The 56582-nt window shown below is 59.2% G+C and carries 49 protein-coding genes, 3 tRNA genes, 4 rRNA genes and 2 pseudogenes (2 of these 58 running past the window's edge); 37 read left to right on the plus strand and 21 right to left on the minus strand.

Annotation, left to right across the window (positions count from 1 at the left end):
* Nucleotides 1-248: the 5' portion of an aminopeptidase gene (locus SGN16_RS00525; RefSeq protein ID WP_335945049.1), read on the minus strand. It extends 844 nt beyond the left edge of the window; only the first 248 of its 1092 coding nucleotides appear in the window; the start codon lies at nucleotides 246-248; its stop codon lies beyond the left edge, outside the window.
* A 59-nt stretch (nucleotides 249-307) separates the two neighbouring features.
* Here SGN16_RS00525 and SGN16_RS00530 point away from each other — a divergent pair.
* Both SGN16_RS00530 and SGN16_RS00535 read left to right on the plus strand, forming a co-directional pair.
* Nucleotides 308-718 (plus strand): annotated as a pseudogene (locus SGN16_RS00530) (hypothetical protein); the annotation flags it as partial.
* Nucleotides 719-761: 43 nt separating this feature from the next.
* The gene (locus SGN16_RS00535; RefSeq protein WP_210642234.1) at nucleotides 762-1187 is read left to right on the plus strand and encodes a hypothetical protein; all 426 of its coding nucleotides are present in this window, start codon (nucleotides 762-764) and stop codon (nucleotides 1185-1187) included.
* 6 nt (nucleotides 1188-1193) lie between these two features.
* On the opposite strand, the gene SGN16_RS00540 is transcribed toward SGN16_RS00535, so the two are convergent.
* The gene (locus tag SGN16_RS00540) at nucleotides 1194-1427 is read right to left on the minus strand and encodes a DUF1161 domain-containing protein (RefSeq protein WP_210642235.1); all 234 of its coding nucleotides are present in this window, start codon (nucleotides 1425-1427) and stop codon (nucleotides 1194-1196) included.
* A 152-nt stretch (nucleotides 1428-1579) separates the two neighbouring features.
* Complete coding sequence (locus SGN16_RS00545; protein WP_335945050.1) at nucleotides 1580-2011, minus strand: OsmC family protein; 432 nt, start codon at nucleotides 2009-2011, stop codon at nucleotides 1580-1582.
* Nucleotides 2012-2248: 237 nt separating this feature from the next.
* Here SGN16_RS00545 and SGN16_RS00550 point away from each other — a divergent pair, with 237 nt between their 5' ends.
* Complete coding sequence (locus SGN16_RS00550; protein ID WP_335945051.1) at nucleotides 2249-3250, plus strand: LLM class flavin-dependent oxidoreductase; 1002 nt, start codon at nucleotides 2249-2251, stop codon at nucleotides 3248-3250.
* A gap of 53 nt (nucleotides 3251-3303) precedes the next feature.
* Here SGN16_RS00550 and SGN16_RS00555 read toward each other — a convergent pair whose 3' ends face one another.
* Complete coding sequence (locus tag SGN16_RS00555; RefSeq protein WP_335945052.1) at nucleotides 3304-3528, minus strand: DUF1161 domain-containing protein; 225 nt, start codon at nucleotides 3526-3528, stop codon at nucleotides 3304-3306.
* Between the two features lie 115 nt (nucleotides 3529-3643).
* The gene (locus tag SGN16_RS00560; protein ID WP_003196424.1) at nucleotides 3644-3859 is read right to left on the minus strand and encodes a dodecin; all 216 of its coding nucleotides are present in this window, start codon (nucleotides 3857-3859) and stop codon (nucleotides 3644-3646) included.
* A gap of 155 nt (nucleotides 3860-4014) precedes the next feature.
* Between SGN16_RS00560 and SGN16_RS00565 the strand changes: the two genes are divergently transcribed.
* The gene (locus tag SGN16_RS00565) at nucleotides 4015-4341 is read left to right on the plus strand and encodes a DUF883 family protein (RefSeq protein ID WP_003196426.1); all 327 of its coding nucleotides are present in this window, start codon (nucleotides 4015-4017) and stop codon (nucleotides 4339-4341) included.
* On the opposite strand, the gene SGN16_RS00570 is transcribed toward SGN16_RS00565, so the two are convergent.
* Nucleotides 4314-5231 carry a LysR family transcriptional regulator gene (locus SGN16_RS00570; RefSeq protein ID WP_210642239.1) on the minus strand — a complete coding sequence of 306 codons (918 nt, stop codon included), beginning with the start codon at nucleotides 5229-5231 and terminating at the stop codon, nucleotides 4314-4316. The two genes, SGN16_RS00565 and SGN16_RS00570, sit on opposite strands and share 28 nt — an antisense overlap.
* A 112-nt stretch (nucleotides 5232-5343) precedes the next feature.
* Here SGN16_RS00570 and trpB point away from each other — a divergent pair, with 112 nt between their 5' ends.
* Both trpB and trpA read left to right on the plus strand, forming a co-directional pair.
* The gene (trpB, locus tag SGN16_RS00575; RefSeq protein WP_335945053.1) at nucleotides 5344-6576 is read left to right on the plus strand and encodes a tryptophan synthase subunit beta; all 1233 of its coding nucleotides are present in this window, start codon (nucleotides 5344-5346) and stop codon (nucleotides 6574-6576) included.
* A complete protein-coding gene (trpA, locus tag SGN16_RS00580; RefSeq protein ID WP_210642241.1) occupies nucleotides 6576-7388 on the plus strand; it encodes a tryptophan synthase subunit alpha in 813 nt (270 codons plus the stop codon). The genes trpB and trpA overlap by 1 nt, the downstream gene beginning before the upstream one ends.
* 111 nt (nucleotides 7389-7499) lie before the next feature.
* Here the strand turns inward: trpA and SGN16_RS00585 are convergent, their stop codons facing one another.
* The 10 genes from SGN16_RS00585 to SGN16_RS00630 all read right to left on the minus strand — a co-directional run bounded on the left by SGN16_RS00585 (nucleotide 7500) and on the right by SGN16_RS00630 (nucleotide 17319).
* The gene (locus tag SGN16_RS00585; protein WP_210642242.1) at nucleotides 7500-9461 is read right to left on the minus strand and encodes a DUF4105 domain-containing protein; all 1962 of its coding nucleotides are present in this window, start codon (nucleotides 9459-9461) and stop codon (nucleotides 7500-7502) included.
* Nucleotides 9458-9778: a DUF2388 domain-containing protein gene (locus SGN16_RS00590; RefSeq protein ID WP_025216193.1), complete on the minus strand. Its 321-nt coding sequence runs from the start codon at nucleotides 9776-9778 to the stop codon at nucleotides 9458-9460. Before SGN16_RS00590 ends, SGN16_RS00585 begins: the two co-directional genes overlap by 4 nt.
* Nucleotides 9779-9804: 26 nt before the next feature.
* Nucleotides 9805-10113 carry a DUF2388 domain-containing protein gene (locus SGN16_RS00595; RefSeq protein WP_335945054.1) on the minus strand — a complete coding sequence of 103 codons (309 nt, stop codon included), beginning with the start codon at nucleotides 10111-10113 and terminating at the stop codon, nucleotides 9805-9807.
* Between the two features lie 107 nt (nucleotides 10114-10220).
* The gene (locus SGN16_RS00600) at nucleotides 10221-10538 is read right to left on the minus strand and encodes a DUF2388 domain-containing protein (RefSeq protein WP_210642244.1); all 318 of its coding nucleotides are present in this window, start codon (nucleotides 10536-10538) and stop codon (nucleotides 10221-10223) included.
* Between the two features lie 327 nt (nucleotides 10539-10865).
* Nucleotides 10866-11081, minus strand: coding sequence for a DUF1127 domain-containing protein (locus tag SGN16_RS00605; RefSeq protein ID WP_003187014.1), 216 nt, complete (start codon nucleotides 11079-11081; stop codon nucleotides 10866-10868).
* A 318-nt stretch (nucleotides 11082-11399) separates the two neighbouring features.
* Entirely contained in the window at nucleotides 11400-12893 is a 1494-nt protein-coding gene (locus tag SGN16_RS00610; RefSeq protein ID WP_210642245.1) for an acetyl-CoA hydrolase/transferase family protein, read from the minus strand.
* Between the two features lie 198 nt (nucleotides 12894-13091).
* Complete coding sequence (locus SGN16_RS00615; RefSeq protein WP_335945055.1) at nucleotides 13092-14528, minus strand: NAD(P)(+) transhydrogenase (Re/Si-specific) subunit beta; 1437 nt, start codon at nucleotides 14526-14528, stop codon at nucleotides 13092-13094.
* On the minus strand, nucleotides 14528-14851 hold the full coding sequence (locus SGN16_RS00620) for an NAD(P) transhydrogenase subunit alpha (protein WP_003187010.1): 324 nt from the start codon (nucleotides 14849-14851) through the stop codon (nucleotides 14528-14530). Before SGN16_RS00620 ends, SGN16_RS00615 begins: the two co-directional genes overlap by 1 nt.
* Nucleotides 14852-14866: 15 nt before the next feature.
* Nucleotides 14867-15988 carry a Re/Si-specific NAD(P)(+) transhydrogenase subunit alpha gene (locus tag SGN16_RS00625; RefSeq protein ID WP_210642246.1) on the minus strand — a complete coding sequence of 374 codons (1122 nt, stop codon included), beginning with the start codon at nucleotides 15986-15988 and terminating at the stop codon, nucleotides 14867-14869.
* Between the two features lie 434 nt (nucleotides 15989-16422).
* Complete coding sequence (locus SGN16_RS00630; protein ID WP_335945056.1) at nucleotides 16423-17319, minus strand: LysR family transcriptional regulator; 897 nt, start codon at nucleotides 17317-17319, stop codon at nucleotides 16423-16425.
* 157 nt (nucleotides 17320-17476) lie between these two features.
* Here SGN16_RS00630 and SGN16_RS00635 point away from each other — a divergent pair, with 157 nt between their 5' ends.
* The 17 genes from SGN16_RS00635 to SGN16_RS00715 all read left to right on the plus strand — a co-directional run bounded on the left by SGN16_RS00635 (nucleotide 17477) and on the right by SGN16_RS00715 (nucleotide 37530).
* The gene (locus SGN16_RS00635) at nucleotides 17477-18658 is read left to right on the plus strand and encodes an acyl-CoA dehydrogenase (protein ID WP_014335919.1); all 1182 of its coding nucleotides are present in this window, start codon (nucleotides 17477-17479) and stop codon (nucleotides 18656-18658) included.
* Between the two features lie 12 nt (nucleotides 18659-18670).
* Nucleotides 18671-19891, plus strand: a complete 1221-nt coding sequence (locus SGN16_RS00640; protein WP_335945057.1) for a CaiB/BaiF CoA-transferase family protein — start codon at nucleotides 18671-18673, stop codon at nucleotides 19889-19891.
* A 642-nt stretch (nucleotides 19892-20533) separates the two neighbouring features.
* Nucleotides 20534-22070: ribosomal RNA gene (locus SGN16_RS00645) — 16S ribosomal RNA — on the plus strand.
* Nucleotides 22071-22192: 122 nt separating this feature from the next.
* Nucleotides 22193-22269, plus strand: a tRNA-Ile gene (locus tag SGN16_RS00650).
* Nucleotides 22270-22279: 10 nt separating this feature from the next.
* Nucleotides 22280-22355: transfer RNA gene (locus SGN16_RS00655), tRNA-Ala, on the plus strand.
* A 244-nt stretch (nucleotides 22356-22599) separates the two neighbouring features.
* A 23S ribosomal RNA gene (locus SGN16_RS00660) occupies nucleotides 22600-25487 on the plus strand.
* Nucleotides 25488-25636: 149 nt separating this feature from the next.
* Nucleotides 25637-25752 (plus strand): 5S ribosomal RNA (gene rrf / locus SGN16_RS00665).
* 108 nt (nucleotides 25753-25860) lie between these two features.
* A 5S ribosomal RNA gene (rrf, locus tag SGN16_RS00670) occupies nucleotides 25861-25976 on the plus strand.
* Together the 16S, 23S and 5S rRNA genes with 2 tRNA genes alongside form the textbook arrangement of a ribosomal RNA operon.
* Before the next feature lie 183 nt (nucleotides 25977-26159).
* Nucleotides 26160-26795, plus strand: coding sequence for an NADH:ubiquinone oxidoreductase subunit N (locus SGN16_RS00675; protein ID WP_210642249.1), 636 nt, complete (start codon nucleotides 26160-26162; stop codon nucleotides 26793-26795).
* A 153-nt stretch (nucleotides 26796-26948) separates the two neighbouring features.
* Entirely contained in the window at nucleotides 26949-28454 is a 1506-nt protein-coding gene (locus SGN16_RS00680) for a YdgA family protein (RefSeq protein WP_339101942.1), read from the plus strand.
* A gap of 244 nt (nucleotides 28455-28698) precedes the next feature.
* Complete coding sequence (gene pgaA / locus SGN16_RS00685; RefSeq protein WP_210642251.1) at nucleotides 28699-31179, plus strand: poly-beta-1,6 N-acetyl-D-glucosamine export porin PgaA; 2481 nt, start codon at nucleotides 28699-28701, stop codon at nucleotides 31177-31179.
* A gap of 12 nt (nucleotides 31180-31191) precedes the next feature.
* Nucleotides 31192-33189: a poly-beta-1,6-N-acetyl-D-glucosamine N-deacetylase PgaB gene (gene pgaB, locus SGN16_RS00690; protein ID WP_339101945.1), complete on the plus strand. Its 1998-nt coding sequence runs from the start codon at nucleotides 31192-31194 to the stop codon at nucleotides 33187-33189.
* 1 nt (nucleotide 33190) lies between these two features.
* Nucleotides 33191-34546, plus strand: coding sequence for a poly-beta-1,6-N-acetyl-D-glucosamine synthase (gene pgaC / locus SGN16_RS00695; protein WP_210642253.1), 1356 nt, complete (start codon nucleotides 33191-33193; stop codon nucleotides 34544-34546).
* Nucleotides 34543-35091 carry a poly-beta-1,6-N-acetyl-D-glucosamine biosynthesis protein PgaD gene (gene pgaD / locus SGN16_RS00700; RefSeq protein WP_339101948.1) on the plus strand — a complete coding sequence of 183 codons (549 nt, stop codon included), beginning with the start codon at nucleotides 34543-34545 and terminating at the stop codon, nucleotides 35089-35091. The genes pgaC and pgaD overlap by 4 nt, the downstream gene beginning before the upstream one ends.
* Nucleotides 35092-35275: 184 nt before the next feature.
* Nucleotides 35276-35836, plus strand: a complete 561-nt coding sequence (locus SGN16_RS00705) for a YbhB/YbcL family Raf kinase inhibitor-like protein (RefSeq protein ID WP_210642255.1) — start codon at nucleotides 35276-35278, stop codon at nucleotides 35834-35836.
* Nucleotides 35837-36003: 167 nt separating this feature from the next.
* Nucleotides 36004-36177 (plus strand): hypothetical protein, encoded by a 174-nt coding sequence (locus SGN16_RS00710; protein WP_210642256.1) that lies wholly within the window; start codon nucleotides 36004-36006, stop codon nucleotides 36175-36177.
* Nucleotides 36178-36216: 39 nt separating this feature from the next.
* Nucleotides 36217-37530 (plus strand): MFS transporter, encoded by a 1314-nt coding sequence (locus tag SGN16_RS00715; protein WP_210642257.1) that lies wholly within the window; start codon nucleotides 36217-36219, stop codon nucleotides 37528-37530.
* A 9-nt stretch (nucleotides 37531-37539) separates the two neighbouring features.
* On the opposite strand, the gene SGN16_RS00720 is transcribed toward SGN16_RS00715, so the two are convergent.
* Nucleotides 37540-38418, minus strand: coding sequence for a LysR family transcriptional regulator (locus SGN16_RS00720; protein ID WP_339101950.1), 879 nt, complete (start codon nucleotides 38416-38418; stop codon nucleotides 37540-37542).
* A gap of 107 nt (nucleotides 38419-38525) precedes the next feature.
* On the opposite strand from SGN16_RS00720, the gene SGN16_RS00725 reads away from it, so the two are divergent.
* The 5 genes from SGN16_RS00725 (at nucleotide 38526) to SGN16_RS00745 (ending at nucleotide 43405) form a co-directional block, all read left to right on the plus strand.
* The gene (locus SGN16_RS00725; RefSeq protein ID WP_339101951.1) at nucleotides 38526-39527 is read left to right on the plus strand and encodes a zinc-dependent alcohol dehydrogenase family protein; all 1002 of its coding nucleotides are present in this window, start codon (nucleotides 38526-38528) and stop codon (nucleotides 39525-39527) included.
* Between the two features lie 102 nt (nucleotides 39528-39629).
* A complete protein-coding gene (locus SGN16_RS00730) occupies nucleotides 39630-40211 on the plus strand; it encodes a hypothetical protein (protein WP_210642258.1) in 582 nt (193 codons plus the stop codon).
* Nucleotides 40212-40367: 156 nt separating this feature from the next.
* Nucleotides 40368-42041 (plus strand): VWA domain-containing protein, encoded by a 1674-nt coding sequence (locus SGN16_RS00735; protein ID WP_339101952.1) that lies wholly within the window; start codon nucleotides 40368-40370, stop codon nucleotides 42039-42041.
* Between the two features lie 174 nt (nucleotides 42042-42215).
* Entirely contained in the window at nucleotides 42216-42788 is a 573-nt protein-coding gene (locus SGN16_RS00740; RefSeq protein WP_210645063.1) for an RNA polymerase sigma factor, read from the plus strand.
* Nucleotides 42785-43405, plus strand: a complete 621-nt coding sequence (locus tag SGN16_RS00745; protein ID WP_339101953.1) for a hypothetical protein — start codon at nucleotides 42785-42787, stop codon at nucleotides 43403-43405. The genes SGN16_RS00740 and SGN16_RS00745 overlap by 4 nt, the downstream gene beginning before the upstream one ends.
* 63 nt (nucleotides 43406-43468) lie before the next feature.
* Here the strand turns inward: SGN16_RS00745 and SGN16_RS00750 are convergent.
* Nucleotides 43469-43545 (minus strand) — tRNA-Arg (locus SGN16_RS00750).
* A 349-nt stretch (nucleotides 43546-43894) separates the two neighbouring features.
* On the opposite strand from SGN16_RS00750, the gene gabD reads away from it, so the two are divergent.
* From gabD to SGN16_RS00765, 3 genes are all read left to right on the plus strand, one after another.
* Nucleotides 43895-45337 (plus strand): NADP-dependent succinate-semialdehyde dehydrogenase, encoded by a 1443-nt coding sequence (gene gabD, locus SGN16_RS00755; protein ID WP_210642261.1) that lies wholly within the window; start codon nucleotides 43895-43897, stop codon nucleotides 45335-45337.
* A gap of 171 nt (nucleotides 45338-45508) precedes the next feature.
* Complete coding sequence (gene gabT / locus SGN16_RS00760) at nucleotides 45509-46786, plus strand: 4-aminobutyrate--2-oxoglutarate transaminase (protein ID WP_210642262.1); 1278 nt, start codon at nucleotides 45509-45511, stop codon at nucleotides 46784-46786.
* 147 nt (nucleotides 46787-46933) lie between these two features.
* Entirely contained in the window at nucleotides 46934-48145 is a 1212-nt protein-coding gene (locus SGN16_RS00765; protein WP_339101955.1) for an HDOD domain-containing protein, read from the plus strand.
* A gap of 88 nt (nucleotides 48146-48233) precedes the next feature.
* Here the strand turns inward: SGN16_RS00765 and SGN16_RS00770 are convergent, their stop codons facing one another.
* Both SGN16_RS00770 and desA read right to left on the minus strand, forming a co-directional pair.
* Complete coding sequence (locus tag SGN16_RS00770) at nucleotides 48234-49223, minus strand: sensor domain-containing diguanylate cyclase (protein WP_210642264.1); 990 nt, start codon at nucleotides 49221-49223, stop codon at nucleotides 48234-48236.
* Between the two features lie 177 nt (nucleotides 49224-49400).
* Complete coding sequence (gene desA, locus SGN16_RS00775) at nucleotides 49401-50585, minus strand: delta-9 fatty acid desaturase DesA (RefSeq protein ID WP_210642265.1); 1185 nt, start codon at nucleotides 50583-50585, stop codon at nucleotides 49401-49403.
* A 146-nt stretch (nucleotides 50586-50731) separates the two neighbouring features.
* Between desA and dibA the strand changes: the two genes are divergently transcribed.
* Entirely contained in the window at nucleotides 50732-52639 is a 1908-nt protein-coding gene (dibA, locus tag SGN16_RS00780) for a phosphodiesterase DibA (RefSeq protein ID WP_339101957.1), read from the plus strand.
* A 239-nt stretch (nucleotides 52640-52878) separates the two neighbouring features.
* Here dibA and SGN16_RS00785 read toward each other — a convergent pair.
* Nucleotides 52879-53232: pseudogene (locus tag SGN16_RS00785) on the minus strand (DUF6124 family protein); the annotation flags it as partial.
* Nucleotides 53233-53371: 139 nt separating this feature from the next.
* On the opposite strand from SGN16_RS00785, the gene oscA reads away from it, so the two are divergent.
* From oscA to SGN16_RS00810, 5 genes are all read left to right on the plus strand, one after another.
* Nucleotides 53372-53554 (plus strand): sulfur starvation response protein OscA, encoded by a 183-nt coding sequence (gene oscA / locus SGN16_RS00790; protein WP_003186967.1) that lies wholly within the window; start codon nucleotides 53372-53374, stop codon nucleotides 53552-53554.
* 136 nt (nucleotides 53555-53690) lie between these two features.
* Nucleotides 53691-54704, plus strand: coding sequence for a sulfate ABC transporter substrate-binding protein (locus SGN16_RS00795; protein WP_339101958.1), 1014 nt, complete (start codon nucleotides 53691-53693; stop codon nucleotides 54702-54704).
* A 148-nt stretch (nucleotides 54705-54852) separates the two neighbouring features.
* Nucleotides 54853-55671 carry a sulfate ABC transporter permease subunit CysT gene (gene cysT, locus SGN16_RS00800; protein ID WP_013692011.1) on the plus strand — a complete coding sequence of 273 codons (819 nt, stop codon included), beginning with the start codon at nucleotides 54853-54855 and terminating at the stop codon, nucleotides 55669-55671.
* A 12-nt stretch (nucleotides 55672-55683) separates the two neighbouring features.
* Complete coding sequence (cysW, locus tag SGN16_RS00805; RefSeq protein ID WP_210642267.1) at nucleotides 55684-56553, plus strand: sulfate ABC transporter permease subunit CysW; 870 nt, start codon at nucleotides 55684-55686, stop codon at nucleotides 56551-56553.
* 3 nt (nucleotides 56554-56556) lie between these two features.
* Nucleotides 56557-56582, plus strand: partial view of a sulfate ABC transporter ATP-binding protein gene (locus SGN16_RS00810; protein WP_339101959.1) — the start only. It continues 964 nt past the right edge of the window; only the first 26 of its 990 coding nucleotides appear in the window; the start codon lies at nucleotides 56557-56559; its stop codon lies off the right edge, out of view.

The following is a 56582-nucleotide window of genomic DNA, read 5'->3' on the forward strand; positions in this document are numbered from 1 at the left end:
TGCGCACTGGCGAATGTTCGGGCTTTGCGGGCCTGGGCCAGATGAGCGCGCAATTTGGGATCGCGGGCGGGGTCGGCAATCACTTGGTCAATCGGCTCGCGGGCCTGCAACAGTCGCAGTTGCCCGCTAGCGAGCTGACTGTAGTAACCGACGCTTGCACAACCGTTGAGTGACAAAAGCAGGAGGCCTGGAAACAAAATCCGGAAAACACGGTCGAGTAACCGATGGCTTGAACGTGGCCTGATCAATTGGAATCACCCTGGGAAAGTCTGCCCACAAGACTATCTCGCCTGCCTGGAGCTTCGCTATGCGCGTGTTGATGCTGACGAGTGGCCTGTTGCTGCTGACCGGTTGTGCCGGTTTGCCTGACCCTGATCCATCCCAAGCGTGGATCGACCTGGGAAACCATCAGGACACCGCCCTGCAAGCGCTGGAAGTCGATGACAAAACATCCGTGGACCGACGTTATTTTGAAGTGCAGCCCGGCAGCCATGAGCTCACGGTGCGCTATCAGTTTGCCGTCGACCCCGGCAACATTGGCCCGGATGCCGAGCCGCTTTGGCGCGATTGCCGGTTGAACGTGAAGTTCAAGGACTTTAACGCCGGCCAGCGCTACCAGTTGCAGGCCGGCAGCATCGGGTTCCGGCCATGGGCCAAGCTATACGATCAACAGCGCAAAGTGGTCGGGCAAGGTACACCGGCGGGCTGCCAGCAAAGCCGATCGGCGTTATGCTCATGGCCTGAATTTCAGGAAGCACACCATGCGCCTACACATGCTGTTACTGGCTCTCGTCTCTATGGGCGGTTGCGCATCGAGCCCGCTACCCTCGGTCGATCCGAACATGGCCTGGGTCGATTTCGCGACACCTGCGCCGGGCGGCAAGGTGTTAATGGCTGAAAAACTGGATGGCCAACGATTGCGGGACGGACGCTTCTTCCAGGTTTCGCCGGGCAGTCATGAATTGGAAGTGCGTTTTGACTTCGAGGTTTTTGGCGGTGGGGGGCTGGGAATGCTAAGCGAGCCTCAAGAACGACTGTGCTATCTGACCGTGCGATACGATCATTTCGAGGCCGGCCAGCGCTATCGCCTGGAGGCGCGCAACCTGGCGTTCACCCCCAGTGCCCGGCTCTATAATGCCAAGCGAGAAATTGTTGCCGAAGATCGTCAAGACCACTGCATTCCGTAGCGTTTCTTAACCATCGTTCTTCTGGTAAATGATTTTCTTCGTACCGTTCTCGCAACTGCCCACCACCATGTTCTGGTCGTGGACCTCGTCGTTGGTGACGATTTCCAGCGTGTAGGACGACACGTTATTTGCCTGAATCTTCGCTTCGATTTCCGCTTTCAGTTCCTCACAGGATTTGGGCGCCGCAAGGGCTGATGTAGCGAATGCACAACCGATGACTACCAGGGCAAATCGTTTCATGTACGAATTCCTCATTGCAGCGCGCACTGCCTATGCGCTGAAACTGCAGGTGTGCATTCGACCACAATTGCGTCAGTGGAAACAGATCGCCCATCCTCGGAAAAATCGCAGCCTTCAGCAATGCCTGCAAAGGCTGCGATCCCTTCAACGCCTCAGCTCACCAGTGTCGCATCCAATGTGATCCTTGCATTCAGCACCTTGGAAACCGGGCAACCTTCCTTGGCCTTTGTGCTCAGCTCGTCGAATTGTGCCTGGGTGGCGCCAGGGATTTTCGCCTTCAGTACCAGCTTCACCGCCGTAATCGCAAAGCCGCCATCGACCTGATCCAGAGTGACTTCGGCGTTGGTGTCGATACTGTCGGCCTTGAGCCCGGCATCGCCGAGGATCATTGAAAATGCCATGGAAAAGCAGCCGGCATGGGCCGCGCCGATCAGTTCTTCAGGGTTGGTCCCCTTGCCACCCTCGAAGCGGGCCTTGAAACCATAGGGTGCTTCGCGCAACACGCCGGTTTCCGTGGAGATGGAACCGATGCCGGTTTTCAGGTCGCCTTCCCAGTGAGCCGATGCTTTCTTGATGATAGCCATGTCTGCCTCCTCAATATCCGGCGCGAGGTTCGCGCCTGGGTGTTTTTCGTTGTCAGGGTTGTGAGGATAGACCGCCCAATAAAGTTCATCCTGTCGATTAGCCGACCGATTTAGTAGGAAAATTCGCTGCTGCTATTGAAACTCGGGTATATGCCCACATTGCATGGAACACACCTATAGAAACGGCAGGCTTTTGCCCGTAGGAAAAGCCCGGAACGCCGTTGGAGATCCCGGCCCATGAAACAGCTGTCCGAAGTGAAATTCTCAACCCTCGACCTGGTGCCTGTGCGCGCCGACGGCAACGCCGCCCAGTCCTTGCGTAATTCTCTGGACCTGGCACAGCACGTGGAAAAGTACGGCTACACCCGCTTCTGGGTGGCCGAGCACCACAACATGGATGGCATCGCCAGCTCCGCGACCGCCGTGCTGCTGGGCTATCTGGCGGGAGGCACTTCGACGATTCGCGTCGGCTCCGGCGGGGTGATGCTGCCCAACCATGCGCCGTTGATCATCGCCGAACAGTTCGGCACTCTGGAAAGCCTTTACCCCGGCCGAATCGACCTGGGGCTGGGCCGTGCACCCGGCTCCGACCAGATGACGGCCCGGGCGTTGCGTCGCGAGCGCTCCGGCAGTGCTGACGATTTCCCCGAGGACGTGGCTGAGCTGATGCGCTATCTCGGCCCGCGCACCCCGGATCAACGCATCATCGCCATGCCTGGCACCGGCACCAACGTGCCGGTATGGCTACTGGGTTCTAGCCTGTTCAGTGCGCAATTGGCCGGTGAACGTGGCTTGCCCTACGCCTTCGCCTCGCATTTCGCACCGCGCTATATGCACGAGGCGATCCGCATTTACCGCAACCACTTCAAGCCGTCGGCGGTGCTCGACAAGCCTTATGTGATGCTCGGCGTGCCGCTGGTAGCGGCGGACACCGATGAACAGGCCGATTACCTGGCGACGTCGGTGTATCAACGGATCCTGGCACTGATGCGCGGCCAGAGCCTGGTGCAACGTCCGCCGGTCGAATCCATGAACGGTCTCTGGCTGCCCCATGAGAAAGAAGCGGTTGGCGATTTCCTTGGCTTGGCCATGGTCGGTGGTCCGCAGAAGATCCGCGCCAAGCTGGAGGTGCTGATCGAGCAAACCCAGGCGGACGAGCTCATTTTCACCAGCGACCTGTATGAGCATGCCGATCGCTTGCACTCTTATGAGTTGTTGGCGCAGGTCATGAAAGGCTGAACGACGTGCATAAAAAAGCCGACGCGTTGCGTCGGCTTTGACGTACGCGCAGATCAGCCGCGCTTGTAGACGACTTCCTTCGTACCGCTCTCACAGGTACCGACGACTTTTCCGTCAGTCGCTGCGCCTTTATCGACAATTTCCAGCGAATAACCTGACACGCCCTTGGCATCGAGCTTCGCTGCGATTTCGCTTTTCAGCTCCTCACAGGGCTTACCGGCCGCAAATGCACCACCCGCAAGGCTCAGCAAACCCAGGGCCATCATCAACTTTTTCATCGCTCGCACTCCTTGGTCGGATCAAATAGGGCAGGTATAGCAAAGGCATGATGCGCATACCATAGCGCATAGCCATTCCCTATGGCACTCCGCCAGCGTGCAAGTTCACTGTCCCTCAGCTATTCACAATCCGGAACCCGACCTTGAGGGTGACCTGGAAGTGCGCGGCCCGGCCGTTTTCGATGTGTCCGCGGGTTTCCGTGACTTCGAACCATTCCAGGTGCTTGAGGCTTTTGCTGGCTTCGGCCAGAGCGTTGTTGATGGCGTCTTCGATGCTGGTGGGAGACGAGCCGACCAGCTCGACTTTTTTGTACGTGTGATGATCACTCATGAGGTTCTCCTTGGTTGTCTTTAACAGCCTAGCAGCGATTTTTCGCCTTACGTGTGGCGCCGTTTGCGCTTTGAAGTTCAGATTTACTGCACTTTCGGAAACGACCGCAGTCCCAATTCACACACGCCACTCAACCACTGCAGGAGAGAGCCACCATGGCCAGCAATTCGTTACGTAAAGCCTCGTTGCAAAGCATGGAAGCGGAGATCGAGAGTCTGCTCAAGTCGTTGGAAAGCCTGAAGGACGATGCGTCGGACGAGTCGCGTAAGACCCTCAAGTCGCTCAAGGCAAATGCTGAAAACGCGCTGAAACATTCTCGTCATCTGCTGAGCGATGCCTATGAAGAGGTCAAGGTGAAAACCCGTGAAACCGGGATCGCCACGCGCGACTACGCTCAGGAACACCCTTGGACCACGGCCGGTGTCGCGGTCGGGGCGCTGGGTCTGTTGGCCGCTTATTTGTTGTGCAAACGCGGCGACTGAGCTGATCGGCTCAGCTCATGCTTGAGCCATTGCGCCAATTGCCGGGCGCGACCGTCTGCGGCGCGCTTGGGTAGCCACAACGCCAGTCGCGCCGGGGTTTCGTCGAAACCCCATGGCGCGACCAGGCGACCGGCCCGCAGATCTTCTGCCACCAGCGGCTCGGGGGCGATGGCCACGCCCAGCCCGGCAACCGCCGCCTCCAGCAAATAATACAAATGCTCGAACCCCTGCCCGAACTTCAGTGCCTGGGGATCAAGGGCGTTTTGGCGTGCCCAGGTCGGCCAGGCCTGGGGGCGAGACGCGGTATGTAGCAACACCTCGCCCAAGATTGCGCTGGCCGGTGCGCTTTGCAGACGCTCGAACCCAGCGTAGCGCGGGCTCATCACCGGGCCGATCCGCTCGCTGACCAGTTCATACACTTGCATGTCTGCCGGCCAGGGCGGTTCGGCGAACAGCAGCAAGGCATCCAGGCCAGGTCGCCTAGGGTCCAGGTCGCCTTCGCCGGCAGACAGGTGCAAGCGCAAATCCGGCAGGTCGGCATTGAGCCTGCCCAGGCGGGGAATGAACCATCGCGCCAGCAGGCTGCCCGAGCAGCCCAGGACGAACGGAGCATCCGCCGTGCTTTGCGTCAGTTCTGCGCAAACGGAGCGTAAGCGTTCGAATGCGTCGGCGCTGGCGTCGCGCAAACGCATGCCCGCATCTGTGAGTTTCAGGCCGCGACCTTCCTTAATGAACAGGCTAACGCCCAGATGCTCTTCCAGCACCTTCAATTGTCGACTGACGGCACCATGGGTAACGTGTAGCTGTTCAGCCGCCTGACTTACGCTGTTCAGGCGGGCGGTGGCCTCGAAGGCGCGCAAGGCGTTGAGCGGGGGAAGGTCGTGACTCATGGGATCTGTGAGTTTTCCTGACAGGTTGTGGCGATCTTATCGGTTTTCAGCGCGGGATGTCAGGGGTAGAGTGACCCTCATTGTCTTTCTACGCATTCGCTTGGAGCGCCCGATGACCCAGTCTACGACCCCCTTCAACCTGCGCAGTGGTCCCGACGCGAACGGCCTGTTCGGTGCGTTCGGTGGCCGCTATGTGGCCGAAACCCTCATGCCGCTGATCCTCGACCTGGCCCGCGAATACGAAGTGGCGAAGGAAGATCCGGCGTTCCTCGAAGAATTGGCCTACTTCCAGCGTGACTACGTCGGACGTCCGAGCCCACTCTACTTCGCCGAGCGCCTGACCGAATACTGCGGCGGCGCCAAGATCTATCTCAAGCGTGAAGAGCTCAACCACACCGGCGCGCACAAGATCAACAACTGCATCGGCCAGATCCTGTTGGCGCGGCGCATGGGCAAAAAACGCATCATCGCCGAGACCGGGGCCGGCATGCACGGCGTGGCGACCGCCACCGTGGCCGCACGTTTCGGTCTGGATTGCGTAATCTATATGGGCACCACCGACATCGAGCGCCAGCAGGCCAACGTGTTCCGCATGAAACTGCTGGGTGCCGAAGTAATCCCGGTGGTCGCCGGCACCGGCACGCTGAAGGATGCAATGAACGAGGCCTTGCGTGACTGGGTCACCAACGTCGACAGCACGTTCTACCTGATCGGCACCGTGGCTGGCCCGCACCCTTACCCGGCGATGGTTCGCGACTTCCAGGCCGTGATCGGCAAGGAAACCCGCACTCAACTGCAAGCCCAGGAAGGTCGCCTGCCCGATAGCCTGGTGGCATGCATCGGTGGCGGCTCCAACGCCATGGGCCTGTTCCATCCATTCCTGGACGACAAGAGCGTTGAAATCATCGGCGTCGAAGCCGCAGGTTATGGCATCGAGACCGGTAAACACGCGGCGAGCCTGAACGGCGGGGTCCCGGGTGTACTGCACGGCAACCGCACTTTCCTGTTGCAGGACGAAGATGGTCAGATCATCGATGCCCACTCGATCTCCGCGGGCCTCGATTACCCGGGTATCGGCCCGGAACACGCCTGGTTGCACGACATTGGCCGCGTCCAATACACCTCGGTCACCGACGCCGAAGCCCTGGAAGCTTTTCACAAATGCTGTCGCCTGGAAGGGATTATTCCTGCACTGGAAAGCGCCCATGCCTTGGCTGAAGTATTCAAGCGCGCACCGAGCCTGCCCAAAGATCACCTGATGGTGGTCAACCTGTCCGGTCGCGGCGACAAAGACATGCAAACCGTGATGCACCACATGGAACAGTCCCAGCAGGAGAAACACTGATGAGCCGCCTGCAAACCCGTTTTGCCGAACTCAAGGAACAGAACCGCGCCGCCCTGGTGACTTTCGTCACGGCTGGCGACCCGGACTACGACACTTCGCTGGCAATCCTCAAGGGGCTGCCGGCGGCTGGTGCCGACGTGATCGAGTTGGGCATGCCGTTCACCGATCCGATGGCCGATGGCCCAGCAATCCAGTTAGCGAACATTCGCGCCCTGGGTGCCCAGCAGAACCTGGCGAAAACCTTGCAGATGGTTCGCCAGTTCCGTGAAGGCAATACCGAGACGCCGCTGGTGTTGATGGGCTACTTCAACCCAATCCACCGCTACGGCGTGCAGCGTTTCATTGGCGAGGCCCTGGACTCTGGTGTGGATGGCCTGATCGTTGTGGACATGCCGCCCGAGCACAACAGCGAACTGTGTGAACCGGCCCAGGCCGCCGGCCTGGACTTCATCCGCCTGACCACGCCAACCACCGATGACGTGCGTTTGCCGACTGTGCTCAATGGCAGTTCGGGCTTTGTGTATTACGTGTCGGTGGCGGGTGTCACCGGCGCTGGCGCCGCGACGCTGGAACATGTGGAAGAAGCCGTGGCGCGTCTGCGTCGTCACACCGATTTGCCGATCAGTATCGGTTTCGGCATTCGTACGCCGGAGCAGGCCGCTGCCATAGCCCGGTTGGCCGACGGCGTGGTGGTGGGCTCGGCGCTGATCGACCATATCGCCAATGCCGATACGTCGGAACAGGCGATTGATGGCGTGTTGAGCTTGTGTGCCGCCCTGGCTGATGGTGTGCGCAAGGCACGTGTCAGCTGATCTGCATCTGGCTTGCAAAAAGGGGTTCAGAACTTGGTTCTGAACCCCTTTTTGTTGCGTGCAAAGTGCTCGAAGAGCGGCTCCCTAGCCACACACAGGTCAGAGGAGCCATCAAGGCAACTCCAATCCTCCACTGGCCTTGTGCAGCTTGCGCAAATGCTCGCCGATCTCTTTGACATTGGCCTCACTGGCGGCAATCTCAGCGGCGCGGCTCGGCTCAAGCAAAGCCCGGACTTCCTTATCCAGATCGCCAGTCAGCGTTTGCAGCTGTTTCTGACGTGAGCTGCTTTCCGATTCCAGTCGTTGCCACTCGCTAGGTTGTGGCAACCCGTAGCCGCTGCTGCCCAGCAACTCGGCGGGGCGGCTGAGGAAACCACTGTTGGCGAGGATCTGCTGCAGCGTTGCGTTGGCTCTTTCCATGCCGCCGTTCTGCAATTCACGGGCACCGAGGTAGCGCTGTTTGACCTCGTCCTGAGCCAGCAGCAGTTGCCGGCGATAGCTGGCTTGTTCCAACAGCAACAATGCCGCGCTGGTGCGCAGGTCGGCTTGTTCGAACCAGACGCGGCGTTCGGCAGCGTCCAGGGCCAGCCAGTCTTCTACTGTTTGTTGCTTGATGGGCAGGTACTTCTTCAGCACATTGAACATGGCCTGATACCGCTCGCGGAAGGAGTCGAAGCGGTAGCCCAGCCGCAAGGCTTCCTTGGGATCATCCAGAACGCTGGTGTCGGCCATGCCCCGACCCTTGAGTACCTCCAGCAAGCCGTTGGGCATGATGCTGTCCAGGCCTTTGAGTTGCTGGTTATTGCTGCCGCTGCGCAGCAGTTTCAAGCTTTCCACCGCGCAGTTGTTGGATAGGAAGTAATAGTTGCCGTCGTAGCTCCAGTGCATTTCGGCGGCGTGCTCGACGGTTTCCTCGATCTCGGTACGCGACAGATTCAGTGGCACCGACGCCAGGCTGCGCAGCTCGGTCTTGGTGTATTCATCGATCACTTGGGCCAGCGGCAGTACGAACAGGCGTGACGGGTATTTGCCCACCAGTCCGTCCCAGCTCGACAACTGCACATCGCCCACGAAGGCGCGATACGACAGCACCAGGTGTTGATCCAGATCCAGCCGACAGTCTGGTCCTCGCGGGCGACCCGGTGCGCAGATCACCAGCCGGAGCATGCTGTGGCCCCAGCGGCTGACCCAGTTCTGGTTGGCTTCGGCTAGCAGGTAATCGATGGCATACACCCGTTCTGGGTCAACCTTGCCCAGTGGCGTCTTGGCGAAATCGTTACCGGCGTTGAGGAAGGCGAACGACTTGGCACACGTGTCCTTGGCGGCAGGTGCCCAGCCGAAGTGTTCCTGGTAATAGCGATACAGGGCGGGGCGTCGGCAGGCGTAGCTCGGGTCGAGGAGAAAGTACTCCATGTTGACCGCGACGAACTCCTTGGGGCTGCTCGTCTCGTAGAGATCCGGGCTGCGGGCGACCTGGCGGTTATGCTGTTCCCGCTCTCCGCGACGGCCGACGTATTGCGGCCAACCGGCGAGGTCCAGCAAACGTGGGTCATCGCTAAGGGTGAACCGGCGGTCGTTCTGGCCTCGGCACTCATCCGGCAGACCGATGAGCCCAGCGCTGCTGTTGCGCCGGGTGCAACGCTGGATCAGCGCGCGCTCGGCGTCCGGCCATAGGCGCGAACGGTCATAGATGTGGGTCAGTTCATGCAGGACCGTGGCGAGCATTTCCCGTCGCACAGTGCCATGGGGGCGGTGGGTCTTTTGCGTGGCGGCGCTGCCATCGGTGAGGCTGTCGAGCAGGTTGCTATTGAGGTCCAGCTGCGACACCAATGAAGCCTGGCCGTAGGCGTTGGCAGGCATCTGGTCAGTCCAGCCGACATCGATGCGCCGGTCCAGTCGCTCGATGAAGCGTGGCGGCAGGGCCTGCATGGCTTCATCGAGCAGTGCCTGGCTGGCCTGCTGCTGCGCCGGGCTCAAGCCGTCGCCGTTGAGGTGCAGTTGCAGGCCGGCCTGGGCGGTGCCGCCCATGAGCAGCACCAACCCGGCCGCCAGCCAGGCGGCGAGCCGCCTCACAGTGCGAGGATGGCTTCGGCGAGAACCTGGTCACTGGCATCGCGCGCTTCGGGCACGCGGGTGCGCAAGGTGTCGAAGGCGGCCTCAAGATGAGCGCCACGAATCTCACCGTTGCTGGCGACAAAACTGGCCGCATCGTCATGGGCTTCACGGACGATTTTCGAGTCACGGATGGACGTGGTGGTGTCGGACGTGAAATCGATTGTGCGCTGGGAAGCGCGAACGATGATGTTACTGGTGGCTACCAGGGTATGTGCCTGGGCCACATCGGCCAACAACAGCAGGCCTAAGGTGGCAGCAATCAGCGGGCTACGCATGGAACGACTCCGGAGAATAAAGATAACTATTGGACGAGAATTGCTTGTGCCAGTTCAAGGTCGCTGACGTGAAGTTTTGGCTGGGTCCGGCGCAGGTAGTCCAGGGCCGACTCCAGTTGTGCCCCCCGTAATTGTCCGTCACTGGCGATGAATGCCGCAGCGTCATCGTGAGCGGCGACGATCAGTTTATGGTCGAAGGGCGCGGAGGTCACCATGCTTGAGGCATAGCCGCTAACCACCACTTGTTGAGTGGACACATCGAAGGCGTGGGCCGGAATGGACCAGCAAACGGCGCTAAAGAAAAATGCGATGAACAGATCTGAGTAAAAACGCATAAGACTCGACGGTTGATGGCGAGTCCGAAGGCTAGCGCAAACTCCCGGCCCAGAGCCAGTGTTGAAACATCGGAACACGATTGGCGACCCGATGTTTCATGTTCGGATCAGATCACCAGGATGGCTTGGGCCAGCTGCGCATCGGTGGCGTTGAGCTGCGGCGCTTGTTGGCGGATGTACTCCAGGGCGCTTTCCAGCTTCACACCACGGATGGTGCCTTCGCTGGCTACGAAGCTCGCAGCGTCATCACGGGCGGCCTGAACGATTTTGTTATCGCGCAACGACGAGGTTGCATCCGAGGTGGCGTCGGACGTTGCCTTGAGCGCACCCACGATGGAGTCGGTGGTGACAATAAAGCTGCTGGCATTGGAATGGGCTGCTACGGCCAGTAGGGCGACAGCGCTGAGCAAACGAAGACGGATCATGATGAAGCTCCTTGAATAGAGAGGGAGGCTGGGGCGTGTAACTGGAAGAGGAGACGTATGCTCCACTGGCTTCGCCACGTTGGGTTCGATATTAGGTCAGAACGCTATCGGCTGGCAGCACTTGCAATACCCCGCAGGTGATTTTATCGCGGCGCAGGCAAACTGTACCTGTTGGTTTTTATTTTGTGTAAAACTGTTTTTTCTTGCTGTTGATATGAGAATCAAACCCGGAAACGACAAGACCCGTCGTGGTTCCCCACGACGGGTCTTGTTTGTTCAATTCGGTGCTGGCGGTGGACCCGGTGGGTCAGGGCCAGCGACGCTGAGTTAGCGCCAGAACGGCTTGCTCAGCTCTTCGTAGCGTTGTGCTTCGCTGATACCGGCGTCAGCCAGCAGACGCGAATCCAGACGAGCCAGTTGATGGCGGCTGGCGATGCGGCGCTGCCACAACATCAGGTTAGCAATAACGCGAAGAGGCAGGGAAGCCTGGTTTTTTTCAGCTTTGTCTTCGAAAAACAGCTCGGAACTGAGTGTACGTTCCATGGTTGACATCCTTCCGCTTATGGCGGGATTAGGTAGTGGTTTACTGGTGCCCATGTTCCTCTCGTTTGGCCAGTCTCTCTAGATACAGTTCACTTGTATTGTGAGAGACCAGTTAACTGTTAAAGAGCAGTGTACTGGTCGATATTGAGGCAACTGTACCTATGAGCACTATAATGGTGCATTTTTGAGTAATAATTCATATTTTGTGAGAAAAGACTGTAAGAAAACACCGGTACAGCAGTACAGTTTTTGTCATATCCGAGTCAGATTGCAGAGGGTAACTAAAACTGTATTTGCCATAGCGGTGAACCAGCTGTATCAGACGGCCAACATGCGCCCGGTTTCTTCCAGGTTAAGGTGCCAACTCAGTGCATCGCGCAAGATGTGCGGGGTATGCCCGCCCAGGGCACACGCTGCTTCAAAATACTCACTCAAGGCCTGGCGGTAGGACGGATGCACGCAGTTATCGATGACCACTCGGGCCCGCTCCCGTGGCGCTAGGCCTCGCAGGTCGGCCAAACCGATTTCGGTCACCAGGATGTCGACATCGTGCTCGGTATGGTCCACATGGCTGACCATCGGCACCACACTGGAAATTGCGCCGCCCTTGGCGATCGACTTGGTGACAAAAATCGCCAGGTGCGCATTACGGGCGAAATCCCCCGAGCCGCCGATGCCGTTCATCATCCGCGTGCCGCAGACATGGGTGGAGTTGACGTTGCCGTACAAGTCGAACTCCAACGCTGTATTGATGGCAATGATGCCCAGGCGGCGTACCACCTCCGGATGGTTGGAAATCTCCTGCGGACGCAGGACCAATTTATCCTTATACCGTTCCAGATTGCCGAAGACATCGGCATTGCGTCGAGCTGATAACGTGATGGAACTGCCCGAGGCAAAGCTCAGTTTGCCAGCGTCGATCAGATCGAACGTGGAGTCCTGCAGTACCTCGGAGTACATGGTCAGGTCTTCGAACGGAGATTCGATCAGCCCGCACATCACGGCGTTGGCGATATTGCCGATACCGGCCTGCAACGGTCCGAGCTTGTTGGTCATGCGCCCGGCCGCGACTTCCTGCTTGAAGAAATCGATTAAATGATCAGCAATAGCCTGGGTATCGCTATCCGGTGGCAAAACTGTCGAAGGCGAATCGGCTTGGTTGGTGATGACGATAGCGGCAATTTTTTCCGGTGGGATCGGGATCGCGGAACTGCCAATACGGTCATCGACCTTTACCAGGGGAATCGGCGTACGAGTCGGGCGATAGGTCGGGATATAGATGTCGTGCAACCCTTCCAGGTTAGGGTTATGCGCCATGTTGATTTCTACGATCACCTGCCTGGCGAAGATAGCAAAGCTGGCCGAATTACCCACAGAAGTGGTCGGCACGATATGACCCTGTTCGGTGATGGCCACCGCTTCGATTACTGCAATGTCCGGCAGCTTGAGCTGGGCGTTGCGCATTTGTTCGACGGTTTCCGAGAGGTGCTGGTCAATGAACATCACCTCGCCTGCATTGATCGCCTTGCGCAGCGTGCTGTCGACCTGGAAGGGCATGCGTCGCGCCAGCACACCGGCTTCGGTGAGCTCCTTGTCCAGGTCGTTACCCAGGCTCGCGCCGGTCATCAGGCTGATTTTCAGCGGGGTGATCTTGGCGCGCTCGGCCAAGGCGTGAGGTACCGCTTTCGCTTCACCGGCGCGGGTAAACCCACTCATGCCGACGGTCATGCCGTCCTGAATCAACAAGGCTGCTTCGGCAGCACTCATCACTTTATTCAACAAAGAGGGCAAGCGGATGCGATCACGGTACATGGGGGATTATCTCGGGCTGGAAGCAAGATGCGCAGTCTATTGAATTCGCGCCGTGCCCGACCCGCTACAAAAGTCGCATTTTGGGCGTCTATTACGGGCGTTTCAGGCAAAACATTATTACCGGATCGGTAACGTTCGGCCTTGATACAAATCAAAACGCCCCGATAAGTCGGGGCGCTAGTGGTGAAGCGGTGAACGTTATTCCACCGCTTTGACCATGTCTTCGATGACCTTCTTGGCGTCACCGAACACCATCATGGTCTTGTCGAGGTAGAACAGCTCGTTGTCCAGGCCGGCATAACCGCTGGCCATCGAGCGCTTGTTGACGATGATGGTCTTGGCCTTGAATGCTTCGAGGATCGGCATGCCGGCAATCGGCGATTTCGGATCGTTCTTCGCCGCCGGGTTGACCACGTCGTTGGCGCCGAGCACCAGCACCACGTCGGCCTGGCCGAACTCGGAGTTGATGTCTTCCATTTCGAACACTTGGTCGTAAGGTACTTCGGCCTCGGCGAGCAGCACGTTCATATGGCCGGGCATGCGGCCCGCTACCGGGTGGATCGCGTACTTCACGGTGACGCCGCGGTGGGTCAGCTTCTCGGTCAACTCCTTGAGCGCGTGCTGCGCCCGCGCCACCGCCAAGCCGTAGCCCGGCACGATGATCACTGTGTCGGCGTTGGTCAGCAGGAAGGTCGCGTCATCAGCCGAACCGGATTTCACCGGACGGGCTTCTTTGGAGCCTGCCGGGCCTGCGGCGTCCGCGGTGTTGCCGAAGCCGCCGAGCAACACGTTGAAGAACGAACGATTCATCGCCTTGCACATGATGTACGACAGGATCGCACCGCTCGAACCCACCAGCGAACCGGCAATGATCAGCATCGAGTTGTTCAGTGAGAAGCCGATGCCCGCTGCGGCCCAACCGGAATAACTGTTGAGCATCGACACCACCACCGGCATGTCCGCGCCGCCGATCGGGATGATGATCAACACGCCCAGTACGAACGCCAGGGCCAGCATCAAGGCGAACGCGCCGAGATTACCGGTGAACATGAAGGTCAGGCCCAGGGCCAGTGTTGCAAGGCCAAGGATCAGGTTGAGCTTGTGCTGACCGCCAAACTGTACCGGTGCGCCTTGGAACAGGCGGAACTTGTACTTGCCCGACAGCTTGCCGAAGGCGATCACTGAGCCGGAGAAGGTGATAGCGCCGATAGCTGCGCCGAGGAACAGCTCCAGACGGTTACCGGCCGGAATCGAATCGCCCAACTGCTTGACGATGCCCAGGGACTGCGGCTCGACCACGGCGGCAATCGCGATAAACACCGCGGCCAGGCCGATCATGCTGTGCATGAACGCAACCAATTCCGGCATCTTGGTCATCTCGACACGCTTGGCCATGATCGAACCGGCGGTGCCGCCGACCAACAGACCGACGATGACGTAGCCAATGCCGGCAGTGGCCAGCTCAGCCCCTAGCTTATAAATGAGGCCCACGGTGGTAAGCACCGCCAGCGCCATGCCGAGCATGCCGAACAGGTTGCCTCGGCGGGACGTAGTGGGATGCGACAGGCCTTTGAGGGCCTGGATGAAGCAGATCGACGCGATCAGGTAGAGCGTCGTTACCAGGTTCATGCTCATTACTTGGGCGCCTCTTCTTTTACGGCTTTCGGGGCTTTTTTCTTGAACATCTCAAGCATGCGGCGCGTCACCAGGAAGCCACCGAACACGTTCACCGCGGCCAGGGCCACGGCGAGGGTGCCCATGGTCTTGCCCAGCGGCGTCACGGTCAGCGCGGCGGCGAGCATGGCGCCGACGATCACGATTGCCGAAATAGCGTTGGTCACCGCCATCAACGGTGTGTGCAGTGCGGGTGTAACGTTCCAGACCACGTGGTAACCGACATAAATCGCCAGCACGAAGATGATCAGGTTGTAGATACCGGGGGAGATAAGCTCTTCCATTGTCTGAATCCCTGCTTAGGCGTTTTTGCGGATGACTTGGCCGTCGCGGCACATCAGGCACGCGGCGACGATGTCGTCTTCCAGGTTCACGTCGAACTGACCTTCCTTGGTGAAGACCAGCTTCAGGAAGTCCAGCAGGTTGCGGGCGTACAGCGCCGAAGCATCGGCCGCGACTTCGCCGGCCAGGTTGGTCGGACCGCAAATGGTCACACCATTCGCGACCACGACCTGATCGGCTACCGTCAGTGGGCAGTTACCGCCCTGGGCCGCCGCGAGGTCGATGACCACCGAGCCGGGTTTCATCTGCGCGACGGTTTCGGCACTCAGCAAGGTCGGGGCCTTGCGGCCCGGAATCAACGCGGTGGTGATGACGATGTCAGCCTGCTTGGCGCGCTCGTGCACAGCTTGGGCCTGGCGCTGCATCCAGCTGGCAGGCATGGGCCGGGCGTAACCCCCGACACCGACGGCGCATTCACGCTCTTCGTCGGTTTCGTAAGGCACGTCGACGAACTTGGCGCCGAGGGATTCGATTTGTTCCTTCACCGCCGGGCGTACGTCCGAAGCCTCGATCACTGCACCCAGGCGCTTGGCCGTAGCAATCGCCTGCAGCCCGGCCACACCGGCACCGAGAATCAGCACGCGCGCCGCTTTCACGGTGCCCGCAGCGGTCATCAGCATCGGCATGAAGCGTGGATAGTAGTGAGCGGCGAGTAGCACGGCTTTGTAGCCGGCAATGTTCGCTTGAGAAGACAGCACATCCAGGCTCTGGGCGCGGGAGGTGCGGGGCGCGGCCTCAAGGGCGAAAGCGGTTATGCCACGTTCGGCCAGCTTGGCGATGGTTTCGTTGTTGAACGGGTTGAGCATGCCCACCAGAACGGTGCCGCTCTTGATCAACGCCAGTTCGCTGTCGCTGGGGGCGACCACCTTGAGGATCAGCTCGGCCCCAAACGCGTCATTGGCGCTGCCAATGGTCGCACCTGCAGCTTCATAGGCACTGTCAACAACGCTTGCCTTGATGCCGGCACCGCTTTGAACAGTGACTTTATGGCCTTGGCCGATCAGCTTCTTGATGGTTTCCGGGGTTGCAGCAACCCGTGTTTCGCCCGTTTGGGTTTCGAGGGGAACACCAATGTGCACGTCAAATCTCCTGCGTGATCTTATTGAGTAAACCCAGGCACTTCGGATGGTGCGGCTGGGGCGGCCGATCAGCACGATCCCGCCGAATCAGGCGGGGCGCGGCATTTTGCAGGCGAAAATTCAGCCCTTCAAGGGATTATGACTGGTGACGGAAAATTAACTACAAGTCACCCTGTGACCGAATGTCGCAATTGTTGGTTAGAACCCCTTGTAGGCCGTGCTTTTCAAGGATTAAGGCCTGAATTGACCCATCTTCCCATCGGCCAGATGAATAAGCCCTGATGCGCTGCGCGATATGGCTCAAAGCCATGCATTTAAACGCTTTAGAGACTACGGTACTAACTTCATAACAGATTGACTGAATGCGACATAAACTTATATCTGTAGCGTTTTTTGTTAGTTGACTACCTAAGTCGGGTATATATTTTTCCTTATTAATCAAGCTGATAGCTAATAGCCTGTCGTACAAGCCAATCGCGAAAGGCCTGAAGAGATGCAGATTCGACCTTTCGCTCAGGAATCATCAAGTAGTAGGCCTTGATACTCGACAGTGCGTTACGGTTGGCAACGACCAATCGTTTCTCTGCCAGCTCGCGCTGAATCAAAAAGGGCGGTATCAGCGCGATCCCCATGTCGTGCATGGCCGCCTGAGCAAGCATGGAGAATAGTTCATAACGCGGGCCTGTCAGGTCTCGCGCAATGTTCAAGTTCTGTGAGTTGAACCACTGGCGCCATGCATACGGGCGAGTGGTCTGCTGGAGCAAGGGTAATTCGGCGATAGCCTCTGGTGTCAGACTCTTCCGGTCGCCTAGTAAGGTGGGACTGCATACCGGCATCGGATTTTCGCCCATCAGCTTGTGGGATTGGGTGCCGGACCAGTCCGCATCGCCAAAATAGATGGCGGCGTCAAACTCTGTGTCCGCAAAGAGGAAGGGGCGCGTACGGTTGGTCAGATTGACGGTGACTTCTGGGTGTTGTCGCTGGAAATCCTTGAGGCGCGGTAGTAGCCATTGGGTGCCGAACGTTGGTACCACCGCCAGCTCGATGACGTTCGCGCCGGTGTGTCCCATTACCGAAAGGGTATCGCGCTCCACGGCGTCCAGTTGGGTGGCAACCCGGCGGCTGTAGGAAAGACCTGCTTCGGTCAGTTTGACCCCGCGTCGTGAACGTCGGAACAGTTCCACGCTGAGGAACTCTTCCAGGCTGGCAATCTGTCGGCAAATGGCTCCTTGTGTAAGAGAAAGCTCTTGCGCGGCCTTGGTGAAGCTCTCGTGACGTGCGGCAGCCTCAAAACTGATCAGGGCGGTGGTGCTAGGGATTTTACGACGCATGTACGAAAGCCTCACTCAATATTGGCATAAACGGGGTTTACGACGTTTACGGAGTGAGAAATTAGCACAACACTATGCGGAATCCTCGTTTGCCCTTGTAGGAAAGCACGCCTAGGATCAATCCACGTTTTTCATTTAATTGGCGAGGACTCTTTTCATGGCCGGTAAAGCGAGCTTCAACTGGATCGATCCATTGTTGCTGGACCAGCAGCTCACTGAAGAGGAGCGCATGATTCGCGACACTGCTGAGCAGTTCGCCCAACAGAAGCTGGCCCCGCGAGTGCTGGAAGCGTTCCGTCATGAAAAAACCGACCCGGCCATCTTCCGTGAAATGGGTGAAGTGGGGCTGCTGGGCGCTACCATTCCCGAGCAATACGGTGGCAGTGGGCTGAACTACGTCAGCTATGGCCTGATCGCCCGAGAAGTGGAGCGCGTCGATTCAGGCTATCGCTCGATGATGAGCGTGCAGTCCTCGCTGGTGATGGTGCCGATCAATGAATTCGGCACTGAGGCCCAAAAGCAAAAGTATCTGCCGAAGCTGGCCTCCGGTGAATGGATCGGTTGCTTCGGCCTGACCGAGCCAAACCATGGGTCCGACCCGGGCGCGATGATTACTCGTGCGCGCAAGGTCGAAGGCGGTTACAGCCTGACGGGTAGCAAGATGTGGATAACCAACAGTCCTATTGCCGACGTATTTGTTGTCTGGGGCAAGGACGATGCGGGGGATATCCGTGGCTTCGTGCTCGAGAAGGGTTGGAAAGGCCTGAGTGCGCCGGCCATTCATGGCAAGGTCGGCCTGCGAGCTTCGATCACTGGTGAGATCGTCATGGATAACGTGTTCGTTCCGGAAGAAAATATCTTCCCGGATGTCCGTGGCCTGAAGGGGCCGTTCACCTGTCTGAATTCGGCGCGCTACGGCATCTCCTGGGGGGCCTTGGGTGCTGCTGAATTCTGCTGGCATACCGCTCGCCAATACACGCTGGACCGGCAGCAGTTTGGTCGTCCTCTGGCCGCCAATCAGTTGATCCAGAAGAAGCTGGCTGACATGCAGACCGAAATCACCCTCGCCCTGCAAGGATGTCTGCGTCTGGGGCGCATGAAAGATGAGGGTACGGCTGCGGTTGAAATCACTTCGATCATGAAGCGCAACTCCTGCGGCAAGTCTCTGGATATTGCTCGCATGGCGCGGGACATGTTGGGCGGCAACGGTATATCCGATGAGTTCGGCATCGCCCGCCATCTAGTGAACCTTGAAGTAGTGAATACCTACGAAGGCACGCACGACGTTCATGCGCTGATTCTTGGGCGTGCGCAAACCGGCATCCAGGCGTTCTATTAATAGGAGGACGGCATGGGCGCGCTTTCGCATCTGCGGGTATTGGATTTATCGAGGGTGCTGGCTGGGCCCTGGGCCGGACAGATCCTGGCTGACCTGGGGGCCGAGGTTATCAAGGTCGAGCGTCCTGGCAGCGGTGACGATACGCGCGCCTGGGGGCCGCCTTTCCTGAAGGATGCCTATGGCGAGAATACGACCGAGGCGGCGTATTACTTGTCGGCCAATCGCAACAAGCAATCGGTGACTATCGATTTCACTCGTCCCGAGGGGCAGAAGCTGGTGCGGGAACTGGCGACCAAGTCCGACATCCTGATCGAGAACTTCAAGGTGGGCGGGTTGGCGGCTTATGGTCTGGACTACGACTCGCTGAAGGCGGCCAACCCGCAATTGATCTATTGCTCGATTACCGGGTTCGGCCAGACTGGTCCTTATGCCAAGCGCGCCGGGTATGACTTTATGATTCAGGGGTTGGGAGGCCTGATGAGCCTTACGGGGCGCCCTGAAGGAGATGAGGGGGCGGGGCCGGTGAAAGTCGGGGTCGCGCTCACGGATATTCTGACAGGTGTTTATTCGACTGTTGCCATTCTGGCGGCGCTGGCTCACCGCGAGCACGCAGGCGGTGGGCAGCATATCGATATGGCCTTGCTGGATGTTCAGGTGGCTTGCCTGGCCAACCAGGCAATGAACTACCTGGCCACAGGTGCTGCGCCGAAACGACTCGGTAACGCTCATCCGAACATCGTGCCCTACCAGGACTTTCCTACGGCTGACGGTGACTTCATCCTTACTGTGGGGAATGACGGTCAGTTCCGAAAGTTTGCCGAGGTGGCCGGTCAGCCGCAGTGGGCTGATGATCCTCGTTTCGCGACAAACAAACTGCGGGTGGCGAATCGGGCGATCCTGATTCCGTTGATTCGTCAGGCGACGGTCTTCAAGACTACTGCTGAATGGGTGGCTCAGTTAGAGCAGGCCGGTGTGCCTTGTGGACCAATCAATGATCTGGCGCAGGTGTTTGCTGACCCCCAGGTGCAGGCTCGCGGGTTGGCGATGGAATTGCCTCACGCGCTGGCGGGTAAAGTACCGCAGGTGGCCAGCCCGATTCGTTTGTCCGAGACGCCGGTGGAGTATCGTAGCGCGCCTCCTTTATTAGGAGAGCACACGCTGGAGGTGCTGCAGCGGGTATTAGGGGTGGATGAGGCCACGGTGAAGGCTTTGAGGGAGGCCGGGGTCCTTTGAGTCTTCCTTCTATATAGATGAAGTCGTTTAGAAGGTGGGGGGGGCGGTTTTCTGGTGTTCTCGCAACTTATTGATAGAAAAGCGTAATTAAGGGTTGACGGCAAATTCTGGACGTCTATAATTCGCCCCACTTCCGGCGCAGTCGAAACGGAAAACTCCTTGAGTTTCAATGAGTTAACCATGTTTTGAAGGCGCCGGGCTTCAGTTCATCGAAGCCAGGAAGCAGTTGATAAGGCGGTGTTTGTTTGGTCTTGTCAGCGATTCGATCTTCTCGGTCGAAAGCGGAGAAAAAGAGGTGTTGACAGCAGCGAGTAACGCTGTAGAATTCGCCTCCCGCTAACGAGAGATCGGAAGCGCAAGTGGTTGAAGTTGTTGATGTTTCCCAAGCGAAACTTTGAAAACTTCTTAAAATAACCGCTTGACAGATACATCGGGCGCTGTAGAATGCGCGCCTCGGTTGAGACGAAAGCTCTTAACCAACCGCTCTTTAACAACTGAATCAAGCAATTCGTGTGGGTGCTTGTGGAGTCAGACTGCTAGTCAACAGATTATCAGCATCGCAAGTTACTCCGCGAGAAATCAAAGATGTAACCAACGATTGCTGAGCCAAGTTTAGGGTTTTCTCAAAACCCAAAGATGTTTGAACTGAAGAGTTTGATCATGGCTCAGATTGAACGCTGGCGGCAGGCCTAACACATGCAAGTCGAGCGGTAGAGAGGTGCTTGCACCTCTTGAGAGCGGCGGACGGGTGAGTAATGCCTAGGAATCTGCCTGGTAGTGGGGGATAACGCTCGGAAACGGACGCTAATACCGCATACGTCCTACGGGAGAAAGCAGGGGACCTTCGGGCCTTGCGCTATCAGATGAGCCTAGGTCGGATTAGCTAGTTGGTGGGGTAATGGCTCACCAAGGCGACGATCCGTAACTGGTCTGAGAGGATGATCAGTCACACTGGAACTGAGACACGGTCCAGACTCCTACGGGAGGCAGCAGTGGGGAATATTGGACAATGGGCGAAAGCCTGATCCAGCCATGCCGCGTGTGTGAAGAAGGTCTTCGGATTGTAAAGCACTTTAAGTTGGGAGGAAGGGCAGTTACTTAATACGTGATTGTCTTGACGTTACCGACAGAATAAGCACCGGCTAACTCTGTGCCAGCAGCCGCGGTAATACAGAGGGTGCAAGCGTTAATCGGAATTACTGGGCGTAAAGCGCGCGTAGGTGGTTCGTTAAGTTGGATGTGAAATCCCCGGGCTCAACCTGGGAACTGCATTCAAAACTGTCGAGCTAGAGTATGGTAGAGGGTGGTGGAATTTCCTGTGTAGCGGTGAAATGCGTAGATATAGGAAGGAACACCAGTGGCGAAGGCGACCACCTGGACTGATACTGACACTGAGGTGCGAAAGCGTGGGGAGCAAACAGGATTAGATACCCTGGTAGTCCACGCCGTAAACGATGTCAACTAGCCGTTGGGAGCCTTGAGCTCTTAGTGGCGCAGCTAACGCATTAAGTTGACCGCCTGGGGAGTACGGCCGCAAGGTTAAAACTCAAATGAATTGACGGGGGCCCGCACAAGCGGTGGAGCATGTGGTTTAATTCGAAGCAACGCGAAGAACCTTACCAGGCCTTGACATCCAATGAACTTTCCAGAGATGGATTGGTGCCTTCGGGAACATTGAGACAGGTGCTGCATGGCTGTCGTCAGCTCGTGTCGTGAGATGTTGGGTTAAGTCCCGTAACGAGCGCAACCCTTGTCCTTAGTTACCAGCACGTTATGGTGGGCACTCTAAGGAGACTGCCGGTGACAAACCGGAGGAAGGTGGGGATGACGTCAAGTCATCATGGCCCTTACGGCCTGGGCTACACACGTGCTACAATGGTCGGTACAGAGGGTTGCCAAGCCGCGAGGTGGAGCTAATCCCACAAAACCGATCGTAGTCCGGATCGCAGTCTGCAACTCGACTGCGTGAAGTCGGAATCGCTAGTAATCGCGAATCAGAATGTCGCGGTGAATACGTTCCCGGGCCTTGTACACACCGCCCGTCACACCATGGGAGTGGGTTGCACCAGAAGTAGCTAGTCTAACCTTCGGGGGGACGGTTACCACGGTGTGATTCATGACTGGGGTGAAGTCGTAACAAGGTAGCCGTAGGGGAACCTGCGGCTGGATCACCTCCTTAATCGACGACCGCAGCTGCTTCATGAGCTCCCACACGAATTGCTTGATTCATTGAAGAAGACGATAGAAGCAGCTTTAAGCTCCAAGCTGATAGCTCACGCTAACAGTTACAAGCTCGAAATTGGGTCTGTAGCTCAGTTGGTTAGAGCGCACCCCTGATAAGGGTGAGGTCGGCAGTTCGAATCTGCCCAGACCCACCAATTTTGTTATGGGGCCATAGCTCAGCTGGGAGAGCGCCTGCCTTGCACGCAGGAGGTCAGCGGTTCGATCCCGCTTGGCTCCACCATAAACTGCTTCTGAAAGCTTAGAAATGAGCATTCCATCAAGGTGATGGTGAATGTTGATTTCTAGTCTTTTGATTAGATCGTTCTTTAAAAATTTTGGGTATGTGATAGAAAGATAGACTGAACGTTACTTTCACTGGTAACGGATCAGGCTAAGGTAAAATTTGTGAGTTGCTCTTTGAGCATGCATGCGAATTTTCGGCGAATGTCGTCTTCACAGTATAACCAGATTGCTTGGGGTTATATGGTCAAGTGAAGAAGCGCATACGGTGGATGCCTTGGCAGTCAGAGGCGATGAAAGACGTGGTAGCCTGCGAAAAGCTTCGGGGAGTCGGCAAACAGACTTTGATCCGGAGATGTCTGAATGGGGGAACCCAGCCATCATAAGATGGTTATCTTGTACTGAATACATAGGTGCAAGAGGCGAACCAGGGGAACTGAAACATCTAAGTACCCTGAGGAAAAGAAATCAACCGAGATTCCCTTAGTAGTGGCGAGCGAACGGGGACTAGCCCTTAAGCTTCTTTGATTTTAGCGGAACGCTCTGGAAAGTGCGGCCATAGTGGGTGATAGCCCTGTACGCGAAAGGATCTTAGAAGTGAAATCGAGTAGGACGGAGCACGAGAAACTTTGTCTGAATATGGGGGGACCATCCTCCAAGGCTAAATACTACTGACTGACCGATAGTGAACTAGTACCGTGAGGGAAAGGCGAAAAGAACCCCGGAGAGGGGAGTGAAATAGATCCTGAAACCGTATGCGTACAAGCAGTGGGAGCCCACTTTGTTGGGTGACTGCGTACCTTTTGTATAATGGGTCAGCGACTTATTTTCAGTGGCGAGCTTAACCGAATAGGGGAGGCGTAGCGAAAGCGAGTCTTAATAGGGCGTCTAGTCGCTGGGAATAGACCCGAAACCGGGCGATCTATCCATGGGCAGGTTGAAGGTTGGGTAACACTAACTGGAGGACCGAACCGACTACCGTTGAAAAGTTAGCGGATGACCTGTGGATCGGAGTGAAAGGCTAATCAAGCTCGGAGATAGCTGGTTCTCCTCGAAAGCTATTTAGGTAGCGCCTCATGTATCACTGTAGGGGGGTAGAGCACTGTTTCGGCTAGGGGGTCATCCCGACTTACCAAACCGATGCAAACTCCGAATACCTACAAGTGCCGAGCATGGGAGACACACGGCGGGTGCTAACGTCCGTCGTGAAAAGGGAAACAACCCAGACCGTCAGCTAAGGTCCCAAAGTTATGGTTAAGTGGGAAACGATGTGGGAAGGCTTAGACAGCTAGGAGGTTGGCTTAGAAGCAGCCACCCTTTAAAGAAAGCGTAATAGCTCACTAGTCGAGTCGGCCTGCGCGGAAGATGTAACGGGGCTCAAACCATACACCGAAGCTACGGGTATCACGCAAGTGATGCGGTAGAGGAGCGTTCTGTAAGCCTGTGAAGGTGAGTTGAGAAGCTTGCTGGAGGTATCAGAAGTGCGAATGCTGACATGAGTAACGACAATGGGTGTGAAAAACACCCACGCCGAAAGACCAAGGTTTCCTGCGCAACGTTAATCGACGCAGGGTTAGTCGGTCCCTAAGGCGAGGCTGAAAAGCGTAGTCGATGGAAAACAGGTTAATATTCCTGTACTTCTGGTTATTGCGATGGAGGGACGGAGAAGGCTAGGCCAGCTTGGCGTTGGTTGTCCAAGTTTAAGGTGGTAGGCTGAGATCTTAGGTAAATCCGGGATCTTAAGGCCGAGAGCTGATGACGAGTTACCCTTTGGGTGACGAAGTGGTTGATGCCATGCTTCCAAGAAAAGCTTCTAAGCTTCAGGTAACCAGGAACCGTACCCCAAACCGACACAGGTGGTTGGGTAGAGAATACCAAGGCGCTTGAGAGAACTCGGGTGAAGGAACTAGGCAAAATGGCACCGTAACTTCGGGAGAAGGTGCGCCGGTGAGGGTGAAGCACTTGCTGCGTAAGCCCACGCCGGTCGAAGATACCAGGCCGCTGCGACTGTTTATTAAAAACACAGCACTCTGCAAACACGAAAGTGGACGTATAGGGTGTGACGCCTGCCCGGTGCCGGAAGGTTAATTGATGGTTAGCTAACGCGAAGCTCTTGATCGAAGCCCCGGTAAACGGCGGCCGTAACTATAACGGTCCTAAGGTAGCGAAATTCCTTGTCGGGTAAGTTCCGACCTGCACGAATGGCGTAACGATGGCGGCGCTGTCTCCACCCGAGACTCAGTGAAATTGAAATCGCTGTGAAGATGCAGTGTATCCGCGGCTAGACGGAAAGACCCCGTGAACCTTTACTATAGCTTTGCACTGGACTTTGAATTTGCTTGTGTAGGATAGGTGGGAGGCTTTGAAGCGTGGACGCCAGTTCGCGTGGAGCCATCCTTGAAATACCACCCTGGCAACTTTGAGGTTCTAACTCAGGTCCGTTATCCGGATCGAGGACAGTGTATGGTGGGTAGTTTGACTGGGGCGGTCTCCTCCTAAAGAGTAACGGAGGAGTACGAAGGTGCGCTCAGACCGGTCGGAAATCGGTCGTAGAGTATAAAGGCAAAAGCGCGCTTGACTGCGAGACAGACGTCGAGCAGGTACGAAAGTAGGTCTTAGTGATCCGGTGGTTCTGTATGGAAGGGCCATCGCTCAACGGATAAAAGGTACTCCGGGGATAACAGGCTGATACCGCCCAAGAGTTCATATCGACGGCGGTGTTTGGCACCTCGATGTCGGCTCATCACATCCTGGGGCTGAAGCCGGTCCCAAGGGTATGGCTGTTCGCCATTTAAAGTGGTACGCGAGCTGGGTTTAGAACGTCGTGAGACAGTTCGGTCCCTATCTGCCGTGGACGTTTGAGATTTGAGAGGGGCTGCTCCTAGTACGAGAGGACCGGAGTGGACGAACCTCTGGTGTTCCGGTTGTCACGCCAGTGGCATTGCCGGGTAGCTATGTTCGGGAAAGATAACCGCTGAAAGCATCTAAGCGGGAAACTTGCCTCAAGATGAGATCTCACTGGGACCTTGAGTCCCCTGAAGGGCCGTCGAAGACTACGACGTTGATAGGCAGGGTGTGTAAGCGCTGTGGGCGTTGAGCTAACCTGTACTAATTGCCCGTGAGGCTTGACCATATAACACCCAAGCAATTTGCTGACCCGAAAGGGCACCAGATTGCGGTGTGTGAAGACGACATGAACCGAAAGTTCGCAGCAAACACACAAACTATCGCATACCCATTCGCTGGAACGTGACCGCAAGGCACGCGCTGGCTACCGAATTTCTTGACGACCATAGAGCATTGGAACCACCTGATCCCATCCCGAACTCAGCAGTGAAACGATGCATCGCCGATGGTAGTGTGGGGTTTCCCCATGTGAGAGTAGGTCATCGTCAAGATTAAATTCCAAAACCCCTATCTGCTGACGCAGGTAGGGGTTTTGTTTTAAGTAGAAGTTATAGATTTTCACTGGCTCGTTGTCGTTGAACGGGCTGGTCACAGAATTTCTTGACGACCATAGAGCATTGGAACCACCTGATCCCATCCCGAACTCAGCAGTGAAACGATGCATCGCCGATGGTAGTGTGGGGTTTCCCCATGTGAGAGTAGGTCATCGTCAAGATTGAATTCCCAAAACCCCTGTCTGCTGCTGCAGACAGGGGTTTTGTCGTTTTGGGCCGGTAATCGGATCGGCGCCTCTGATTGCTGTCGACGCCCGGCAAACCCCGAGGCCGTTGCTATGCTGTGATAGTCGGGCACTGGCGAAAAAGGGCCCGCGACGTCACTGGTCATGGGGATTCCAATAATGAAAAACCCTTATGCTCCCGGCTTCTGGTGCGCTATTGCGGCGTTGACGCTGCTGTCGGCCACTTATTTCTACGGCGTCATGCTCACTCACCAGATCGACAAGGCGCTGCTGTTCCTGGATAGCGCGGCTGCGTTGATCGGCGTGATCTCTATCGCAATCGTGGCTTGGGCTTCGCTTCAGGGCCAACGCATCAAGAAAAAACACCTTGAGCAAGGCAAGACACTGGTGCTGATCTGGGACACCAAGGTGGCGCTGCGGCGTGTCGAAACGGTGTTTGATCGTTATTTCTGGGGCAGTTACTGGCAGCCTGGTCGCACGTTCCAGGAAGTCATGGGGGAGCTCACCGGTACGCCGTTGGAAAAAAGCCTAGAAGCCCTCAAGGCCCAATGCGCTGCCTTGGACAAGCAAGTTACCCAGGACGGTTGGCATTGGCTCAATAACGCCCGTGAGCTGTGCGACGTCGCTAACGCCATGGCTCGAGAACGCTACCAACTGGACTTCTGCGATTCGCGGGCAGAGTCATCAGGCGCGGCGGTGATCAACCGCGATTTTGAAGTGCTGGTGTACACCTGGACGGCACGGTTGAAGACTTTCGACCATCAACTCGATGAGATTGAAGTCCAATATTCGTAGACCACCTCGCAAGAATATTCTTTTCCCCCTTTAAACATTGGGCCCGCTGGGGTGCCTGATGGTAATCTCCCTCCACTTTACGGCGTCGAGCCACACCCCTTACGGGTCAGGGAAGACGACTTTCTTCAACTATGGATATCGATCAGGTCACACATGAATAAATCAGCAAGCGTACTTCTTGGAATCGTTGTGGTTATCGGGGCTGTCAGTGCAGGTGGCGCCTGGTACACCGGTACGAAGCTTGAAGGAGTGCTGCAAACCGCTATTGCCGATAGTAATAAACAAATGCAAACGGCTTTGGCCGGGTCCAATAGCACCTCTTCGATCGAGTTGGTTTCCCTCGACCGTGGGACGTTTAGCAGCACCGCCCACTATCGTCTCAAGGGCGAAGGCGAGATATTTGGCGCAGAGCCGATCGAGTTGCTCTTCGTCGACAAGATCGAACACGGCCCCCTGCCATTCTCGCGTCTGGTGACGCTCAAGTGGCTGCCGGTCATGGCGACCAGCCACAGCGAGCTTGAGCGTAATCCATTGACTGAAAAGTGGTTCGCCGCCGCCAAGGACCAGTCACCGCTCAAAGGTGTGCTCAACCTGGGCTATGACAAGTCCATCAATGGCAGCTACGAGTTGCTGCCATTGGATACCAAGCTGGATGAGCAATCGCAGCTCACCTTCTCCGGTCTGAAGATCGATTTGGCCGCCAGCGCCCAGGCACAGAAGATCAAGGCCGACGGTTACATGGATAGCTTCAAGCTGACCACCGTCGCAGAGGACCAGACTCCAGTGCAGGTCGAGGTGAACGGTCTTACGTTGGCCAGCAACCTGAGCAAAAGCTCTTACGGCTACTACATGGGTGATAACACCCTGCTGCTGAGCAGCGTCAGGAGCACTTTTGGTGAGCCGAAATCGGTGCTTGGCCTGAAGAACTTCGAGATGAAGAACAACAGCACCGAGAGCGGGACCAGCGCATCGGGGCGTGCGGATTACAAGATCGGGGAATTGTCGTTCAACGATAAGACCATCGGCTCGGCACAAATGGCGGTCAGCCTGAAGAACCTGGACATTCCCGCCACGATGTCGCTGATGCAGGTCTATCAGACCAAATTGCAGCCCTACGAAAAAGCTGCTGCCGAGGCCGCTGCAGCTGGCGAACCGGCTCCAGAGTTGAACCTGACCGAGGCTGAAGAAGCGCAGGTCAAAGCCGATCTGGAAAAACTCCTGGCTGGCGGCCCACAAGTGGCGCTGGAAAACCTGTCGTTCAATACCGCCAACGGGGAAAGCCGTGCGAGCCTGGTCGTCGATCTGGCCAAGCCGCAATCGATGGACCTGCCACCCGATGAGTTGGGCCGTCAGTTGCTCGCGCTGTTGGAATTCAACCTGAAAGTATCCAAGCCGATGCTGGTGGATCTGATGACCGTGCAGGCGCAGATGGAAGGTCAAACTGACGCCAAACTGATCGCCGACCAAGCCACCGCCACCAGCGATATGTTCAGCGCCATGGCCGTCGGTACAGAACTGGCGACGCTTGAAGGCAGTGATGTGGTCACTAAGCTGCACTACGCCAACAATCAGGTCGATTTCAACGGCAAGAAAATGACCGTTGAGCAATTCACCGCCTTCGTCATGAGTAAGCTGGGCGGCGGCGTCGCCATCCAGTAACCGCTCAAGTACCAGCTGAAGCCCGGCCCGTGCATTGCGCACGGGCCGGGCTTTTTTTTGCCTATCGATAATCCACCACCGAAATATTCATCGATTCTGAAGAATTGTGGCGTTCTGAAAAATGACCCGTTCGGGAGTGCAAAACTAGGCCCATTAGAGCTTGGCTGGATTCCTTTGATCCGGCTTCCTGTTTGATGGGCAAGGGGGCACTGCGACCCGGCTGGCCATGTAAGGATGCTGACGAATGCCGCGTACTGTGGGTCCTTTTATTCAACGTGGTTTGCGCCCGTTGTTTCGCGTCGCACTGTGCAGCCAATTGTGCTGGCCGATGTTGGCGTTTGCCGACACTGCCTATGACCAAATGGTGCTCGACGCTCGTGCCGGCCATTACACGCCCGCTTTGACCGCCTTGCGCCAAGTGCCGGCCAGCCAGGCCAGTGCCGCGCAGATCAGCGACCATCTGCAGATCGCCAGTTGGGCCGGTTTCGACGCCGAGGTGGTGCAGGTCTATGAAAGCCAGGGCCGCTATCGTGACTTGCCGGTTCAGGCGCTGACCGCAACGGCTCGCGCTTATCGCAACCTCAAGCGCTGGGATGCGGCTGCCGAGCTGTATCGCCAGGCGTTGGCAATCGACCCGCGCAACCCCGACCTGCAACTCGGCCTGGCCTTGACCCAAGCCGATGCCGGCAAGCCCGACGAAGCGGTCAGCCGTGCCAGGGCCTTGGTCGCTGCCAAACCTGAAGATCCAATGCGCCGACTGGCCCTGGGCTATGCCCTGACCCGTGCGAACAATCCCCATGAAGCACTGTTCGAGTACGACCAAGCCTTTACCCGCGCCGGCAACAAGCCGGAGGTCGCCCGGGAATACATCAACGCCCTGCAACGCGCTCAACTGCCGGAGCCGGCCCTGCGCCTGGCCCGTCTACAGCCAGGTCTGATCGACCGTGGCATGCAACGGCGGCTCGAAGGTGATGTGGCGGCCGAACGGGTACGCCTGACGGATATGGCGAGTCGCAGCGAAACGGAACGCTTCATCATTGCAGACCGCGCCTTGGCCGATTACGACAAACTACTGGCGACCTGGAGCCCGGTGGCCGAGGCCCATGACGACGTGCTCCGTTGGCGCATCGATCGCTTGGGTGCCCTCAACGCTCGCGCCCGTCGGGCTGAAGTGATAGCCGAATACCAAAAGCTGATCGCCGAGGGCGTGAGCATTCCGACTTATGCCCTGCGCTGGGTGGCTTCTTCCTATCTGGAGCAGCGCGAGCCGGAGATCGCCGTCGATCTGTACCGCCGGGTATTGAGCGCGCCTGATGCCGACCCTGCGGACCGTTTCGAGGACAGTACCGCGCTCTATTACGCGCTGCTGGAAAGTGAAAAGTCCGAAGACGCCCGTATGCTGGCCGAGGACTTGGCGAAATCCGAGCCTTCGCGTGTCGAGCTTAAGGGCTTGCCGATCGGCAACCCCAATGACGACTGGATGGACGCTCAGCAACTGGCCGCCCAGGCCGGCACATACGGCGCCGACCTGCCCTCCGCCGAAGCGCGTCTGGAAACCCTGGTCAATCAAGGCCCCGGTAACATCGGCCTGCGCTTGGCCCAGGCCGATCTGTACCAGGCCCGTGACTGGCCGCGTCGTTCGGAAAGCCTGCTCAAGGAGGTCGAGACGACGACGCCGCGCGACCGTGGACTGGAAGTCGCCCAGGCCCGTGCCGCCATGGATTTGCAGGAGTGGCGGCAGATGGATGCGCTGGTCGATGACGTGGTCGCCCGCTACCCGGAAAACGCCCATGTCAAACGCCTGCAACGCCAGCGTGAAGTGCATGACATGGCGGAGTTGCGCATCGAGGCCTACACCGGCAAGAGCTATGGCGGCGGCAGCGGCGACGCTGGTGCGGTCACCGGCAGTCGGGATTTTGGTATCGAAACGCTGCTCTACAGCCCACCCATCGACGAAGACTGGCGGCTGTTCGGCGGTGCCGGTTACGCCACCGGTGATTTCGAGGAAGGCACTGGCCATCACCGCTGGCAGCGCCTTGGCGTAGAGCGCCGTACCCGAGACATGACTCTGGAAGCCGAGGTCTCCAACCACTCGTATGGTTCCGGTGACAAACAGGGCGCGCGCCTGGCCGTGGCCCGAGACATCAATGACCACTGGCAATACGGCGGTAGCCTGGATTACCTCTCAGCCGAAACCCCGTTGCGGGCGCTCAACAGCGGCATCCGTGCCAATGGCGGCAGCGGCTTTGTTCGCTGGCGCGCCAATGAAAGTCGAGAGTGGCGACTGGCTGTCAGCCCGTCCCATTTCAGCGATGGCAATAACCGCCTCGAGACTGTGCTTACCGGTCGTGAAGGCCTCTACAGCGCACCGCGGCTGCAAGTGGAAATGGGCCTGGAGGTCGCGGCCAGTCGCAACAGTGGTTCCAATGAAGTGCCGTACTTCAACCCCAAAGCCGACTTCACCTTCATGCCGACCGTGAGCGCCAACCACGTGCTGTACCGCCGCTACGAAACCACCTGGAGCCAGCAGTTCCAAGTGGGCGCCGGTACTTACAGCCAGCGCGATCACAGTACCGGCGCCATGGGGTTGCTCGGCTACGGCCAGCGTTTCATCTGGAACGACGTGCTGGAGGCAGGCGCCGCACTGAGCTGGCTCAACCGCCCTTACGACGGCGACCGCGAAAGCGATCTGCGCCTGCTTGTCGACCTCACCTACCGCTTCTAGAAGAGTTTGAAGATGCCTGTCATTTCGCGATTCATCCTCCTGCTGGGGGTCTTGCTGATCAGCGCTTGTGCCCAGCAAGCCCCGGCGTTCACACCGCCTTCGCAAAGACCGCTGGCGGCCAACGACGCCCCTTGGCCGAAGAACCATGTGCTTGGCATTGCCTACCACGACGTCGAGGACCGTGACCCGGACCAGGCGCTGGTGGCCGTGCGTACCGAGCGTTTGATCGAGCAACTGGCGTGGCTGCGGGAAAACAATTACCAGCCGGTCACCGTGGACCAGATCATCAGCGCTCGCAACGGCGGCCCGGAACTGCCGCCGCGTGCGGTATTGCTGAGTTTCGACGACGGTTACTCAAGCTTCTACACCCGCGTCATGCCGATTCTGCGCGCCTATAACTGGCCGGCGATATTGGCTCCGGTGGGCAGCTGGGTCGATACGCCGTTGAACCAAACGGTGGATTTCGCCGGGGTGCCGCGCAAGCGTTCCGAGTTCTTGACCTGGGAGCAGATTCGCGAGGTTGCCAAATCGGGTCTGGTGGAAATTGCCGCCCACACCGACGCCAATCACAAAGGCATCCTCGCCAACCCGCAAGGCAACCAGCAACCGGCGGCGACCACCCGACGCTACGATCCCGCTACCGGGCGCTATGAAACCGAGGCGGATTTCCAGGCGCGCCTGCGCAAGGACGTGGCGGCTATTTCCGAGAAAATCCGCAAGGTCGCCGGTTACAGCCCGCGCGTGTGGGTCTGGCCTTACGGGGAAGCCGATGGCACAGCGCTGCAGGTGATCGGCAGTGAAGGCTATCAAATGGCCCTGACCCTGGAGGACGGCCTCGACAGCCTCGATAACTTGATGAGTGGCCCACGCTTTCTGGTGGCCTCCGATCCGGACGGTGCTCACTTCGCCGAAAGCGTGGTCTCCGTGCAGGCGCTTGAGCCGATGCGCGTGGTGCATGTCGACCTGGATTACGTCTACGACCCGGACCCAGTGCAACAAGAAGCCAACGTCGGCAAGCTGGTCCAGCGCATCTACGACCTGGGCGCGAACACCGTGTTCCTGCAGGCGTTCGCCGACCCGAAAGGCGACGGCCTGGTACGCTCGCTGTACTTCCCCAACCGTCACCTGCCGGTACGAGCCGATCTGTTCGACCGGGTCGCGTGGCAGTTGAAAACCCGGGCCAACGCCAAGGTTTTCGCCTGGATGCCCGTGCTCAGTTTTGCCCTCGATTCGAAGCTGCCACGCGTACAGCGCTGGGATCCGGAAACCGGCAAGACTGGTGTCGCCCCTGATCAATATGTGCGCCTGTCGCCCTTCGACCCGAACGTGCGGCGGATTGTCGGTGAAGTTTATGAAGACCTGGCGCGGATGAGTTCGATTGACGGCGTCCTGTACCATGACGATGCGGTGTTCTCCGACTTCGAAGATGCCGGCCCCGCCGCGTTGAAAGTCTATGCCGCCAACGGCTTGCCGACGTCCATCGCCGCCTTGCGCGACGATCCGGCAGTAATGCAACGCTGGACTCGCTTCAAGAGCCGCTACCTGATCGACTTCACTCGTGAGCTCACCGCCAAGGTCCGGGCGATTCGCGGTCCGCAGGTGCAAACGGCGCGCAATATCTTTGCCGAGCCGATGCTCAATCCTGAAAGCGAAGCCTGGTTCGCCCAGAATCTCGATGACTTCCTCGGCGCCTACGATTGGACGGCACCGATGGCCATGCCGTTGATGGAAAACCAAACCCTCGAGCAATCCGGTCCCTGGCTTGAGCGCCTGGTCGCCACGGTCAAGGCTCGCCCCGGTGCCCTCAAGCGCACGGTGTTCGAATTGCAGGCCCGTGATTGGCACAGCCAACCGGCCCGTGACATCGACGGCAAACAATTGGCTGACTGGATGGGGCGTCTCAAGCGCCAGGGCGTGACCAGTTTCGGCTACTACCCGGACAACTTCATCGAAGACCTGCCCTCCGTGAAAACCGTGCGGCCGGCGCTCTCCAACAAGTGGAATCCTTGACATGTTCGACAGACTGCTCGCCCTGCTGGTGCTGGCGATTGTCCTTGGCGTGCCCCTGGGCCTGATCTTCCTGGTCACTGGGCAATTCCTGATGGACTTCGTGTTCTTTTACCCGTTGTTCATGTCTGGGCTGTGGATCGCCGGCGGCCTGTATTTCTGGCTGCATTGGGAGCGCCACTGGCCGTGGAAGGACGATACGTTGCCGCCGCCCTTGGCTGGCGAGCCGCTGATCAGCATCCTGATTCCGTGCTTCAACGAGGGCGACAACGTCGCCGACACCATTCACGCGGCGCTGGGCCAGCATTATCCGAACATCGAAGTCATCGCCATCAACGACGGCTCCAAAGACAACACCGCCCAGATGCTCGACCAATTGGCGGCTGAAGACCCACGCCTGCGCGTGCTGCACCTGGCGGAAAACCAGGGCAAGGCTGTGGCCCTGCGCATGGGCGCCATCGCGGCGCGCAGTGAATACCTGGTGTGTATCGACGGTGACGCGCTGCTGGCGCCCAACACCTGCGCCTACCTGGTAGCGCCGATGCTCGATAACGCCCGCCTCGGCGCGGTAACCGGCAACCCGCGTATTCGTACCCGTTCTACCCTGGTGGGCCGAGTCCAGGTCGGCGAGTTCTCCTCGATCATCGGCCTGATCAAGCGTACCCAGCGGGTCTTCGGACGGATCTTCACCGTTTCCGGGGTGATCGTCGCGTTCCGTCGTACCGCCCTGCACCGGGTCGGCTACTGGAGCCCGGACATGATCACCGAAGACATCGACATCAGTTGGAAGCTGCAACTGGACCACTGGAGCATCTTTTACGAACCCCGCGCACTGTGCTGGATCCTCATGCCCGAAACCCTGCGCGGCCTGTGGCGGCAACGTCTGCGCTGGGCCCAAGGCGGCGCCGAGGTGTTGTTCAAGAACATCCGTGGCATCTGGCAATACCGCCATCGTTACCTGTGGCCGCTGCTGTTCGAATATTGCCTGTCCACCGGTTGGGCATTCACGTTCCTGCTGTCGGTGATTTTCTGGGGCGCCGGCAAATTCGTGGAAATGCCGCCGGCCATCGCCGTCGACCACCTCATGCCGCCGGCCTTCACCGGGTTGTTGCTGGCAGTGGTGTGCCTGTTGCAGTTCGCGGTGAGCATCCTGATCGATCGCCGCTACGAAAAAGGCCTGTGGCACATCATGTTCTGGGTGGTCTGGTACCCGTTGGTGTTCTGGTTGATCAGCCTGTTCACCACCCTGGTGAGCTTTCCAAAAGTGTTGTTCGGACAGCACCAGCAGCGTGCGCGCTGGGTCAGCCCGGATCGCGGTATCAAACCGTTCGATGATGAAGAAGAGGAAGTGATCCGATGAAAATTATCAGGACCCGGCAAAGACCTTTTCTGATGGTCATTGACGTTCTCTTCACTGTGCTGGCGTGGGTCGGGTTGGTGTATTTGCTGGTCAATGGGCTCTGGCCGCTGTTCGACAGCCAGGCAGGCCCGCGCCTGGGTGGATCGCTGTTCGACACCCTGGGGACCTTGCAGGTCTACGGTTGGATCGCATTGGTCAACGCGGTGCTCTTGATTACTTGGGCGCGTTATCAGCAGCGTAAAAGCCGCAGTTTCGCCCAGCGGCGGCTGCCGGCGCCGGTGGTGGACGATCAAGGTTTGAGCGACAGTTTCAAATTGACCGACGAACGCCTGGACACGTTGCGCCAGCCTGGCTCGAAGATCATCCACAACAACCAGGATGGCGACATCAGCCACGTCGTGGCGCATTTCCATCTGCTGAGCCCGGAGTTGCAACCGCCGCCTCTCGCTCCACTGGAGCGCCCCCGGGTGATTCACCTGCCGGCGGATCGTGGGAGCGAGCTTGCTCGCGATGGCGGAGTGTCAGCCAGCATAGATGCCGGTTGAACCGACGCCATCGCGAGCAAGCTCGCTCCTACAGTGGATTGGGGTTGTTGGACAAATTGGGGGCACATGTGGGGCTGTCGGGGAAAGTGCGGCGAAGTTCATCATAATTGTCACTGCAACCGGATGGGCGCTGCGGCTATAGTTCGCAGGCCGTCCATGGCCTGATACGCATAAGGTGCCCGGTATGACCCGATTGAACTCTCTCTCCCCTTGGCTGGCGGCCGTCGCCCTGGTGCTGTGCGCGCAAGGGGCTGTCCAGGCCGAGGAGCGTTTCACCCTCAGCATTCCCGGCGTGTCGGACGACCGCCTCTTCACCGCTGCGGCGGCCAGTGACGCCAACACGTGTGGTGGCAAGAACATTTCCCCGGCGCTGAGCTGGAACGCCGGCCCACCCGGCACCCTGAGCTATGCCATAGTCATGTTGGACCCGGACGGCCAAAGAGGGCAGGGTGTCGACCACTGGGTCCACTACGGTATCAAGGCCACCACACGGCAGATTCCGGCGGGCGCGGGTACCAAGCCGGCGCTGGAAGGCATGAGCGGTATCAACAGCAAGAACACGCGTGGCTATATCGGCCCTTGCCCGCCCATTGGCGACAGCGCGCATCATTACCTGATTCAGCTCTTCGCCCTGGACCTGCCCCCGGAAGCCCTGCCCGCTGGCCTTACGCGCGCCCAATTGATGGAAAAAATCAACGGCCACGTGCTGCGCAACAGCAGCGTCGTGCGGCGCTACCACCGCTAGCCCAGGCACCAAAAACACCTGTTTGGACTTGGGGATATGGTCTACACCCTGTGGCGAGGGAGCTTGCTCCCGTTGGGTTGCGCAGCAACCCTCCAACCACAAAATTGGCATCACGTGCCAAAAGCGAGCACTATCGAGCCCCTGTTCACTCATGCCGGAGGATGGCGATGACGCAGAAACCCGACGGCATCGCCCGCTTGCTGAACTGCCCCACCAAGGGCGATGAGATGCGCCGGGCTATCGCCCAGAGCCGCAAGGATTTCCTGCCTGCTGACGAGGCCGAAGACGCCGAGCCAGGCCAACCACCGGCTGAGCCCGTGGACAACGGTCGCGACGACTGAGCTGTCGCCCTCTCTCAATCCCACTTTTCAAATCTGCCTATGACTGCCACGACCCATCTGCCAGGCGACCGATTCAGTCGCTCCGATTACAAAACCCTGGGCCTCGCGGCCTTGGGAGGCGCGCTGGAGATTTACGATTTCATCATCTTCGTCTTCTTCGCCCTGACCCTCAGCCAGTTGTTCTTCCCGCCGGAAATGCCCGATTGGCTGCGCTTGCTGCAAAGCTTCGGGATCTTCGCCACCGGCTACCTGGCTCGGCCCTTGGGCGGCATTCTCATGGCGCATTTTGCCGATCGCCTGGGACGCAAGCGGGTGTTCAGCCTGAGCATCCTGATGATGGCCTTGCCTTGCCTGCTCATTGGTGTGATGCCGACCTACGCGCAAATCGGCTATTTCGCACCGTTGCTGTTGCTGGCATTGCGCATCCTGCAGGGCGCGGCGGTGGGCGGGGAGGTGCCCAGCGCCTGGGTGTTCGTGGCCGAGCATGCGCCGCTGCATCATCGCGGCTACGCCCTCGGCTTCCTGCAGGCCGGCCTGACCTTCGGCTACTTGCTGGGCGCCTTGACCGCCACGGCGTTGGCGCGGATCTACACGCCGACGGAGATTCTCGATTACGCCTGGCGCTTGCCATTCCTGCTGGGCGGAGTCTTCGGTGTGATTGGTGTCTGGCTGCGCCGTTGGCTGAGCGAAACGCCGATCTTCATGGCCCTGCAAGCCAACCGCGAAGAGGCCACGGAACTGCCGCTGCGCACGGTCCTACGCGAGCATCGGCACGCCTTGCTGCCCGCCGCCATCCTCACCTGCGTGCTGACCTCCGCGGTGGTGGTGTTCGTCGTCATCACCCCGACCGTGATGCAAAAAAGCTTCGGCATGACCCCCAGCCACACCTTCGCCCTGAGCAGCCTGGGTATCGTCTTCCTGAATATCGGCTGCGTCTTGGCCGGCCTCATCGTCGACCGTATCGGTGCCTGGCGCACCGTCATGCTCTACAGCCTGCTGTTGCCCGTGGGCATCGCCGTGCTCTACGCCAGCCTGATCAGTGGCGGCGCCTGGCTGGGGCTGGCCTACGTGGTGGCCGGCCTGGGGTGCGGGGTGGTCGGCGCCGTGCCTTCGGTAATGGTCAGCCTGTTCCCGCCGAAAATCCGCGTGTCCGGCATCTCGTTCACCTACAACATCGCCTATGCGTTGTGGGCGAGCATGACGCCGTTGATGCTGATTGCGCTGGTGCCGTGGAGCCCGTGGGTGTGCGTGGGGTATTGCGTGGTGATGGGGGCGGTGGGTGTGGGGGCGGCGGTTTATTTTCCAGGACGGCATACGAAGGCCTCGCAGCCTTCGTTGGCGTGTGAATCCTGATCCGGTCCTTCAAAGACGTTCACGAAAAAACTCCACAAAGGCACGAGTCCTTGCCGAGCGGCGCCGGTCTTGGCTGAACACGGCGCTGATGGGCAGCGCCGTCGGTTGGTAATCGTCGAGCAGGGCCGACACGGTTCCCTGGCGAACATCCGCCGCAAACAACCATTGCGGGGAAAGCGAAACGCCCAGCCCGGACAGCACCATCTCCCGGATCGCTTCGCTGCTGTTGCTGGTGACGTTGCCCTTTATCGTCACGCAGTGTTGCTTGCCCTCCTGGTCGAATCGCCAGACGTCGTAGTGTTCCAGCAGTGTGAAACCCAGGCAGTTATGGCCGGCTAAGTCCGCCGGCTCGAGCGGCGTGCCGTGCTGTTGCAGATACGCCGGGGAGGCGTACACCCGGCGTGGGCTGGCGCCGAGGGAGACCGCTACCAGCCCCTCGTTTTTCACCACGCCAATGCGAATGGCGACGTCGATGTTTTCCTTCAGCACATCTTCGTTTTGATCGCTCAGCCGCAGGTCGATCCGAACCTGTGGATGGCGTGCCAAAAACTCGCCCACCAAGGGCGCAATGCACAACCGACCGAAACTCACAGGTGCCGCCACGCGCAGCGGCCCGGCGATCTGTTCCTGCCCACTGACGAACTTGAGCCGGGCGGCGGCCAGGCTGGCGAGTATGTCCTTGCTCTCGGCGTAGAAGCGCTGCCCCTGGTCGGTCAGCGCAAGATGACGAGTGCTGCGGGCAAACAATGCGCCGCCAAGATGGCGTTCCAGCGCGCGGATCTGTTTGCTCACCGCCGGTTGGCCCAGGTTCAGCTCCCTGGCGACGGCCGAGAACGAGCCACGCTCCACCACGCGTACGAACACTTGTATTGCCTCGAACAGATCCATAGGGATTTGGCCTCTATCTGGAATAAATCCTATCCATTTTTACTTACTTATCGGAATGCATCTTCGCCAGCAACATGAACCTACCCACTCATTGGAGGTTTACCGTCATGAACAACACCATGTTTGCCGCTATCGCCGAAACCGCTCAGGCGGCGCTGGTCGTGCGTCACATTCCCCGGCCAGTTCCCGGCAGAGGACAGGTATTGATCAAGGTTCATGCCGCAGGGATCAACCCACTGGATACCAAGATCGCGGCGGGAGGCGGTGCCCATGCCCGCCAACCGCTGCCCGCCGTACTGGGCATCGATCTGGCCGGGACGGTGGTTGAACTGGGTGAAGGCGCGAGCGGCTTCGTGCCTGGCGATGAGGTGTTCGGCATGGCCGGCGGGATCGGCGGTGCCCAGGGTGCCCTGGCCGAATACATCGCCGTCGATGCCCGCTTGGTTGCGCTCAAGCCTCGTTCATTGAGCATGCGTGAAGCCGCCGCGTTGCCGCTGGTGTTCATTACCGCGTGGGAAGGGTTGGTTGACCGCGCTAACGTCCGGGCCGGCCAGCAGGTGCTGATCCACGGTGGTGCAGGCGGTGTCGGCCAAATGGCCGTGCAAATTGCCAAGGCCCGAGGTGCCGAGGTCTATGCCACCGGCTCGGCCACTCGCCTGGATTTCATCCGCGGCCTGGGCGCGACACCGATCGACTACCGGAGGCAGGACGCCGACAGCTACGTGCGCCTGCACACCGACGGCGAGGGCTTCGATATCGTCTACGACACCGTAGGCGGCCCCACGCTGGATGCGTCGTTCAATATGGTGAAAACCTACACCGGCCATGTCCTCAGTTGCCTCGGCTGGGGGCAACACAGTTTGGCGCCATTGTCGTTTCGCGGTGCGAGTTATTCCGGGGTATTCACCTTGATGCCGCTGCTGACCGGCAAGGGGCGCGAGCATCATGGCCAGATCTTGCGGGAGGGCGCCGCTCTGGTTGAGTCAGGGCAACTGCGGATCAACGTGGATCAGCGCCGGTACGGCCTTGGGAAAGTCAATGAGGCGTTTGCCCAGGTAGCCGAGGGACGCGGGGCGGGGAAAACGGTGGTGGACATTGGGGTTGAGTAAGACGGGACCGCTCTGCGTAAGGCCAAACAACTTGAGCGCGCGTTCAAACCCCGTAGAATGCAGCCGCCATTATGCCGCTGCATCTCAAGGACGAATTCAAACATGCGAGTTTTTACCCTCTTGCTGACCCTCTGCCTCATGGCCGGTTGCGCTTCCAAGCCCGATTACTACATTTCCCCTGCACCGGTGGCGATCCCCGAGACCGCCACCTATTGGATTGACACGTTCAACGTCGAAGTCGTAGGCAAAAACGAACGCTTTCTGCCCGACGAAAAAGTCCGTGACCGGCTGCACACCGACCTGATCGTCCGCCTGCTCGACGGCAATCGCTATGCCTCCAGCAAGGAAACCGCTGACTATCTGCTGGACGTCAACGCCGTTTATGCGCGCCGGATTCAAGACACCCAAGGTGGCTTCATGAACAAGATTGTTGCCGACGGTACGTACCTGGCCAGTGTCGATTTCAGTTATCAGGTCAAGGTGAAGAAGGCCGGTGACGAGGTATTGCACTTCGCCCAGGCCCGCCAGGGGCTGATGCCGGGTGGGGCGATCGGGCAACTCGAGGTCATGAGAGGCATGGCGGGCGCCCTGACGAACAGAGGCAACTCCGATGTCGAAGACTATTACACCGGCCAGTTGAGCCGCTTCATCGCCGATGACCTGCAGGGCATTCCGTCTCGTTAGCAATGCCTGCTGCAACGGCGGTAATAGCCTGGCCACTTTGGGGTGGCCAGGTCTGTCTTTTCAGTGCAGCAAAAAAACTTCTTGGTCGTTAACCCGAACCGCATGTGCCTTGCGTCTGACCCTGTGAACGGATCATTCATTCACGAGGTTCAGCCCATGTCCCGTCCACTCCCCTTTATACGTCCTGCTGCCCAGGGCTTCGCCGTGACTTTGCTGGTGGCGTTGGCCGGTTGTGGGTTGTCTTCGTCCCGCGAGGCTGCCAAGCCGACCGAACCGGTAGCCGTGGCGCCCAGCGTTGTACCGCTAGGCGAGATCGCCTACGTGCGCGAGCCCATGAGCAAGCGCATGGCCGCCCCGGCATCGATGCCCGCCCCAAGTGTGGCGAACGATGCCATTGCCGGGGACTACCGCTCCGAGCCGCGCGAACAGTACGAAAAACTGCCGGACAACCCCATCCATAGCGTGGCCGAAACGCCGGTCTCGACCTTCAGCGTGGATGTCGATACCGGCAGCTATGCCAATGTGCGACGTTTCCTCAACCAAGGCAGCCTGCCGCCCGAAGGTGCCGTGCGACTGGAGGAAATGGTCAACTACTTCCCTTACCACTACGCGCTGCCTACCGATGGTTCGCCCTTTGGCGTGACCACCGAGGTGGCCCCAACGCCGTGGAACCCCCACACTCGCTTGCTGCGCGTCGGCATCAAGGCCAGCGACCGCGCCGTGGCGGACCTGGCGCCGGCCAACCTGGTATTCCTGGTGGATGTGTCCGGCTCCATGGACCGCCGCGAAGGCCTGCCGCTGGTCAAGAGCACCCTGAAACTGCTGGTGGATCAATTGCGTGACCAGGACCGGGTGTCCCTGGTGGTGTATGCCGGCGAATCCCGGGTGGTGCTCAAGCCCACTTCGGGCCGCGACAAGGTGAAGATCCGCAACGCCATTGATCAACTCGATGCCGGAGGTTCTACCGCAGGGGCGTCGGGTATCGAGCTGGCTTATCAAATGGCTCGGGAGAGCTTTATCGACAAGGGCATCAATCGCATCCTGCTGGCCACCGATGGCGACTTCAACGTCGGTGTCAGTGATTTCGACAGCCTCAAGCAAATGGCGGTGGACCAACGCAAAAGCGGCGTCTCCCTGACGACGCTGGGCTTCGGTGTGGATAACTACAATGAACACCTGATGGAGCAACTGGCTGACGCCGGCGACGGCAACTACGCCTACATCGACAACCTGCTCGAAGCGCGCAAGGTGCTGGTGGACCAGCTCAGCTCAACCCTGGCGGTGGTGGCGCGGGATGTAAAGTTGCAGGTGGAGTTCAACCCTGCCCAGGTCAGCGAATATCGCCTGCTGGGTTATGAGAACCGCGCGCTCAAGCGTGAGGATTTCAACAACGATAAGGTCGATGCGGGTGAGATTGGTGCCGGGCATACGGTGACAGCGTTGTATGAAATTGTCCCGAAAGGCGAGCAAGGCTGGTTGGAGCCGCTGCGTTATGCCAACACGCCCAAGCTGGACGGCAAGTCAGGAGAGCTGGCGATGTTGCGCGTACGCTACAAACCCGCCGAGGGTGGCAGTAGCCGATTGATCGAGCATCCTATCGACAGCGCGCCAAACGATGCCAAGGCCAGCGATGACTTGCGTTTCTCGGCCGCCGTGGCGGCCTTCGCCCAACAGCTCAAGGGCGATGGACGCTACACTGGGACGATGACCTTGAAGGACACCGCGCAATTGGCGCGCTCGGCCCGAGGTGATGACCCGTTTGGGCTGCGTGCCGAGTTTGTGCAGTTGGTGGAACTGGCCCAGAGCCTCGAGCCTGAGGCCAAGCGCTGATCCTGCGCACAACGAGGATCAAATGTGGGAGCGAGCTTGCTCGCGATTGCGGTGGACCAGTCATCATTCTTATTGACTGTCCTGACGCCATCGCGAGCAAGCTCGCTCCCACAGTGTTCCCTTGTTATCTGCCAGGACTGTGTTGCAATGACCGGAAAGGAGTTCGCCACCCACATGCCCGCTGCGCTTGATCCTCCCAGCGACGAATCGCTGCTGGCCCGCTACCGCAACGGCGACAAGGCTTCTTTTGAAGTCCTCTACGCCCGCCATCGGCTAGGGCTTTACCGTTTCCTCGTGTCCTTGAGCAACAAAGCCGAACTGGCCGAGGAAGTCTTCCAGGAGACCTGGCTCAGCCTGATTCGCAGCGCTACCCAGCCACAAGGCCGGGCGAGTTTTCGTACCTGGCTGTTCCAGATCGCCCGCAACCGCTTGATCGATCACTGGCGCAAACACGGGGTCCACAACCCGTTGCACGACAGTTACGACGAGCAGCTTCACGTCCAGCCCGACGACACCGGCAGCCCTGAGCAACAGTTGAGCCTTAGCCGCGACCAGGCTCGTCTCGACGCCGCGTTGCAGGCCTTGCCCGAGGATCAGCGGGAGGTCTTCCTGCTGCGCCTGCACGGCGACCTGGAGCTGCCGCAGATCGCCGCCTTGACCGGCGTCCCGTTGGAAACGGTCAAAAGCCGCTTGCGTTACGCCCAGCAGAAGTTGCATCGCCTGCTGGCCGAGGAGGTACCCGCATGATTGATACCAAACACACCCCGGATCCCGACGACGAAATGCTCATCAAGCATTTCCGCCAACACGCCAGCGGCGAGCCGCCCGCGTCCCTGGACGCTTTTATCCTGGCTGCCGCCCATCGTGAAGCGCCAACGCCCGCCCCAAGCTTGTGGACGCGCTGGCTGCAAGCCTGCCAACGGCCGCGTTGGCAAATGGCATTCGCCACGGTCGCCGGTGTGGCGCTGATGATTGGTCTGGTAGTGCGTTCACCCGTGCCCCACGACGAGCTGGCCTCGCCCGCCTCGATGGAGTTTTCCGCCGATCGGCAAGAACCCGCCGTTGCCGCTGCACCGCCGCCGGCCATGCCCGCTCCCGCCCCTATAGCCCGGATGGCAGCCCCCCAGGGCGAACTCGCCCAGGCCCCGGCAAGCGCTGATCAGGCCTTCGCGGAAAAGCCTGCGGCGAAAATGAGCAAAAGCGCGCCCGTTGCCCTGCCATCGTTGGAGCAGGAACTGCTGGAAATCCTGCGTTTGCGCCAGGCCGGTGATGCCAAGGCTGCCGATGAGAAGCTGCTGGCGCTGCACAAGCGCTTTCCCAAGGAAGACTTGCCGGCGCGGTTGGAGGCGCTGCAAAAGCGTTGACTGAGCTCCGCGCCCACAAAAAAAGCCCCAGGTCTTGCGACCAGGGGCTTTTGATTCTGTAAATGGTGCACCAGGCGGGATTCGAACCCACGACCCCTGCCTTCGGAGGGCAGTACTCTATCCAGCTGAGCTACTGGTGCGACGCGGGCGCCATGATACTCATATGCATCGCGGGCGTCCATGCTGCTGATTTGCCGGTGTTTTCATAAGCCTGGGCGGGCATCGGCTACGCTGATCAGAAAAAGCGGGCAAATCCGGATTTTTCGTTCTTTTTTTCGAACAGCCTATTGTCCTTCACCCCCATCGGCCCTAGGATTCGTTTGAGATTTCAAACGCTCTTGTCTGGGTGCTGAACCGCACGTCTGTGCTTATGTGCGTTATTTCTGTGCTTCAGCCCGGTGGATGATTTCCCTGACGGCAGCCCCTGAGGCGCCTTTCTACAAATCTAATTCGCTCCGCGTGCGCGCGGTGCTGTTAAGGAAAGCCGACATGCAGCTTAAAGACACCCAGTTGTTCCGCCAACAAGCCTTTATCGATGGCGCTTGGGTCGATGCGGACAATGGTCAGACAATCAAGGTCACCAACCCGGCAACGGGCGAAGTGCTGGGCACTGTGCCGAAAATGGGCGCCGCCGAAACCCGTCGGGCGATTGAAGCCGCCGACAAGGCGCTGCCGGCCTGGCGTGCGCTGACGGCCAAGGAGCGCGCCAACAAGCTGCGCCGCTGGTATGAATTACTGATCGAAAACCAGGACGACCTCGGTCGCCTGATGACCCTGGAACAAGGCAAGCCGCTGGCTGAGGCCAAGGGCGAAATCGTCTACGCAGCCTCCTTCATCGAATGGTTCGCCGAAGAAGCCAAGCGTATCTACGGTGATGTGATTCCCGGCCACCAACCGGACAAACGCCTGATCGTGATCAAGCAGCCAATCGGCGTGACCGCTGCCATTACCCCGTGGAACTTCCCGGCCGCGATGATCACCCGCAAGGCCGGCCCTGCCCTGGCCGCTGGTTGCACCATGGTCATCAAACCGGCTTCGCAGACGCCGTTCTCGGCCCTGGCCCTGGTTGAGCTGGCGCACCGTGCCGGCATCCCGCAAGGCGTGCTGAGCGTGGTCACTGGCAGTGCCGGCGACATCGGCGGCGAGCTGACCAGCAACCCAATCGTGCGTAAGCTGTCGTTCACCGGCTCGACCGAGATCGGTCGTCAGTTGATGGCCGAATGTGCCAAGGACATCAAGAAAGTCTCCCTGGAACTGGGCGGCAACGCGCCGTTCATCGTGTTCGACGACGCCGACCTGGATAAGGCTGTCGAAGGCGCGATCATTTCCAAGTACCGCAACAACGGCCAGACCTGCGTCTGCGCCAACCGCCTGTACATTCAGGACTCGGTGTACGACGCTTTCGCTGAGAAACTGAAAGTGGCGGTAGCCAAGCTCAAGATTGGCAACGGTCTGGAAGACGGCACCACCACCGGTCCGTTGATCGACGGCAAAGCGGTTGCCAAGGTGCAAGAGCACATTGCCGATGCAGTCAGCAAAGGCGCGACCGTACTGGCGGGTGGCAAGGCGATGGAAGGCAACTTCTTCGAACCCACCATCCTGACCAACGTACCGAAGAATGCCGCCGTGGCGAAGGAAGAAACCTTCGGCCCGCTGGCGCCGCTGTTCCGCTTCAAAGACGAAGCCGAAGTGATCGCGATGTCCAACGACACCGAGTTCGGCCTGGCCTCGTACTTCTATGCCCGCGACCTGGGCCGTGTGTTCCGTGTGGCCGAAGCCCTGGAATACGGCATGGTCGGCGTCAACACCGGTTTGATCTCCAACGAAGTCGCGCCGTTTGGCGGCATCAAGGCCTCGGGCCTGGGCCGTGAAGGCTCCAAGTACGGCATCGAGGACTACCTGGAAATCAAATACCTCTGCCTGGGTATCTGATCCGCTTCAAGCGCAAAGGGCACGAGAGCGCTGTCCCTTTGCGTGTTTCACCTGTTCTGTTTCTTGTGGCCGGAACGCTGTGGCAGTCGATCATCGCATGCTGTCGCAGTTGCCTCCCGGCCATGTATTCCTTGAACCACGCCGACCGATGAGCGGCGAATGAGGACTGTAATGAGCAAGACTAACGCTGACTTGATGGCCCGCCGTACCGCTGCTGTTCCACGTGGTGTCGGCCAGATTCACCCGATCTTCGCTGAATCGGCGAAGAACGCCACGGTAACCGACGTCGAAGGCCGTGAATTCATCGACTTCGCCGGCGGTATCGCCGTGCTGAACACCGGCCATGTGCACCCGAAAATCATCGCCGCCGTGACCGAGCAGTTGAACAAACTGACCCACACCTGCTTCCAGGTCCTGGCCTACGAGCCCTACGTGGAGCTGTGCGAAAAAATCAACGCCAAGGTCCCAGGTGACTTCGCCAAGAAAACCCTGCTGGTGACCACCGGTTCCGAAGCGGTGGAAAACGCCGTGAAAATCGCCCGTGCCGCCACGGGCCGTGCCGGTGTAATCGCCTTCACCGGCGCTTACCACGGTCGCACCATGATGACCCTGGGCCTGACCGGTAAAGTCGTGCCGTACTCGGCCGGCATGGGGCTGATGCCCGGTGGCATCTTCCGCGCGCTGTACCCGAACGAACTGCACGGCGTGAGCATCGACGATTCCATCGCCAGCATCGAGCGCATTTTCAAGAACGACGCAGAGCCCCGTGACATCGCGGCAATCATCATCGAGCCAGTGCAGGGCGAGGGTGGTTTCTATGTGGCGCCGAAGGAGTTCATGAAGCGTCTGCGCGCCCTGTGCGACCAGCACGGTATCCTGCTGATCGCTGACGAAGTGCAGACTGGCGCCGGCCGTACCGGCACCTTCTTTGCCATGGAGCAGATGGGCGTTGCCGCTGACCTGACCACCTTCGCCAAATCCATCGCTGGCGGTTTCCCGTTGGCCGGTGTTTGCGGCAAGGCCGAGTACATGGATGCGATCGCTCCGGGTGGCCTGGGCGGCACCTACGCCGGTAGCCCGATCGCTTGCGCGGCTGCGCTGGCGGTGATGGAAGTCTTCGAGGAAGAGCACCTGCTGGACCGCTGCAAGGCCGTGGGCGAGCGCTTGGTCACTGGCCTCAAGGCCATTCAGAAGAAGTACCCGGTAATCGGCGAAGTCCGCGCTCTGGGTGCGATGATTGCGGTGGAGCTGTTCGAAAATGGCGACTCCCACAAGCCGAACGCCGCAGCCGTGGCTCAGATCGTGGCCAAGGCGCGCGACAAGGGCTTGATCCTGCTGTCCTGCGGCACCTACGGTAACGTTCTGCGTGTGCTGGTGCCGCTGACTGCGCCAGACGAGCAGTTGGACAAAGGCTTGGCAATTCTCGAAGAGTGCTTCTCCGAGCTCTGATGTTACGAGCCCTGACTGTGCACTGATTCACAAAAAAACCCGCTTCGGCGGGTTTTTTCATATTCGGGAACACATCCCTCAGGTTTTGAACTGTCTGCATCGGCCTTCATTGACTAAGGTGCATGTATGGCAAGGGAGCGATGCTGCATGACTGCTGTGGTTTTACCCGCTGTACCCCGTGTGCTGATCGCCGAGGCCGACCCGGCGTCCCGGGAGCTGCTTGAGCAAGTATTGTCGGGCGTGCGCTGCGATGCCCGAGTGGACACCTGCGGCGAGGGACACCAGGCCCTGGATTTGCTGGCGCATAACTCGTACGACCTGGTCATCGCCGACTGGGAGCTGCCGGGTGTCGATGGCCTGACTATCCTGCGCGGCCTTCGCCAACAGCATCGAACTGTGCCGTTGCCGTTCATTCTGATGAGTCGGCGTAACGACAGCGCCAGTGTGCGGGAGGTCGTGCCACTGGCGCCGATGGCGTATTTGACCAAACCCTTGAACCGCGAAAGCCTGACCCAGCGTTTGCAGGGGTTGCTGTTGAGTGGCGCTGAAGAGACCTCCAGCGACGTACCGGTCCCGGGGCTGACCCTGATAGCTTTTCTGGAGCGTCGGCGCGAGCTGTCCGAAGGCGCGCCGCTGATGACCGATGTGCAGGTGGCGGTCAAGCGCTGCCTCAACCCCACGGGCCTGGATCTGAAGCTGCTGGAAGAAGAGATCCGAACCGACCCGCAAATCACCGGGGTGCTGATTGCGGCGGCCAACAGTGCTGCCCAGCATCAGGGTGGCGCGCCGGTGCAGACCGTGGCCCAGGCGCTGCACCAGCTCGGCACGGGGCAGAGCATGAACCTGATCCTCGGCCTGACCCTCAAGCGCTGCGCCCGGCTCAGCGTCCCGTGCCTGGCCGACTATGCCAAGCGCTATTGGGAATTGTCGCTGCACACCGCCGAGTACGCTCGGATCCTGGCGCGGCTGTTGGATCTGGAACCGGAACGCTGTTATTGCGCCGGGCTGTTACACCGCCTGGGCGACCTGGCGCTGCTGCGTTGCCTGGAGGAATGGACGCAGGCGGGGGGCGAGCTGGATGAGTGGGAGGAAGTAGGGAATTCCCTCGATCAATACGGCGCCAGTTTCGGCTCGGCGCTGCGCACCCGTTGGCGTCTGCCGCTGGAGCTGCGTGAGCTGATCGCGGCAGCCTATAGCCTGGGTGGTGGGGTTTATTCCCGCGAGGCACTGGTGATGAACATGGCGGCGCAGATGGCCCACCTGACCGAGCATGAAGGGCTTGAAGAGCTGGCCCGGGGGCGTACAGCGCGTTTGCTGAAGATCGGATTGCCGGAGTTGATGCGATTGCGCAGAAAATAAAGCGACTCTTTGCGGGAGCGAGCAGGCTCGCTCCCACAGGAATTTGGGTATGACTGGAGTTTTGCTGACTCCTTGGCGACGAGATTGCTCAAGCCGCAATGATGCGATTCTTCCCCTGGCGCTTGGCTTCGTACATGGCCGCGTCGGCCCGGGCGAACAGGTTGTCGAGGGACTGGTCTTCGGCGGTGATGCTGGTCAGGCCCTGGCTCACGGTAATGCCGAAGTTCTGCTCGCCACAGCGAAAATTCAAGCGCTGGATCTCCCGTTGCAGGCGCTCGGCCACTTGCAGCGCCATGTCCGGGGCACAACCGGGGAACACGGCGGCGAACTCTTCGCCGCCGATCCGCCCAAACAGATCACCGCGCCTGAGCACGGAACGTCCGCTTTCGGCGATTTTCTGCAGCACGGTATCGCCTTCCTGATGGCCGTAAGTGTCGTTGATTACCTTGAAGTCATCGATGTCCAGCAACAGGAACGCCATAGGCATCCCTTGTAGCCGTGCCTGCTCGAATTCACGGTGGGCGCACTCGAAGAAGTGTCGACGATTGCTGCTCTGGGTCAGCACATCGGTGGTTGCCAGCCGCTGCAGTTCGCTTTCCAGCAGCTTCTTTTCGGTGATGTCTTCGGCAATGCCCACCACAATCACCGGTTGCCCTGGCTCAGCCTTGCGGTTGATGAAGCATTTGTCGCTCAGCCAGCGGATCTGGCCATCGGCGGCGATGATGCGGTATTCGCGATCTTCGACGGCACCTTTGACCAGCACTTCAGCCAGGCTGCGTTCGGCGTAGTCCTGGTCATCGGGGTAGATTGCGTCGCGCCATTCGTTGAAATCGGCCATGACCAGGCCGGCAGGACGGCCGAAGATCCGTTCGTAGGCGGGGCTGACGTACAGCACTTGCCGGGTTTCCCAGTTGAATGCCCAAAGCACCGCATTGACGCTGACCAGCAATGAGCTGAACAGTTGCTCACGCTCGCTCAGGCGCGCTACTTCGCCCTGGGCGTGCATCAGCGCCATGAGGGTCTGGGCCGCTTCGGGCCAATGAGGTTGGGATGAATCCTGTAGGTTCTTGTCGACCATCGGCACAAATCTCAAAGAACGTGCACTGCTGTGGATTTGCACGCGCTCACTCCAAAGCCCGCCTGGATGGCGAAGTGCTCATTGAGATAGGGGATTTGAGGCGAAGTTCCTTTTCAGGCGACGAAGGGCGGGGCCGCGCAGCAAAGAAAAACCCCGCCGGAGGCGGGGTTTTGATTATCAGGCTGTAGCCGGTCGCAGCGAGTAGGTCTTGAGCTGGTCGGCGAAGTCCCGCAGGGACTGGATGCCACTGGCCTCGGCTTCGTGGACCCATTCCTTGATGGCGGCGAGCATGTCATGGCCGTTGCTGCTGGTCTTGACCCAGATCTGCTGCAACGCCAGGCGTTTTTCGTAGATCACCTTCAGCGCCTGGCTGTGTTCCAGCATGTTCTGGATGCGAACGTGGTGACGGTCATCCAGCAGGCTGGTCTCCCGCGATAGCAGGCGTTTGGCTCGGTGGAACTGATGGCGCACCGAGTGATCGACCTTCTCCAGTTCCTGTTTGACCAGCGGCGCGATGACCAGCCGGCGGTACTGGGCCATGATCTGGAAACGGTTATTGAGGATCGCCATGGCGGTGTCCATGTCCAGGTGACCCTTGCCTTCGACTCGGTGTGCGATTGGCGCGACCCGCTGGACCTTGGCCAGGCGCAGGAAACTGAACACCTTGATCCAGGCCCAGCCCAGGTCAAACTCCCATTTGCGTACCGACAGCTTGGCCGAGTTGGGGTAGGTGTGGTGGTTATTGTGCAGTTCTTCGCCACCGATCAGGATGCCCCAGGGCACCAGGTTGGTCGCCGCGTCGCGGCATTCGAAGTTGCGGTAGCCCACGGCATGGCCCAGGCCATTGACCACGCCGGCGGCCCAGACTGGAATCCACATCATCTGGATGGCCCAGATGGTGATACCGATGGTGCCGAACAGCAGCAGGTCGATGCCCCCCATGATCGCCACGCCCAACAGTGGGAAGCGGCTGTAGAGGTTGCGCTCGATCCAATCCTCAGGGCAGTTCTTGCCGTAGATGCGCAAGGTTTCCGGATTTTCCGCCTCGGCGCGATACAACTCGGCGCCTTTGCGCAGCACAGTGGACAAGCCCTTGATGACCGGGCTGTGGGGGTCGTCAATGGTTTCGCATTTGGCGTGGTGCTTGCGGTGGATGGCAGTCCACTCACGGGTGTTCTGTGCCGTGGTCAGCCACAGCCAGAAGCGGAAGAAGTGTTTGAGGCCGGCATTGAGCTCAAGGGAGCGATGGGCCGAATAACGGTGCAAGTACACCGTGACGCCAATGATCGTGACATGGGTCATCAGCAGGGTGACTGCCACCAGTGACCAAGGCGACAAGCCAAGAAAACCTTCGTACCACATAGGCTGTAGGGCCCTCGATAAAGATAGAAACTGCCGTTGCATTATCACCGGCCCGACAGATAAAACCAGTCGGCCTTTCAGATAAGAGTGGCAGGATGTTTCTTCCTCTATAATTCCCGCCTCTTTATAGGGACATGGATGGCCGAATGACTGTCTACCGCCGCATCGCTCTGCGCACAGCGCTGGTTTATCTCTTGCTGTCAGTCGTCTGGCTGCAACTGGTTGGTTATTTATTGAGCAGTTTCTTCGATCAATCCGCCGATCGACTTCGCTGGTTGCTGATCAACGGTTATGCCTGGGTGCTGGTCAGCGCCGCGTTGATCTTCCTGGTCCGAGTGCGGATGTCCCGGTTTTTCGGGCCGGGCGAGCACAGCGCCGATCGTGAGCGCCTGCGCCAGGCCGCCGCCGTCTTCGATTGCACCCGCGAAGGAGTGCTGGTGACGGACCGCAACGGCCTGATCGTGCACGTTAACCGTGCCTTCATTGCAATTACCGGTTACGGACGGGACGAAGTGCTGGGCCAGCGACCCAATCTGTTCAAGTCCGGTCGTCATGGGCCGGATTTCTATCGTGACATGTTTGCCGCCCTGGACAGCCTGGGCGAGTGGAGCGGCGAGATCTGGAACCGGCGTAAAAGCGGCGAGATCTACCCTCAGTGGCAGACGATTCGTGTCATTCGCGACGACAACGACCAGATCAGCCATTACGTCGCGGTGTTTTCGGATATCAGCGCAATCAAGGATTCCGAGCACGAGCTGGCGCACCTGGCCCACCACGATCCGTTGACCGGCCTGCCCAACCGCTTGCTGTTTTCCGATCGCACGGAACAGGCCCTGGCGTCGGCGCAGCTTCACAAGCGTGGCTGCGCTCTGCTGCTGGTGGACCTGGATCACTTTAAAAACATCAACGACAGCCTGGGGCACAACGTCGGCGATGAACTGCTCAAAGGCGTGGCCGAGCGGTTTCGTGGCCTCTTCGCGCCGGGTGTGACCCTGGCCCGTTTGGGGGGTGACGAATTTGCCGTGCTGGTGGAAAACTGTTCGCAGCCCGGGCAGGCAGCTGTGTTGGCGCGGCGCATCCTCGACGCCCTCAAGGAGCCATTGCGGCTTGACCACCAGACCCTGTTCATCAACGCCAGCATTGGCATCAGTCTGTTTCCCGGCGATGCCCTCAGCGCCGGACAATTGCTGCGCAATGCTGATTCGGCGCTGTTCAAGGCCAAGAGCGCCGGGCGCGACGGCTATGCCTTGTACACCGAAGAACTCACCGCCCACGCTCAGCAACGGGTCGAGATTGCCTCCGAACTGCGCCGGGCCCTTCAGCACCAGGAACTGCGGGTTCATTACCAGCCGGTGCACGACCTGGCGACCAGCCGGCTGATTGGTGTGGAGGCGTTGGTGCGTTGGGAGCATCCCAAGCGCGGGTTGGTTTCGCCAGCCGAGTTCATTCCTATTGCCGAGCGCACCGGGCTGATTGCCCAGATCGATGCCTGGGTCATGGACCAGGCCTGTCGGCAGATGTGCCAGTGGCAGCAGGCCGGCGTGATGCTGTCGTTTGTCGCGGTCAACGTCTCCAGCCGGCTGTTCGCCCATCGCGAGTTGTATGAGCAAGTCGCCCGAGTGCTGCACGACACAGGCCTGGACCCGGCTTGCCTGGAGCTGGAAGTGACCGAAAGCGCGGTGATGGAAGACCCGGAGGTGGCGCTGGAACAGATGCATCGCCTGCGGGAGTTGGGCGTGCGGCTGGCGATCGACGATTTCGGCACGGGTTATTCGTCCTTGCTGCGGCTCAAGCGCTTGCCGGTGCAGAAGCTCAAGATCGATCAGGGTTTTGTCGCGGGGCTGCCGTGGGATGAGGATGACGCGACGATCGTCCGGGTGATCGTCGCCCTGGCCCATAGCATGGGCATGCAGGTGCAGGCCGAGGGCATCGAGCAGCGCGAGCAAGCGGCCTTCCTGCTTGGACAGGCGTGTGAGCTGGGGCAGGGCTACTGGTTTGGCCGGCCCGTCGCGGCGGCGCAGTTGGATTGGGATCGGGCGCCGCTCATTGCTTGATCGTCCGTGGGCCCGCCGCGAAGGGCCCTCCATGGCCCAGCGCGGCTATCCCGGCATTCATGCCGGGATGCCCACTCCACAATGCCTGCGTTCGGCCATCGTGGTTAATGGGGCCCCGAGACCAACGTCCACCGCGAGGCGGCCTGACAGCCGACCTGTCTCTCCGGCCGTGCCTCAATCCAACTGGGGGAGCGAGCTTGCTCGCGATAGCGTCGGCTCAGCTTGCCTCAATGTAACCGCTATCCCTTGGCGCTGTGGGCCGCCATCTCCTTGGTTTCCAAATGATCCAACGCCCGCTCAACCAACAACTGCCCCCCATCGGCCATGCGACTGATCGCCAGAGCGACGCAGCGGCGTGAGTCGTCCACGTCGTCAGCCAGGTCGGCGGCGATGGTGCTGATGGAGGTCTTCGGAGGCGTTGGCGAGCAGGGTTTCGGTGTCGATGTGGGGTGAGACGATGAAGAGTTGGTTTTTGTCGGGTTCGGGTGGTGAGGCGGGCTTGGGGTTGAGGTAGTAGTCGAGGGCGCGGGTGGCGGCGTCATCGAGCTTTTTTCTTCCTGCGCTTGAACGCGGGATTTGTGGTCGCTTTGAGGGCGTTTGCTACTTTATGTTGTTTTGGTTATATAAAAATTCTTAAATAGTCTTTTTAAGAATATCTGCGCTTATCTAATATTGCTCCCACGCCGCAAGCAGTGCCGCCCACTGCCAGGCATTCATTCAAGGAGCAGCAGCATGAGCGCATCCCTACGTAGCGTTGACGGCCAGGACGAAGCAACCATCTTGCGCGAGATCCAGAGCGCATTGCGCGATCTGCGTTTTGGCGCGGTGGAAATCACTGTGCACAACGCGCAAGTGGTCCAGATCGAACGCAAGGAAAAATTCCGGTTGCAGCAGCCGAGCCATAAGCCGTCTTGAAAAACCTGAAAGATCGCAGCCTTCGGCAGCTCCTACAGGGGGGCTTGGCGTAGGAGCTGCCGAAGGCTGTGATCTTTTTACCGGCCACCCGATTTCCAGAAGCCATAAGAAAACCAGAATTCCAGGAGCTTTCACCATGTCGTCAATTCGCCGTTATGCCTTGGCCGCCCTGGCCAGTGCTGTTTTTGCAGGTTCCGCGGTTGCCAAGGATTACGAGTTGCTCAACGTGTCCTACGACCCGACCCGCGAGCTGTATCAGGATTACAACGCCGAATTCGCCAGTTTCTGGAAGAAGGCGCACCCGGACGATAACGTGAAGATCCAACAGTCCCATGGCGGCTCGGGCAAACAAGGTCGGGCGGTGATCGATGGTCTGCGGGCCGACGTAGTGACCCTGGCCCTGGCCGGTGACATCGACGAAATCGCCAAGCTGGGCAAGTCCCTGCCGGTGGACTGGCAAACACGCCTGCCGGACGCCAGCACACCGTACACCTCGACCATCGTGTTCCTGGTGCGTAAGGGCAATCCCAAGGGCATCAAGGACTGGGGCGATCTGATCAAGAATGACGTGTCGGTCATCACCCCGAACCCGAAGACCTCCGGCGGTGCTCGCTGGAACTTCCTCGCGGCGTGGGCTTATGGCCTCAAGGCCAACGGTGGTGACGAAGCCAAGGCCAAGGAATATGTGCAAGCGCTGTTCAAGCATGTGCCGGTCCTCGACACCGGCGCCCGTGGTTCGACCATTACCTTCGTCAACAATGGTCAGGGTGATGTGTTGCTGGCCTGGGAAAACGAAGCGTTCCTGGCGTTGAAAGAAGACGGCGGCGCGGACAAGTTCGACATTGTCGTGCCGTCGCTGTCGATCCTCGCCGAACCGCCGGTGGCGGTGGTGGACAAGAATGCCGAGAAAAAGGGCAACCTTGAGATCGCCCAAGCCTACCTCAAGCACCTGTACAGCCCGGCCGGCCAGGAAATCGCCGCGAAGAACTTCTATCGTCCACGTGACAAAGACGTGGCCGCCAAGTACTCCCGGCAGTTCCCGAAACTGGACCTGGTAACCATCGACAAGGACTTCGGTGGCTGGAAAACGGCCCAGCCGAAATTCTTCAATGATGGCGGCGTGTTCGACCAGATCTACCAGGCGCAGTAAGCTGGGATTTGTCTTCGGGCCAGTCAGTTAAGCCACAAACCTGTGGGAGCGAGCTTGCTCGCGATGGCGTCGGTTCAGTTTGCATTGATGTTGACTGATGCACCGCTATCGCGAGCAAGCTCGCTCCCACAGTCAACCAAGGACCTTTATGTCGCGTCGCATATCCCCCGTCATACCCGGCTTCGGGCTGACGCTGGGCTACACCCTGGTGTACCTCAGTCTGATTGTGCTCATACCGCTGGCGGCGATGTTCGTGCATGCCGCTCAACTCACCTGGGAACAGTTCTGGGCGATCATCTCGGCGCCGCGGGTGCTGGCTGCCTTGAAGCTCAGTTTCGGCACCGCGCTGTACGCCGCGATCATCAATGGCGTGATCGGTACGCTGTTGGCCTGGGTGCTGGTGCGCTACACCTTCCCCGGTCGCAAGATCATCGACGCGATGATCGACCTGCCGTTTGCCCTGCCCACCGCCGTGGCCGGTATTGCGCTGACGGCGTTGTATGCGCCGACCGGCCTGGTCGGCCAGTTCGCCACCGACCTGGGATTCAAGATCGCCTATACACCGCTGGGTATTACCTTGGCGTTGACCTTCGTGACGCTACCCTTCGTGGTGCGCACGGTGCAGCCGGTGCTGGCCGATATTCCCCGTGAAGTCGAAGAGGCCGCCGCTTGCCTCGGCGCCAAGCCGTGGCAGGTGTTCCGCCACATCCTTGTGCCGGCGCTGTTGCCGGCCTGGTTGACCGGCTTCGCCCTGGCGTTTGCCCGTGGTGTGGGCGAGTACGGCTCGGTGATTTTCATCGCCGGCAACATGCCGATGAAAACCGAGATCCTGCCGCTGCTGATCATGGTCAAGCTCGACCAATACGACTACACCGGCGCCACCTCCATTGGCGTGCTGATGCTGGTGGTGTCCTTCGTCCTGTTGCTGCTGATCAACCTGTTGCAACGGCGCATCGAAACCCCATAAGGAGGCGCGAACATGTCCCAATCGTCTATTTCCGCGGCCTCCACCAACGCCGCTCGCCGTGGCAGTGCAACTTCGCGGGGCGTCCTGATCGGCCTCGGCTGGCTGATTTTTGCGCTGTTCCTGCTGCTACCGCTGTTCATCGTGGTGTCCCAGGGCCTGAAACTCGGCCTGGGGGCGTTCTTTACCGCGATCTTCGAGCCCGACGCGCTGTCGGCGTTGAAGCTCACGGTGATAGCCGTGCTGATCTCGGTGCCGTTGAATCTGGTGTTCGGTGTCAGCGCCGCGTGGTGCGTGAGCAAATATTCATTCCGTGGCAAGAGCATGCTGGTGACCCTGATCGACCTGCCGTTCTCGGTGTCGCCAGTGATCGCCGGCCTGGTCTATGTGCTGATGTTCGGCGCCCAGGGCCTGTTCGGGCCGTGGCTGTCGGATCACGACATCCAGATCGTCTTCGCGCTGCCGGGCATCGTGCTGGCAACGATTTTCGTCACCGTGCCGTTCGTGGCCCGGGAGCTGATCCCGCTGATGCAGGAGCAGGGCACTCAGGAAGAAGAGGCCGCGCGCCTGTTGGGGGCCAATGGCTGGCAGATGTTCTGGCATATCACCGTGCCGAACATCAAGTGGGGGCTGATCTATGGCGTGGTGCTGTGTACCGCTCGGGCCATGGGTGAATTCGGGGCGGTGTCGGTGGTGTCCGGGCACATTCGCGGGGTGACCAACACCTTGCCGCTGCACGTCGAGATCCTCTACAACGAATACAACCACGTGGCCGCGTTCGCTGTGGCGAGCCTGTTGCTGATCCTGGCGCTCTTGATCCTGCTGCTCAAGCAGTGGAGCGAAAACCGAATCAACCGCCTGCGCGCCAGCGCCGCGGAGGAATAAGTCATGTCGATCGAAGTCCGTAACGTCAG

The sequence above is a fragment of the Pseudomonas sp. G166 genome (genome assembly GCF_037027455.2).
Lineage (GTDB): Bacteria > Pseudomonadota > Gammaproteobacteria > Pseudomonadales > Pseudomonadaceae > Aquipseudomonas.

Bases quoted from the DNA above. Each gene is read 5' to 3' on its own strand.
- SGN16_RS00715 (WP_210642257.1), top strand. From the start codon at position 36,217: ATGACTGCCACGACCCATCTGCCAGGCGACCGATTCAGTCGCTCCGAT.
- gabD (WP_210642261.1), top strand. From the start codon at position 43,895: ATGCAGCTTAAAGACACCCAGTTGTTCCGCCAACAAGCCTTTATCGAT.
- SGN16_RS00730 (WP_210642258.1), top strand. From the start codon at position 39,630: ATGCGAGTTTTTACCCTCTTGCTGACCCTCTGCCTCATGGCCGGTTGC.
- SGN16_RS00615 (WP_335945055.1), bottom strand. From the start codon at position 14,528: ATGAGCATGAACCTGGTAACGACGCTCTACCTGATCGCGTCGATCTGC.
- SGN16_RS00725 (WP_339101951.1), top strand. From the start codon at position 38,526: ATGAACAACACCATGTTTGCCGCTATCGCCGAAACCGCTCAGGCGGCG.
- SGN16_RS00630 (WP_335945056.1), bottom strand. From the start codon at position 17,319: ATGCGTCGTAAAATCCCTAGCACCACCGCCCTGATCAGTTTTGAGGCT.
- SGN16_RS00640 (WP_335945057.1), top strand. From the start codon at position 18,671: ATGGGCGCGCTTTCGCATCTGCGGGTATTGGATTTATCGAGGGTGCTG.
- pgaA (WP_210642251.1), top strand. From the start codon at position 28,699: ATGCCGCGTACTGTGGGTCCTTTTATTCAACGTGGTTTGCGCCCGTTG.
- SGN16_RS00765 (WP_339101955.1), top strand. From the start codon at position 46,934: ATGACTGCTGTGGTTTTACCCGCTGTACCCCGTGTGCTGATCGCCGAG.
- SGN16_RS00710 (WP_210642256.1), top strand. From the start codon at position 36,004: ATGACGCAGAAACCCGACGGCATCGCCCGCTTGCTGAACTGCCCCACC.
- SGN16_RS00675 (WP_210642249.1), top strand. From the start codon at position 26,160: ATGAAAAACCCTTATGCTCCCGGCTTCTGGTGCGCTATTGCGGCGTTG.
- SGN16_RS00795 (WP_339101958.1), top strand. From the start codon at position 53,691: ATGTCGTCAATTCGCCGTTATGCCTTGGCCGCCCTGGCCAGTGCTGTT.
- SGN16_RS00590 (WP_025216193.1), bottom strand. From the start codon at position 9,778: ATGCGTAGCCCGCTGATTGCTGCCACCTTAGGCCTGCTGTTGTTGGCC.
- pgaB (WP_339101945.1), top strand. From the start codon at position 31,192: ATGCCTGTCATTTCGCGATTCATCCTCCTGCTGGGGGTCTTGCTGATC.
- trpA (WP_210642241.1), top strand. From the start codon at position 6,576: ATGAGCCGCCTGCAAACCCGTTTTGCCGAACTCAAGGAACAGAACCGC.
- SGN16_RS00770 (WP_210642264.1), bottom strand. From the start codon at position 49,223: ATGGTCGACAAGAACCTACAGGATTCATCCCAACCTCATTGGCCCGAA.
- SGN16_RS00570 (WP_210642239.1), bottom strand. From the start codon at position 5,231: ATGAGTCACGACCTTCCCCCGCTCAACGCCTTGCGCGCCTTCGAGGCC.
- SGN16_RS00605 (WP_003187014.1), bottom strand. From the start codon at position 11,081: ATGGAACGTACACTCAGTTCCGAGCTGTTTTTCGAAGACAAAGCTGAA.
- gabT (WP_210642262.1), top strand. From the start codon at position 45,509: ATGAGCAAGACTAACGCTGACTTGATGGCCCGCCGTACCGCTGCTGTT.
- SGN16_RS00705 (WP_210642255.1), top strand. From the start codon at position 35,276: ATGACCCGATTGAACTCTCTCTCCCCTTGGCTGGCGGCCGTCGCCCTG.
- trpB (WP_335945053.1), top strand. From the start codon at position 5,344: ATGACCCAGTCTACGACCCCCTTCAACCTGCGCAGTGGTCCCGACGCG.
- pgaC (WP_210642253.1), top strand. From the start codon at position 33,191: ATGTTCGACAGACTGCTCGCCCTGCTGGTGCTGGCGATTGTCCTTGGC.
- SGN16_RS00595 (WP_335945054.1), bottom strand. From the start codon at position 10,113: ATGCGTTTTTACTCAGATCTGTTCATCGCATTTTTCTTTAGCGCCGTT.
- desA (WP_210642265.1), bottom strand. From the start codon at position 50,585: ATGTGGTACGAAGGTTTTCTTGGCTTGTCGCCTTGGTCACTGGTGGCA.
- SGN16_RS00555 (WP_335945052.1), bottom strand. From the start codon at position 3,528: ATGAAAAAGTTGATGATGGCCCTGGGTTTGCTGAGCCTTGCGGGTGGT.
- SGN16_RS00735 (WP_339101952.1), top strand. From the start codon at position 40,368: ATGTCCCGTCCACTCCCCTTTATACGTCCTGCTGCCCAGGGCTTCGCC.
- pgaD (WP_339101948.1), top strand. From the start codon at position 34,543: ATGAAAATTATCAGGACCCGGCAAAGACCTTTTCTGATGGTCATTGAC.
- SGN16_RS00720 (WP_339101950.1), bottom strand. From the start codon at position 38,418: ATGGATCTGTTCGAGGCAATACAAGTGTTCGTACGCGTGGTGGAGCGT.
- SGN16_RS00550 (WP_335945051.1), top strand. From the start codon at position 2,249: ATGAAACAGCTGTCCGAAGTGAAATTCTCAACCCTCGACCTGGTGCCT.
- oscA (WP_003186967.1), top strand. From the start codon at position 53,372: ATGAGCGCATCCCTACGTAGCGTTGACGGCCAGGACGAAGCAACCATC.
- SGN16_RS00535 (WP_210642234.1), top strand. From the start codon at position 762: ATGCGCCTACACATGCTGTTACTGGCTCTCGTCTCTATGGGCGGTTGC.
- SGN16_RS00635 (WP_014335919.1), top strand. From the start codon at position 17,477: ATGGCCGGTAAAGCGAGCTTCAACTGGATCGATCCATTGTTGCTGGAC.
- cysW (WP_210642267.1), top strand. From the start codon at position 55,684: ATGTCCCAATCGTCTATTTCCGCGGCCTCCACCAACGCCGCTCGCCGT.
- SGN16_RS00545 (WP_335945050.1), bottom strand. From the start codon at position 2,011: ATGGCTATCATCAAGAAAGCATCGGCTCACTGGGAAGGCGACCTGAAA.
- SGN16_RS00680 (WP_339101942.1), top strand. From the start codon at position 26,949: ATGAATAAATCAGCAAGCGTACTTCTTGGAATCGTTGTGGTTATCGGG.
- SGN16_RS00565 (WP_003196426.1), top strand. From the start codon at position 4,015: ATGGCCAGCAATTCGTTACGTAAAGCCTCGTTGCAAAGCATGGAAGCG.
- dibA (WP_339101957.1), top strand. From the start codon at position 50,732: ATGACTGTCTACCGCCGCATCGCTCTGCGCACAGCGCTGGTTTATCTC.
- SGN16_RS00740 (WP_210645063.1), top strand. From the start codon at position 42,216: ATGCCCGCTGCGCTTGATCCTCCCAGCGACGAATCGCTGCTGGCCCGC.
- SGN16_RS00610 (WP_210642245.1), bottom strand. From the start codon at position 12,893: ATGTACCGTGATCGCATCCGCTTGCCCTCTTTGTTGAATAAAGTGATG.
- SGN16_RS00540 (WP_210642235.1), bottom strand. From the start codon at position 1,427: ATGAAACGATTTGCCCTGGTAGTCATCGGTTGTGCATTCGCTACATCA.
- SGN16_RS00745 (WP_339101953.1), top strand. From the start codon at position 42,785: ATGATTGATACCAAACACACCCCGGATCCCGACGACGAAATGCTCATC.
- SGN16_RS00560 (WP_003196424.1), bottom strand. From the start codon at position 3,859: ATGAGTGATCATCACACGTACAAAAAAGTCGAGCTGGTCGGCTCGTCT.
- SGN16_RS00600 (WP_210642244.1), bottom strand. From the start codon at position 10,538: ATGATCCGTCTTCGTTTGCTCAGCGCTGTCGCCCTACTGGCCGTAGCA.
- SGN16_RS00620 (WP_003187010.1), bottom strand. From the start codon at position 14,851: ATGGAAGAGCTTATCTCCCCCGGTATCTACAACCTGATCATCTTCGTG.
- cysT (WP_013692011.1), top strand. From the start codon at position 54,853: ATGTCGCGTCGCATATCCCCCGTCATACCCGGCTTCGGGCTGACGCTG.